The 57671-nt window shown below is 71.3% G+C and carries 50 protein-coding genes and 1 pseudogene (1 of these 51 only partly in view); 34 read left to right on the top strand and 17 right to left on the bottom strand.

From position 1 onward, the window contains the following. Positions 1-3: 3 nt before the first annotated feature. Genes Ade02nite_RS42570 through dhaK form a run of 4 tightly spaced genes read left to right on the top strand, consistent with a single transcriptional unit; the run spans position 4 to position 3240 of the window. Positions 4-864, top strand: a complete 861-nt coding sequence (locus Ade02nite_RS42570; RefSeq protein ID WP_203776496.1) for a class II fructose-bisphosphate aldolase — start codon at positions 4-6, stop codon at positions 862-864. Continuing rightward, positions 861-1628: an HAD-IA family hydrolase gene (locus tag Ade02nite_RS42565; RefSeq protein WP_203776494.1), complete on the top strand. Its 768-nt coding sequence runs from the start codon at positions 861-863 to the stop codon at positions 1626-1628. The genes Ade02nite_RS42570 and Ade02nite_RS42565 overlap by 4 nt, the downstream gene beginning before the upstream one ends. Next, entirely contained in the window at positions 1625-2248 is a 624-nt protein-coding gene (gene dhaL / locus Ade02nite_RS42560; RefSeq protein ID WP_203776492.1) for a dihydroxyacetone kinase subunit DhaL, read from the top strand. The genes Ade02nite_RS42565 and dhaL overlap by 4 nt, the downstream gene beginning before the upstream one ends. Further along, the gene (dhaK, locus tag Ade02nite_RS42555; RefSeq protein ID WP_203776490.1) at positions 2245-3240 is read left to right on the top strand and encodes a dihydroxyacetone kinase subunit DhaK; all 996 of its coding nucleotides are present in this window, start codon (positions 2245-2247) and stop codon (positions 3238-3240) included. The genes dhaL and dhaK overlap by 4 nt, the downstream gene beginning before the upstream one ends. Positions 3241-3317: 77 nt before the next feature. Here dhaK and Ade02nite_RS42550 read toward each other — a convergent pair whose 3' ends face one another. Continuing rightward, positions 3318-4244, bottom strand: a complete 927-nt coding sequence (locus Ade02nite_RS42550) for a quinone oxidoreductase family protein (protein ID WP_203776488.1) — start codon at positions 4242-4244, stop codon at positions 3318-3320. An 84-nt stretch (positions 4245-4328) separates the two neighbouring features. On the opposite strand from Ade02nite_RS42550, the gene Ade02nite_RS42545 reads away from it, so the two are divergent. The 3 genes and pseudogenes from Ade02nite_RS42545 to Ade02nite_RS42535 form a co-directional block, all read left to right on the top strand. Further along, positions 4329-4709, top strand: a complete 381-nt coding sequence (locus Ade02nite_RS42545) for a MarR family winged helix-turn-helix transcriptional regulator (protein WP_203776486.1) — start codon at positions 4329-4331, stop codon at positions 4707-4709. A gap of 15 nt (positions 4710-4724) precedes the next feature. Beyond that, positions 4725-6137 carry an argininosuccinate synthase gene (argG, locus tag Ade02nite_RS42540; protein WP_203776484.1) on the top strand — a complete coding sequence of 471 codons (1413 nt, stop codon included), beginning with the start codon at positions 4725-4727 and terminating at the stop codon, positions 6135-6137. Positions 6138-6227: 90 nt separating this feature from the next. Continuing rightward, positions 6228-6493, top strand: a pseudogene (locus Ade02nite_RS42535) (IS5/IS1182 family transposase); the annotation flags it as partial. Positions 6494-6557: 64 nt separating this feature from the next. Here the strand turns inward: Ade02nite_RS42535 and Ade02nite_RS49960 are convergent. From Ade02nite_RS49960 to Ade02nite_RS50510, 3 genes are all read right to left on the bottom strand, one after another. Next, entirely contained in the window at positions 6558-7136 is a 579-nt protein-coding gene (locus Ade02nite_RS49960; protein ID WP_239169450.1) for an Atu4866 domain-containing protein, read from the bottom strand. Between the two features lie 62 nt (positions 7137-7198). Beyond that, a complete protein-coding gene (locus tag Ade02nite_RS42525; protein WP_239169449.1) occupies positions 7199-8050 on the bottom strand; it encodes a helix-turn-helix domain-containing protein in 852 nt (283 codons plus the stop codon). Positions 8051-8138: 88 nt separating this feature from the next. After that, positions 8139-9128 carry a carbohydrate binding domain-containing protein gene (locus tag Ade02nite_RS50510; RefSeq protein ID WP_203776482.1) on the bottom strand — a complete coding sequence of 330 codons (990 nt, stop codon included), beginning with the start codon at positions 9126-9128 and terminating at the stop codon, positions 8139-8141. 167 nt (positions 9129-9295) lie between these two features. Here Ade02nite_RS50510 and Ade02nite_RS42515 point away from each other — a divergent pair, with 167 nt between their 5' ends. Together Ade02nite_RS42515 and Ade02nite_RS42510 are read left to right on the top strand one after the other, a co-directional pair. After that, complete coding sequence (locus tag Ade02nite_RS42515) at positions 9296-18679, top strand: LamG-like jellyroll fold domain-containing protein (RefSeq protein ID WP_203776480.1); 9384 nt, start codon at positions 9296-9298, stop codon at positions 18677-18679. Then, positions 18680-19150 carry a hypothetical protein gene (locus tag Ade02nite_RS42510; RefSeq protein WP_203776478.1) on the top strand — a complete coding sequence of 157 codons (471 nt, stop codon included), beginning with the start codon at positions 18680-18682 and terminating at the stop codon, positions 19148-19150. Positions 19151-19167: 17 nt separating this feature from the next. Here the strand turns inward: Ade02nite_RS42510 and Ade02nite_RS42505 are convergent, their stop codons facing one another. Further along, on the bottom strand, positions 19168-20382 hold the full coding sequence (locus tag Ade02nite_RS42505) for a polysaccharide deacetylase family protein (RefSeq protein WP_203776476.1): 1215 nt from the start codon (positions 20380-20382) through the stop codon (positions 19168-19170). 119 nt (positions 20383-20501) lie between these two features. Here Ade02nite_RS42505 and Ade02nite_RS42500 point away from each other — a divergent pair, with 119 nt between their 5' ends. After that, on the top strand, positions 20502-21383 hold the full coding sequence (locus Ade02nite_RS42500) for a PhzF family phenazine biosynthesis protein (RefSeq protein WP_203776474.1): 882 nt from the start codon (positions 20502-20504) through the stop codon (positions 21381-21383). A gap of 105 nt (positions 21384-21488) precedes the next feature. Here the strand turns inward: Ade02nite_RS42500 and Ade02nite_RS42495 are convergent, their stop codons facing one another. The 5 genes from Ade02nite_RS42495 to galE form a co-directional block, all read right to left on the bottom strand. Continuing rightward, the gene (locus Ade02nite_RS42495) at positions 21489-21953 is read right to left on the bottom strand and encodes an anthrone oxygenase family protein (protein ID WP_203776472.1); all 465 of its coding nucleotides are present in this window, start codon (positions 21951-21953) and stop codon (positions 21489-21491) included. Between the two features lie 145 nt (positions 21954-22098). Then, positions 22099-22848, bottom strand: coding sequence for a polysaccharide deacetylase family protein (locus Ade02nite_RS42490; RefSeq protein WP_203776470.1), 750 nt, complete (start codon positions 22846-22848; stop codon positions 22099-22101). Continuing rightward, positions 22845-23807 (bottom strand): glycosyltransferase family 2 protein, encoded by a 963-nt coding sequence (locus tag Ade02nite_RS42485; RefSeq protein ID WP_203776468.1) that lies wholly within the window; start codon positions 23805-23807, stop codon positions 22845-22847. The genes Ade02nite_RS42490 and Ade02nite_RS42485 overlap by 4 nt, the downstream gene beginning before the upstream one ends. Positions 23808-23812: 5 nt before the next feature. Next, on the bottom strand, positions 23813-24580 hold the full coding sequence (locus tag Ade02nite_RS42480) for a glycosyltransferase family 2 protein (protein WP_239169448.1): 768 nt from the start codon (positions 24578-24580) through the stop codon (positions 23813-23815). 49 nt (positions 24581-24629) lie between these two features. Continuing rightward, entirely contained in the window at positions 24630-25787 is a 1158-nt protein-coding gene (galE, locus tag Ade02nite_RS42475) for a UDP-glucose 4-epimerase GalE (RefSeq protein ID WP_239169447.1), read from the bottom strand. A 222-nt stretch (positions 25788-26009) separates the two neighbouring features. Here galE and Ade02nite_RS42470 point away from each other — a divergent pair, with 222 nt between their 5' ends. From Ade02nite_RS42470 to Ade02nite_RS42435, 8 genes are read left to right on the top strand one after another with little or no spacing between them, the layout of a single operon-like run. Then, positions 26010-27242 carry a glycosyltransferase family 2 protein gene (locus Ade02nite_RS42470; RefSeq protein ID WP_203776458.1) on the top strand — a complete coding sequence of 411 codons (1233 nt, stop codon included), beginning with the start codon at positions 26010-26012 and terminating at the stop codon, positions 27240-27242. Continuing rightward, a complete protein-coding gene (locus Ade02nite_RS42465) occupies positions 27239-28540 on the top strand; it encodes a polysaccharide biosynthesis protein (RefSeq protein ID WP_203776456.1) in 1302 nt (433 codons plus the stop codon). The genes Ade02nite_RS42470 and Ade02nite_RS42465 overlap by 4 nt, the downstream gene beginning before the upstream one ends. Continuing rightward, positions 28537-28896, top strand: a complete 360-nt coding sequence (locus Ade02nite_RS42460) for a hypothetical protein (RefSeq protein ID WP_203776455.1) — start codon at positions 28537-28539, stop codon at positions 28894-28896. The genes Ade02nite_RS42465 and Ade02nite_RS42460 overlap by 4 nt, the downstream gene beginning before the upstream one ends. Then, positions 28884-30098 carry a glycosyltransferase family 2 protein gene (locus Ade02nite_RS42455; RefSeq protein ID WP_203776453.1) on the top strand — a complete coding sequence of 405 codons (1215 nt, stop codon included), beginning with the start codon at positions 28884-28886 and terminating at the stop codon, positions 30096-30098. Before Ade02nite_RS42460 ends, Ade02nite_RS42455 begins: the two co-directional genes overlap by 13 nt. Then, complete coding sequence (locus Ade02nite_RS42450) at positions 30095-31954, top strand: hypothetical protein (RefSeq protein ID WP_203776451.1); 1860 nt, start codon at positions 30095-30097, stop codon at positions 31952-31954. The genes Ade02nite_RS42455 and Ade02nite_RS42450 overlap by 4 nt, the downstream gene beginning before the upstream one ends. Next, positions 31936-33105, top strand: a complete 1170-nt coding sequence (locus tag Ade02nite_RS42445) for a glycosyltransferase family 4 protein (protein ID WP_203776449.1) — start codon at positions 31936-31938, stop codon at positions 33103-33105. The genes Ade02nite_RS42450 and Ade02nite_RS42445 overlap by 19 nt, the downstream gene beginning before the upstream one ends. Beyond that, entirely contained in the window at positions 33102-34361 is a 1260-nt protein-coding gene (locus Ade02nite_RS42440; RefSeq protein ID WP_203776447.1) for a polysaccharide biosynthesis protein, read from the top strand. The genes Ade02nite_RS42445 and Ade02nite_RS42440 overlap by 4 nt, the downstream gene beginning before the upstream one ends. Next, positions 34358-35632 carry a polysaccharide pyruvyl transferase family protein gene (locus Ade02nite_RS42435; RefSeq protein ID WP_203776445.1) on the top strand — a complete coding sequence of 425 codons (1275 nt, stop codon included), beginning with the start codon at positions 34358-34360 and terminating at the stop codon, positions 35630-35632. The genes Ade02nite_RS42440 and Ade02nite_RS42435 overlap by 4 nt, the downstream gene beginning before the upstream one ends. On the opposite strand, the gene Ade02nite_RS42430 is transcribed toward Ade02nite_RS42435, so the two are convergent. Beyond that, positions 35612-36907: a glycoside hydrolase family 16 protein gene (locus Ade02nite_RS42430; RefSeq protein WP_203776443.1), complete on the bottom strand. Its 1296-nt coding sequence runs from the start codon at positions 36905-36907 to the stop codon at positions 35612-35614. The genes Ade02nite_RS42435 and Ade02nite_RS42430 overlap by 21 nt on opposite strands. Positions 36908-36910: 3 nt before the next feature. Next, entirely contained in the window at positions 36911-37609 is a 699-nt protein-coding gene (locus tag Ade02nite_RS42425; RefSeq protein ID WP_203776440.1) for a class I SAM-dependent methyltransferase, read from the bottom strand. A 247-nt stretch (positions 37610-37856) separates the two neighbouring features. Between Ade02nite_RS42425 and Ade02nite_RS42420 the strand changes: the two genes are divergently transcribed. The 5 genes from Ade02nite_RS42420 to Ade02nite_RS42400 are packed head-to-tail and all read left to right on the top strand — an operon-like array spanning position 37857 to position 43646. Continuing rightward, positions 37857-39536 carry an ABC transporter substrate-binding protein gene (locus Ade02nite_RS42420; protein WP_379037516.1) on the top strand — a complete coding sequence of 560 codons (1680 nt, stop codon included), beginning with the start codon at positions 37857-37859 and terminating at the stop codon, positions 39534-39536. A gap of 56 nt (positions 39537-39592) precedes the next feature. Continuing rightward, a complete protein-coding gene (locus Ade02nite_RS42415) occupies positions 39593-40600 on the top strand; it encodes an ABC transporter permease (protein WP_203776438.1) in 1008 nt (335 codons plus the stop codon). Beyond that, complete coding sequence (locus Ade02nite_RS42410) at positions 40597-41556, top strand: ABC transporter permease (RefSeq protein WP_203776436.1); 960 nt, start codon at positions 40597-40599, stop codon at positions 41554-41556. The genes Ade02nite_RS42415 and Ade02nite_RS42410 overlap by 4 nt, the downstream gene beginning before the upstream one ends. A 6-nt stretch (positions 41557-41562) precedes the next feature. Then, a complete protein-coding gene (locus Ade02nite_RS42405; protein WP_203776434.1) occupies positions 41563-42543 on the top strand; it encodes an ABC transporter ATP-binding protein in 981 nt (326 codons plus the stop codon). Continuing rightward, the gene (locus Ade02nite_RS42400; RefSeq protein ID WP_203776432.1) at positions 42540-43646 is read left to right on the top strand and encodes an ABC transporter ATP-binding protein; all 1107 of its coding nucleotides are present in this window, start codon (positions 42540-42542) and stop codon (positions 43644-43646) included. The genes Ade02nite_RS42405 and Ade02nite_RS42400 overlap by 4 nt, the downstream gene beginning before the upstream one ends. Here Ade02nite_RS42400 and Ade02nite_RS42395 read toward each other — a convergent pair whose 3' ends face one another. The 3 genes from Ade02nite_RS42395 to Ade02nite_RS42385 form a co-directional block, all read right to left on the bottom strand. Next, positions 43647-44015, bottom strand: a complete 369-nt coding sequence (locus tag Ade02nite_RS42395; protein WP_203776431.1) for a tachylectin-related carbohydrate-binding protein — start codon at positions 44013-44015, stop codon at positions 43647-43649. Between the two features lie 526 nt (positions 44016-44541). Continuing rightward, a complete protein-coding gene (locus tag Ade02nite_RS42390) occupies positions 44542-45456 on the bottom strand; it encodes a helix-turn-helix domain-containing protein (RefSeq protein ID WP_203776428.1) in 915 nt (304 codons plus the stop codon). A gap of 957 nt (positions 45457-46413) precedes the next feature. Next, complete coding sequence (locus Ade02nite_RS42385; protein ID WP_203776426.1) at positions 46414-46641, bottom strand: hypothetical protein; 228 nt, start codon at positions 46639-46641, stop codon at positions 46414-46416. Between the two features lie 225 nt (positions 46642-46866). On the opposite strand from Ade02nite_RS42385, the gene Ade02nite_RS42380 reads away from it, so the two are divergent. From Ade02nite_RS42380 to Ade02nite_RS42330, 11 genes are all read left to right on the top strand, one after another. Then, positions 46867-47721 (top strand): helix-turn-helix domain-containing protein, encoded by an 855-nt coding sequence (locus Ade02nite_RS42380; protein WP_203776424.1) that lies wholly within the window; start codon positions 46867-46869, stop codon positions 47719-47721. A gap of 3 nt (positions 47722-47724) precedes the next feature. Then, positions 47725-47940, top strand: a complete 216-nt coding sequence (locus Ade02nite_RS42375) for a DUF397 domain-containing protein (protein ID WP_203776422.1) — start codon at positions 47725-47727, stop codon at positions 47938-47940. A gap of 619 nt (positions 47941-48559) precedes the next feature. Continuing rightward, positions 48560-49399: a MerR family transcriptional regulator gene (locus Ade02nite_RS42370; RefSeq protein WP_203776420.1), complete on the top strand. Its 840-nt coding sequence runs from the start codon at positions 48560-48562 to the stop codon at positions 49397-49399. Continuing rightward, positions 49396-49746, top strand: a complete 351-nt coding sequence (locus tag Ade02nite_RS42365; protein WP_203776418.1) for a nuclear transport factor 2 family protein — start codon at positions 49396-49398, stop codon at positions 49744-49746. Before Ade02nite_RS42370 ends, Ade02nite_RS42365 begins: the two co-directional genes overlap by 4 nt. A 57-nt stretch (positions 49747-49803) precedes the next feature. Further along, a complete protein-coding gene (locus tag Ade02nite_RS42360; RefSeq protein ID WP_203776416.1) occupies positions 49804-50244 on the top strand; it encodes an SMI1/KNR4 family protein in 441 nt (146 codons plus the stop codon). A 63-nt stretch (positions 50245-50307) separates the two neighbouring features. Further along, entirely contained in the window at positions 50308-51540 is a 1233-nt protein-coding gene (locus tag Ade02nite_RS42355; RefSeq protein WP_203776414.1) for a glycoside hydrolase family 16 protein, read from the top strand. 172 nt (positions 51541-51712) lie between these two features. Then, positions 51713-52939 (top strand): pectate lyase, encoded by a 1227-nt coding sequence (locus Ade02nite_RS42350; RefSeq protein WP_203776411.1) that lies wholly within the window; start codon positions 51713-51715, stop codon positions 52937-52939. A 71-nt stretch (positions 52940-53010) separates the two neighbouring features. Next, positions 53011-53898: a TolB family protein gene (locus Ade02nite_RS42345; protein WP_203776409.1), complete on the top strand. Its 888-nt coding sequence runs from the start codon at positions 53011-53013 to the stop codon at positions 53896-53898. Between the two features lie 31 nt (positions 53899-53929). Continuing rightward, positions 53930-54577 carry a helix-turn-helix transcriptional regulator gene (locus Ade02nite_RS42340; protein WP_203776407.1) on the top strand — a complete coding sequence of 216 codons (648 nt, stop codon included), beginning with the start codon at positions 53930-53932 and terminating at the stop codon, positions 54575-54577. Between the two features lie 41 nt (positions 54578-54618). Beyond that, positions 54619-55137 carry a DUF3291 domain-containing protein gene (locus Ade02nite_RS42335; protein ID WP_203776405.1) on the top strand — a complete coding sequence of 173 codons (519 nt, stop codon included), beginning with the start codon at positions 54619-54621 and terminating at the stop codon, positions 55135-55137. Between the two features lie 373 nt (positions 55138-55510). Beyond that, positions 55511-55732, top strand: coding sequence for a hypothetical protein (locus Ade02nite_RS42330; RefSeq protein WP_239169446.1), 222 nt, complete (start codon positions 55511-55513; stop codon positions 55730-55732). Positions 55733-55760: 28 nt separating this feature from the next. On the opposite strand, the gene Ade02nite_RS42325 is transcribed toward Ade02nite_RS42330, so the two are convergent. Beyond that, entirely contained in the window at positions 55761-56570 is an 810-nt protein-coding gene (locus tag Ade02nite_RS42325) for an SAM-dependent methyltransferase (protein WP_203776403.1), read from the bottom strand. An 82-nt stretch (positions 56571-56652) separates the two neighbouring features. Then, on the bottom strand, positions 56653-57671 hold the 3' portion of the coding sequence (locus Ade02nite_RS42320; protein WP_203776401.1) for an ROK family transcriptional regulator. It continues 160 nt past the right edge of the window; 1019 of the gene's 1179 nt are visible here — the last part of the coding sequence; the start codon falls outside the window, past its right edge; its stop codon occupies positions 56653-56655.

Here is a 57671-nt window from a genome sequence, read left to right as displayed (position 1 = left end):
CGCATGCCCGTCGTGCCGATGAAGGACATCCTGGACCGTGCTCTCGCCGACCGGTACGGTGTCGGCGCCTTCAACATCGTCAACGATCTGAGCATCGAGGCCGTGCTCGCGGCGGCGGTCGAGGAGCGCGCGCCGGTCATCCTGCAAACCTCGGTCAAGACCGTCAAGATGTACGGCCGCAGGCAGCTCTTCGAGATCTTCCAGGCGCTCGTGCGCGACGTCGACGTGCCGGTGACCCTGCATCTCGACCACTGCCCGGACCGTACGGTGATCTCCGACTGCCTGGCCGGCGGCTGGAACTCGGTGCTGTTCGACGCGCACGAGCTGGACGTCGCCGAGAACCTGCGGCAGACGACCGAGGTGGTGGCGCAGGCGCGGCGCACGGGCGCGCACGTCGAGGGCGAGATCGAGGGCATCCAGGGCGTCGAGGACGACGTCGGGTCGGACGAGGCGTCGCGCATCCAGTCGCTCGAGGTGGCCGTCGACTTCATCAAGCACACCGGCGTGGACTGCTTCGCCCCGGCCATCGGCAACGCGCACGGGCAGTACCGGCAGGCGCCCACCCTGGACGCGCAGCGGGTCAGTGACCTGGTGGCGGCGACCGGCGTGCCGATGGCGCTGCACGGCGGCACCGGGCTCTCCGACGAGCAGTTCACCGATCTCATCGCGCGCGGCTGCGCCAAGGTCAACATCTCGACGGCGCTCAAGGAGAGCTATCTCCGGTCGTCCCTCGCGCACTTGAAGGAGGCGGAGGAGCGCGGCAAGTGGGATCCGCCGGCGCTCTTCCGGCAGCAGCGGGCCGCGGTCGTGGCGATGGCCCGCGCGCACATCCGGCTCTTCGGCGGCGCGGGGCGTGCCTGGTGACCGCCCTGATCTTCGACTGCGACGGTGTGCTGGCCGACACCGAGCGCTACGGGCACCTGCCCGCCTTCAACGCGACCTTCGAGCGGTTCGGCCTTCCCGCGCACTGGAGCGAACAGGAGTACGGCGAGAAGCTGCGGATCGGCGGAGGCAAGGAGCGGATGGCGAGCCTGTTCGACGATCCCGCGTTCGCGGCGGCCGTGGGCGCTGCCGACCGTACCGAAAGCCTCCTGACGTGGCACAAGGCCAAGACGGCGGCGTTCAAGCGGCTGGTCGCCGAGGGCCGCGTCCCGCCGCGGCCCGGCGTCGCCCGGATCATCCGGGCGGCGCTCGCCGAGGGATGGACGGTCGCTGTCGCGTCGACCTCGGCCGAGGAGTCGGTGCGCGCGGTGCTGGAGAACGCGATCGGCGCGCTCATCGCCCAGGTGCCGGTCTTCGCCGGTGACGTGGTGCCGGCCAAGAAGCCGGACCCGGCCATCTACGAGCTGACCGTCGAGCGGCTGGGCCTCGACAAGAAGCAGACGCTCGTCGTGGAGGACTCGCGCAACGGGCTGCTGGCCGCGACCGGCGCCGGCCTGCGCTGCCTGGTGACGGTCAACGGCTACACCCGCGGCGAGGACTTCACCGAGGCCGCCCTCGTGGTCTCGGAGCTGGGCGACCCGGGCCGGCCGCCGATCGAGGTCCTCGCCGCCCGCGGCCCGGCCCGGCCCGGCGACCTGGTCACCCTCGACGACCTGCGCGCCTGCCTGTCCGGAGGGGACGAATGAGCATCGACGACACCGAGCGCGTGGTCCGGACGATCGCCGAGACCGCGATCGAGAACGAGAAGTACTTCGGCGACCTCGACTCGGTGGTGGGCGACGGCGACTTCGGCTATTCGCTGGCGCGCGGCTTCGAGAAGCTGCTGCAGGGCTGGGACGACCTCGACCGGTCCTCGCCGGGCGCCTTCCTCAAACGTACGGGGATGGTGATCGCCTCCCGGATCGGCGGCACCTCGGGGCCGCTCTGGGGCACCGCCTTCCTGCGGGCCGGCGCCGCCGCGGCGAACGGCGCGGACGTCGTCGCGATGCTGCGCGCGGCCACCGAGGGGATCAAGGCGCGGGGCCAGTCCGACGTCGGCGACAAGACGCTGCTGGACGCGCTGGTGCCGCTGACCGACGCCCTCTCCTCCGCGCTGGCGGCGGGGAAGAGCCCGGACGAGGCGATCCGGGCGGCGGCGAGCGCCGCCCGGGAGGCGGCCGAGGCCACCATCGGCATGGTCGCCAAGCGCGGGCGCGCTGCGTACACCGGCGAGCGCAGCAGGGGCTCGGTCGACGCCGGCGCCATGGCGGTGGCGGTCATCGCCGAACGGATCAGCGAGACCTGGAAGCAAGGAGCGGCGTCGTGAAGAAGTTCGTCAATGATCCGAAGAGCTACGTCCCCGAGATGCTCGAGGGCGTCGCGCTGGCCAACCCGGACACCCTGAAGTACGTCCCCGCGTACAACCTGATCATGCGGGCCGACGCGCCCCGCGAGGACAAGGTGTCCCTCGTGCAGGGCTCCGGCTCGGGGCACGAGCCGGCGCACGTCATGGCGGTGGGCAAGGGCATGCTCGACGCGGCCTGCCCCGGCGACGTCTTCGCGGCCCCGCCGATGGACTACGTCTACGAGACCGCGAAGCTGCTCGCCTCCCCCCAAGGTGTGCTGCTGCTGGTGAACAACTACACCGGCGACCGGATGGCCTTCGACATGGGCAAGGAGATGGCCGAGGCCGACGGTGTCCGCTGCGAGATCCTCACGATCAACGACGACGTCGCCGTGCAGGACTCCCTCTACACCGTCGGCCGCCGCGGCGTGGCCGGCAACTTCTTCGTCATCAAGGCCGTCGGCGCCGCCGCCGAGCAGGGCTCTTCCCTCGAGGAGCTGCTCCGCATCGGCAACAAGGTCAACGACGTCGCCCGGACGATCGGCGTGGCCCTGACCGCCTGCACCCCGCCGGCCAAGGGCTCGCCGCTGTTCGACCTCGGCGCCGACGAGATCGAGTTCGGCGTCGGCATCCACGGCGAGCCGGGCCGCGAGCGCCGCAAGCTCGCCGCGGCCGACCAGATCGTCGACGACATGCTCGACGCCGTGGTGCCGGACCTGCCCTACGAGGCCGGCGACCGGGTCGCCCTCATGATCAACGGCCTGGGCGGTACGCCGATCAGCGAGCTCTACATCGCCTACCGCCGGGCACACCAGCGCCTGTCCGAGCGCGGCATCACGGTGGCCCGCAACTACGTGGGCGAATACTGCACGTCGCTCGACATGGCCGGCGCCTCGCTGACCCTCGTCCGCCTCGACGACGAGATCGAGAGCCTGCTCGCCGCGCCGGCCGAGGCCGCGGTCCGCATCTTCTGACCCTCCACGGCACGCGTTCTCCACCTTCTCTACGGCACGCCTTCTCTACGGCACGCCTTCTCTACGGCACGCCTTCTCTACGGCACCAGGACGATCCGCTCGTCGGTGTCCGCGGTCCACGCCCGCGCGACCTCGGCGAGCGGCACGGCCCGGGCCCGTACGTCGATCGCGCCCTCGGCCACCGCCGCCGCGAGCCCCGGCAGCTCCTCGATGATGTCGCGGGCGGGGACGGAGCCGATGCCGCTGCCGACGATCTGGAGCCGGGACGAGCGCAGCGCGACCGACGGGATCGGCGCCGTCGCGCCGGCCATCGACCCGATCTGGATCCAGGTCAGCGGCGCGGACCGGTCGGCGCGCGCGGTGAGCATCGGGATCATGGCGTCGGCGGCGGGCGCGCCCCACACGAAGTCGAGGACGACGTCGACGTCCGCGGCCCGGTCGATCCGGTCGAACGTGCAGGTCTCGTCCGCGCCCAGGGCCGGCAGCGCGGCCAGGCGCTTCGCGTCCCGCCCGGCGGCGATCACGTGCGCGGCGCCGAACAGCTTCGCGATCTGCACCGCCATGCGCCCGGCGTTGCCGGTGGCGCCGATGACCAGCACGCGCTGCCCCGGGGTGAAGGCGACGCGGCGGCGCAGCGCGATCCACGAGGACATGCCCGGGTTCATCGCGGCGGCGATCCGCACGGGATCGACGCCGTCCGGCAGCACGACGCTGCGGCGCACGTCGATGACGGTGCGGTCGGCGAACGTCCCGAGCTTCGTGTCGTCGAGCGCCGCGTAGCGCAGCCGGCCGGCCGGGTCGCGCACGACGGCGTCGGCGCCGGGCACCAACGGCAGCGCTCCGGTGCTGCTGTAGTGCGCGCCGGTGGCCTTGGCCCGGGTCAGGTGGTGCAGGGCGGCCGCGAGCACCTCCACGACCATCTCGCCGTCGTTCGCCGCGACGGGCTCGGCGTGGGTGCGGTAGGCGGGCGGGGCGCCGATCTCGGACAGGACGGCAGCGTGCATGACAACCTCCGGAAGAGATAGTTCGTATTACCAACTAACTCCAGGATGGTTGGTAACACAAACAATGTCAACTAGTCTCGGGCCATGAGCTCCGACGACTTCATGGACGCCCTCGTGCAGGCCACCTTCCACGTGACGGGCGTGCTGACCCGCATCGGCGCGGAGAACGACCTGTCGCTCACCCAGCTCCGGGTCTTCGGCATCCTGCGCGACCGGCGCCCCCGGGTGACCGAGCTCGCCGCCTACCTGGGCCTGGACAAGTCGACGATGTCGGGCCTGATCGACCGCGCCGAGCGCCGAGGGCTCCTGGCGCGCGACAAGAACCCGCACGACCGCCGAGCCGTCGACGTGTTTCTCACGCCGGCCGGGCACGAGCTCACCGAGCGGCTGTACGCGCAGGTCCGGGAGGCCTTGACGCCCGACCTGGATCGACTGCGGGCCTCTTTGCATGAAAATACGCCGTAGTGCATAATCCTTGTCGTGACTAAGGTTCTGTCCTCCCTCCCGGTCGGCGAACGCGTCGGCATCGCCTTCTCCGGTGGCCTCGACACGTCGGTCGCGGTCGCCTGGATGCGTGAGAAGGGCGCCGTCCCGTGCGCCTACACCGCCGAGATCGGGCAGTACGACGAGCCCGACGTGACCTCCGTGCCGGACCGCGCGATCGCCTACGGCGCCGAGCTGGCCCGGCTCGTCGACTGCCGGTCCGCCCTCGTCGAGGAGGGGCTCGCCGCCCTGGCCTGCGGCGCGTTCCACATCCGCTCCGGCGGCCGCACCTACTTCAACACCACGCCGCTGGGCCGCGCCGTCACCGGCACGCTGCTCGTGCGGGCCATGCTCGAGGACCAGGTGCAGATCTGGGGCGACGGCTCGACGTTCAAGGGCAACGACATCGAGCGCTTCTACCGCTACGGCCTGCTCGCCAACCCGTCGCTGCGCATCTACAAGCCGTGGCTCGACAAGACCTTCGTCGCCGAGCTGGGCGGCCGCACCGAGATGAGCGAGTGGCTGCTCGCCCACGACCTGCCCTACCGCGACCCTGTCGAAAAGGCCTACTCGACCGACGCCAACATCTGGGGCGCCACCCACGAGGCCAAGTCGCTCGAGCACCTCAACGCCGGCATCGAGATCGTCGACCCGATCATGGGCGTCCGGTTCTGGGACCCCGAGGTGGCGATCGCGACCGAGGACGTGACCGTCGGCTTCGTCGAGGGCCGTCCCGTGACGATCAACGGCAAGGAGTTCGGCTCGGCGGTCGACCTGGTCCTCGAGGCCAACGCGATCGGCGGCCGGCACGGCCTCGGCATGTCCGACCAGATCGAAAATCGGATCATCGAGGCCAAGAGCCGCGGCATCTACGAGGCGCCCGGCATGGCGTTGCTGCACATCGCCTACGAGCGGCTGGTCAACGCCATCCACAACGAGGACACGGTGGCCAGCTACCACACCGAGGGCCGCAAGCTGGGCCGGCTGATGTATGAGGGCCGCTGGCTCGACCCGCAGGCGCTCATGCTGCGCGAGTCCCTCCAGCGCTGGGTCGGCAACGCGATCACCGGCGAGGTCACCCTGCGCCTGCGCCGCGGCGACGACTACTCGGTCATCGACACCACCGGCCCGGCGTTCAGCTACCACCCCGACAAGCTGTCGATGGAGCGCACCGAGACGCCCGCGTTCGCCCCCGCCGACCGCATCGGCCAGCTGACGATGCGCAACCTCGACATCGCCGACTCCCGCGCCAAGCTGGAGCAGTACGCCCGCCTCGGCATGGTCGGCAGCCCCCAGGGCCTGGTCGGCGCCCTCCCCGCCGGCGGCGCCGAAGAGATCGCCTCCCGCGGCGCCGTCCCCGCCGACGGCGACCTGCTCGACCAGGCCGCCATGGAGTCCGGCACCGACTGATCCACCAGGTCACCGGCGCCCCGCCCAAGCCGGGCGGGGCGTCGCCTCAGAACTCCTGACTCAATCGGGCGCATCGGCATGACTTGATCTCTGTTTGTCCTGTTCACCGGCATCCGCTGGGAATGGCTACCCAACGAGCTCGGCTTCGGCTGCGGCATGACCTGCTGGCGCCGGCCGCGTGATGGGAACAACGCCGGTGTCTGGCAACGCCTGCACGAGCTCCTGCTGGCCGAGCTGCGGGCGGCCGGCAAACTCGACCTGTCCCGGGCGGCTGTGGACTCGAGCCATGTGCGGGCGCTCACGGGCGGCCCAAAACCGGCCGGAGTCCAGTAGACCGCGGCCGGCCGGGCTCCAAATTCTGCTCGAACTCGGCTGCGTGCTGATCTGCCGGCGCCGCCCACACCAAAGAGCTAGGAGTTCTTAGCGCCGGCGCATGACGAACTCGGCGTGGTGGAGCTCGTCGCCGATGAAGTCGCCGAAGGCGTAGAACCCGGTGTCGTCGAGGTAGTCGATCCGGTCCCCGTCGACCCAGTACCGCCCGGTGTACGCGTGCCGGCGCCCGCCACGCGTCTCGTCGTACCGTCCGTGCGGCAGCAGCTCCTGATGCAGCCAGTCCGCACGGTCCACCCAGACCCCGGTCCGCGCGCCACCGGCGTCCGCGGGCCGCTCGACGGGCTCCCCGTCCCGCACGACGATCCGCCCGCCGCTCACCAGCGCCCGCACGTCATCCCGGCCGACGATGACCCGCCACCACGGCGTCCCGAGCCGCGGCATGACACGCTGCGGCACCACGAGCAGATCCGCCGGCCTCCCGGCCGCCACGGCACCGACCACATGGCCCCGCCCGTCGGGCGCCGGCACGACGGCGACCATCCCGAGCCCCCGGCCGTCGACAACCTCACCGCCCACGCCGGCCCGGCCGACCCTGCCGTCGGCCACCGCAACGTCGGTGACCACGGTGCCGGACCCCTCGTACACCTGAATGTCCTTGAAAAGCATGCTCTCCCCTGCAGACGACGACCCCGCGGACGAACATCCGAACGCGGAGATCGCCAACACCATCACGGCAGCGAGTCGATCGAGTCGCACCACCCCATGGTCGCCGCCTCGCCGGCCGGTTGCCTGGGTGCGTCACTCCCAGGACTGATCGCCTCCGACCGCCTGAAGGCCGGGGTCGTCCGCAGCCGCTCGAACGCCGCCGCGGTGGGCGTTGCCGGTGCGGCCTGGTAGACCACGAGCTGCTGGTGCGGGTTGCCGTTGACCGTGAAGGCCGCGTACTCGATGTGCAGGTCGCCCACGTCGGGGTGCCGCACGTGCTTGACGTCCAGCGACTTGCCCTTGACCTCGTGCAGCCGCCACAGGCGGGCGAAGTCGTCGCTCGCCGACGACAGCTCACCGACGACCACGGCGATCCGCGCCGAGCCGGGATCGAAGCCGTAGGCGGCACGTATCTCGGCGACACAGCTGCGCGCTGCCCGGTCCCAGTCACGATAGAAGCCGCGGCCCGCGAGGTCGGCGAACACCATCCGGGCCAGGTTGTCGAACCGGGCGAAGCCGCTGTGCAACGCCACGGCGAGGGAGTTGGCCGCCAGGACGTCGAGGGCGGGCCCGACGATGAAAGCCGGCGTGCTCGCCCACCCGTCCATCAGCCGGAGCAACTGGGCGCTGACCGTCTCGTCGCGAGGGTGCCCGGGGCGCTGCGTGTCGTCGAGGCACAACCGGTGCAGGTGGCCGGTGGCTTCGGCGTCCAGGCGCAGCGCCAGCGCCACCGCGGCGACGACCTGCGGCGAGGGGTGCGTCTCACGGCCCTGCTCGAGGCGTACGTAATAGTCGGCGCTGACCCCGGCGAGCAGCGCGACCTCTTCGCGGCGCAGGCCCGGCACCCGGCGGCGGCCGTACTCCGGCAAGCCCACGTCCTGGGGTTTGAGGGCCTCGCGCCGGGCTCGCAGAAGTCACCGAGCGGCGTCGCATGGCTCATGACCGAAGGCTAACCCGCGCGGGTCAGGCGGGCAGCGCGACCAGGGACGCGTCCCGGATGCGCAGGTGGAAGTCCTCGGTGCGGCCGCCGACCTGGAAGGTCAGCTCCGAGTGGGCGCTGGTGCGGGCGGCGGCGAACTTGTAGAGGTGCACGCAGGCGTCCCGGCTGACGGACAGCTCGCGGTCGTACGACGGGTGGTAGGCCGGCGGCCGGCTGTCCTGCACGCGCACCCGGATGGTGGTGTCGCGGTCGGCGGTGGCGGTGAAGGCCAGGGCGTATGTGCGGCCCTCCACCAGCGTGACGTCGCCCTTGACGATGATGACGTCGCCGGGGCGTGAGGTGCCCGCGGTGACGTCCGCCTCGAACTGCCGGCCGTCGGTGGTCAGCGTGGCGGTGCCGGACTCGTTCACCCACCAGGAGCCGGCCTTCTCCCCCTCGGGCGGCAGCCGGAGCACGTCCTCACCCGCCGGCAGCGCCGCTCCCACGGGCAGGCAGACGTCGGGCGCCTCGGTGGTGGGCCGTTCGATCGCCGCGTCGGCCGTCGGCAGCTGGCGGCCCGTCCATCCCAGGGTGCCCACGATGCCGGCGCCGAGGCCCGCGGCGAAGACGACCGCCATCAGCGGCAGCAGGGCCCGGGGACGGCGCGGCGACGGCCGGTCCGCCGGCGCGGTGTCCGCCGGCTCCTCCAGCGGGGTCGCCAGCGACCGCCACAGGTCGCGCCACCGGGCCACCTCGGCGGCGATCTCGGGCTCGCCGACGCCGCTCGCGCTCAGGCACGCCGCCACGTACGACTCGACGAACTCGAGCCGGGGCAGGCGGGGCAGCCGCTTGCCGGACAGCACCTCGGAGGTGGTGCTCGGCGGCAGCGGGTCCATCCGGCCCTCGCCGGGCGCGTCGGTGCTGCGCCTCTGGGCGATCCGGGAGAGCTGCCGGAACGACGGATCGCCGGCCTGCGCACGGAGGCGGCGCAGCTCGGCGACGAAGTCTTCCGCGGTGCTCGGCTGTCGGACCACGACATGCACCTTAATCGATCTACGCCACCCCGGTGGACCCGTCCGGAGCGTTCGGGCCTGTTCCGGACAGTGCGGACCGGCTCGGCCGGTAGCCGGACGGTCACCGCCGCTGCTCCACTGTGCACGGTCCGCAGAGTGCGGCGCATGACCGATGGGGACGGAGTGCCATGGCCGCCGGACGACGAATCCTGAGCTTGCTCGCGTCGGTGTCGCTCACCGTCAGCGGGGCCGTGCCGCTGCAACTGGCCGGGGAGCTGGAACGCGGGCCGTCCCTGTTCGCGATGCTGGCGTCGCTCGGCGAGCATCTGCGGGCCCCCGATCCGGCGCCGGACAGGTCCCGGCAAGGGCTGCCGCAGCAGCGCGACGGCGGGCCGTTGCGCGCCGCACCGGCGCCGGCGAGCGCGACGACGGCAGACGGTGGCGCGGGGCGGGCTCCCGGCAAGGGCATCGGGGCGCTGCCGCCGGACGTGCCCGAGAAGCGCACGGTCAAGAAATCGACCTCGCCGCGGGCCGTCGGTGCGGCCGACTTCGCCGCCAACGTCGCGCCGCAGATCGACGCGCAATATCCGGCGAGCGGCGCGCCGGTGCCGACGCTGACGCCGGAGTTGCTGGCCGCCGCGAGCGACCCGGACGGCGGGCCCTCCGCCATCCGCTACTCGTTCACCGTCTACGACGCCGCCGGCGCGGTCGTCGCCCAGTCCGGCGCCGTCGCCGCGCGCGGCTGGACCGTGCCGGCTGGGGTGCTGCGCTGGGGCAAGACCTACGCCTGGACGGTCAGCGCGAGCGACGGCTCGGCCACCAGCACCTCGCAGCAGCTGCACGGCCTGCAACCGCGCTTCCCGCAGCCGCTGGTCACCACCGGGCTGTCGCAGAACGGCGGGCGCGGCTTCGACCCGAAGACCCGCAACTACACCACCACCGTCACCGACCTCACCGTGCCGACGGTCGGTCCCTCGCTGGCGCTGGAGCGTTTCTACAACACTCTGGACGTACGCCGGGACACCGCTTTCGGCGCCGGATGGTCGAGCATCCTGGACGCCAAGGCCACCGAGGTGCGCGACCGCGCGGGTGCCCTCCAGGGCGTCGTGGTGACCTACCCGAACGGGCAGGAGGTGGGCTTCGGCCGCAACCCGGACGGCGCGTACGTCCCGCCGACCGGCCGGTTCGCCACGTTCACCGCGGTCAGCGGCGGCTACCGGCTGGTCGACAAGGACGGCACCGCGTACACGTTCACCCTGTCGGCCGGCTCCGGGCAGTACCGGGTCACCGCCATCACCGACGTGCAGAACCGGGCCCTGACCTTCCAGTACGCCGGCGGCCGCGCCGAGTCGGTGACGGCGGCGTCCGGTCGCCGCCTGTGGATCGACTGGGCGCAGACCGGCTCCGGCCGCTGGCACGTGCTCTACGTCAGCACCGAGCGGCTCGACCCGGACGACCCGGAGAGCAGCTTCACGCACACCTACCACTACGGCCCGGACGACGAGCTGAGCCAGGTCTGCCCGCCCGACAACGACAACAAGTGCACCGTCTATCAGCACACGTCCGCCTCGCAGCACCCGTCGATCGTGGCGAACGCGGGCCCGTCGTCGTACTGGCGGATGACCGAGGCGTCCGGCGGCACGGCGGTCAGCGCGGTCCACGCGAACCAGGGTGTCGACAACGCCGGGTACACCGACGTCACCCTCGGCCAGCCGGGCCCGCTGGTGGGCGCCACGGCCACCTCGGCCGGCTTCAACGGCACCTCGTCGCGGGTGGAGCTGCCCGCCAAGCTCGACGCCGCCACCGGCGTGCAGTCGGTGGCCCTGTGGTTCCGGGCGAACCCCGGCGACGGCGGGGTCCTGTTCGGCTACTCCGCCGACCCGATCACCAAGGCCACCACCAGCAGCCACTACACGCCCGCCCTCTACATCGGCGGCAGCGGACGGCTGCACGGCGGCTTCTGGACCGGCACCACCACCACGATCGCCACCACCGGCGCGGTCAACGACGGCACATGGCACCACGTGGCGCTGGTCGCCGGCGGCGGCAAGCAGTGGCTCTACCTCGACGGCGCCGAGGTGGGCACCAAGACCGCGGCGGTGAGCATCGCCGGGCTGACCGGCAGCAGCCGGCGCTACCTCGGCGCCGGCTTCACCGGCGGCGGCTGGCCGGACCAGCCCTCGGCGACGGCCGCGCCGAGCTTCTTCAAGGGCTGGCTCGCCGAGGCCGCCCGGTTCGACCGGCCGCTGACCGCCGAAGAGATCGCCACCATGCATCGCGCGGGCACCACCGACTCGCACCCGGTGATCGCCACCCTGCGCCCGTCCGGCAACGCCACCACCCGCATCGGTTACGACCGGGTGGACGGCACGGTGGAGACGGTCACCGACACCAACGGCGGCGTGTGGCGGCTGGGCAAGCCCAGCGTCTCCGGCTCCAGCAAGATGTACCAGGCGAGCGTGCTCAACGCCCGGCCCACCGACTACTGGCGCTTCGCCGACTCGGGCACCTGGCAGCCGGTCAACCAGGTGATCGGCAACCCGTCCTGGTACAGCTACGTCGGTCTGGGCACGACCGGCGGGCCGTTCGACGACCCGGTCGCCCACTTCGACGGCGAGGCGTCGCACGTCGGCCTCACCGGCGAGAACGTCCCCGCCGGCGGCCCGGTCTCGGTGAGTCTGTGGTTCAAGATGGACGCGGGCGCGAGCACCGGCGGGGTGCTCTACTCGTTCCAGTCGCACGAGATCTGGAACGACCCGGACGAGGAGACCGACAACTGGGTGCCGGCGCTCTACGTCGGCGCCGACGGCAAGCTGCGCGGCCAGTTCTGCTACTGCGACGGCGCCGCCCCGATCACCACCGGCGGCACGGTCAACGACGGCCAGTGGCACCACGTGGCGCTGGCGGCGGGCTCCGGGAGCCAGACGCTCTACCTCGACGGCGCGAAGGTCGGCACCGCCGGCCGGGCGGTGGAGCAGACCACCGCCGTGCACGCGTACATCGGCGCCGGCACCACCCTCGGCTGGCCGTCCGCGACCGCCGACACCACCAACGGCTTCTTCCCCGGATCGCTCGCCGAGTTCGCCTACTACCGCTCGGAGCTGTCCGCCGGGCAGGCCGCCGACCAGTTCGCGGCCCGCGCCAAGTCGGCCGGGCAGCCGGTCAAGACGGTGATCACCACCGACCCGAACGGCAAGTGGCTCACCGACGTCTACGAGCTGCCCGAGGACCGCAAGGTCTCCTCCACCGACGCGCTCGGCAAGACCACCCGCTTCGGGTACGACACCGGCGGCTTCCTGCGCACCGTCACCGATCCCAACGGCCACGTCACCACCGAGGAGCACGACGTCCGGGGCAACGTCGTCTCCACCACCACCTGCCAGGACCGGTCCGCCGGACGGTGCTCCACCGTCTACTACACCTATTACCCGGACGCCACGTCGACGGTGCTCACCCCCGACCCCCGCAACGACGTCCTGCTGACCGTGCGCGACGGGCGGTCCTCGTCGGCCTCCGACAACCGCTATCTGACCACGATGACGTACGACGCGAAGGGCAACCGGACGGCGGTCACCGACCCGCTCGGCCGGGTCACCCGGACCGCGTACTCCGACGGCACCGGCGCGGCGGTCGGCGGCGGCCTCGTGCCGGCCGGCCTGCCCACCTCGGTCACCACGCCGGGCGGCGCCCGCCGCAGCGTGGCCTACTACAGCAACGGCGACGTCGCGTCCGTCACCGAGCCCACCGGCAAGGTGACGTCGTACGTCTACGACCTCGCCGGGCGGCTGACCGATCAGACCGAGACGACGTCGAGCTTCCCGGGCGGGCTCACCACCTATTACGGCTACGACGCGCTGAGCCGCATGGTCTGGATGGTCGAGCCGCCGGTCACCAACAAGGTCACCGGTGTGGTGCACACCGCGTCCACCTCGATGGCGTACGACCCGGACGGCTTCCTGGTCGAGCAGACCGCCATCGACAAGACCGGCGGCGACGCGCCCCGCACGGTCCGCTACGCCCACAACGAGCACGGCCAGGTGTCGACCGTGACCGACACCTCCGGCAACGAGACCCGCTACACGTACGACGTGCTCGGCAACATCGTCACCGAGGCCGAGCCGGACGGCGGGGTGGTCCGCAACGGCTACGACGTCAACGGTCAGCTGACCAGCACCACCAAGCTCGGCTGGACCGGCGACCCGAACAACCCGTCACCGCCGCGCGACCTCGTGCTCGAGACCAAGACGTACGACCCGGCGGGGCGCCTGGCCTCCGACATCGACGCGATGAACTGGTTGACGTCGTACACGTACACCGACAACGGCCTGACCGCCACGATCACCCGCCGCGACCCGGCCACCGGCGCGTCGTTCGTCGAGGAGGAGAACGCGTACGACGGCGCCGGCAACCTGGTCTCGCAGAAGACCAACAACGGCGTCACGCTCACCACGCACACCGTCGACGCCGCCGGGCGCACCACCTCGTCGGCCCTGGACCCGTCCGGCGTCAACCGGGTCACCCAGTACGAGTACAGCGACGACGACGCGCTGCTCGCCACCAACCGGCGGGCCGGCACCGGCGCGGTCGAGGAGCGGCTGAGCTACGCGTACGACGCCGCCGGCAACCAGATCTCCGAGGCGCTGTGGCTGGCCGGGGCGGACCGCGCCGCGCGCTGGCGGCTCGACGGGCTCGCCGACGGCCGCGCCGCCGACGACGTGGGCAACGGCGCGCTGAGCCCGGCTCCCGGCGTCACCTTCTCGGCCGAGCGCGGCGGCGCCGCCGTGCTCAACGGCACCGACGGGCGGCTGACCAGCGCGGCCAGCCCGGTCGACAGCAGCCGCAGCTTCACCGTCGCGGCCTGGGTGAAGCTCGCCGCCACCGGCCGGACCGGCCAGGCGGTCAGCGCCGACGGCACCAAGCAGAGCCCGTTCCAGCTGCGCTACGACGCCACCGCGAACCGCTGGCAGTTCATCACCAGCCAGTTCGACACTGCCGCGCCCGGCGCGGTCGCCTCCACCTCGACGTCGGTGCCGGCCACCGGCACCTGGACGCACCTGGCCGGCGTCTACGACGCGAGCGCGCAGACGATGCGGCTCTACGTCAACGGCTCGCTCCAGGACACCGACGGCGGCGCCCGCCCGTTCGCCTCCTCCGGCGGCACGACCGTCGGTGCCGGCCGGTGGAACGGCACCGTCACCGACTTCTGGCAGGGCCAGGTCGACGACGTCCAGCTCTACCAGAAGGCGCTGACCGGCTCCGAGGTCACCGCGGTGCGCGACGGCAGCGGTCCCGGCGGCGACGCCCGGGTGGTGCGCACCTCGTACCGGGTCGACGAGGGCGGTCTCGTCCGCGCCGCCACCGGGCCCAACGGCGACACCACCGACTACACGTACGACGAGGGGGATCGCCTCGCCGTGGTGACCCGGCCGGCCACCGCGAACGAGACGGCCGGCGGCACCCCGGTCCGCGGCCGGGCCACCAGCACCACCGGCTACAACACGTTCGGCAACGCCGTCGACGAGCGCGACGCGGCCGGCCACCGCACGGCGCACGTCTACGACACCGCCGGCCGGCTCACCGAGTCCCGCCTCGACAGCTACCAGCCGCCGGGCGCCAGCACGGCGGTCGTCCCCCGGATGACGCGCTCCTACGACGAGATGGGCCGGCTGCGCACCGTCACCGACCCCCTCCAGCGCACCACCGGCTACGCCTACGACCAGCTCGGCCGGATGGTCACCCTGACCGAGCCGGGCGGCGCGGTCACCAAGCACACCTACGACCTGGTCGGCGACCGGCTCTCCACCACCGCGCCGAGCGGCTCGGTCAGCACCGCCACCTACGACTACCTGGGCCGGACGCTCACCAGCACCGACGTGGTCCGGCAGGACAACACCCACTACACGACCCACTACGGGTACGCGCCCGGCGGCTGGGCGGCCTCGAAGCGCTCCCCCGCCGGGGTGACCGCCTCGCGCACCTTCAACGCGGTCGGCCAGGTGGTCACCAGCACCGACGGCGCGAACGCCGTGACCAAGCTCTACTACGACGGTCTGGGCCGGCAGGACGTCACGATCCTGCCGAACGGCACCGAGCTGGGCGTCGCCTTCGACAAGGCGAGCCGGCCGGTCGAGACGTGGGAGCTCGCGCCCGGCGGGGACTATCTGGCCGGCACGTTCGCCGAGTACGACCTCGCCGGTCACACCACGGCGACGGTCGACGAGCGGGGCACCCGCACCACGTACGCCTATGACGCGGCCGGGCAGCTCACCTCGCTGCGGCAGCCGGTGTCGGCGGCCCAGGCGATCCAGACGAGCTTCGGCTACGACGTGCTCGGCAACCGCACCCGCTACACCAACGGGCGCGGCCACTCGTTCGTCACCACGTACAACAGCCTGAACCTGCCCGAATCGCTGATCGAGCCGGCGACGACCAGGTACCCCGCGGCCATCGACCGCACCTTCACCCGCGTGTACGACGCGGCGGGCCGGCCGGTCGCCGACCGCTCGCCGGGCAACGTCAGCACCGCGTTCGAGTACGACGCCGCCGGCAACCTGATCAAGCGCAGCGGCACCGGCGCGGAGGCCGCCACCACCGACCGGGTCTTCGGCTACGACGCCGACGGCCGGATCACCTCGGCCTCCGCCCCCGGCGGCACCAACTCCTTCACGTACGACGACCGCAACCTGCTGCGCACCACCACCGGCCCGTCCGGCGCCGCCACCTTCGCCTACAGCCCCGACGGCAAGCCGGCGTCCCGCGCCGACGCGGCGGGCACCACCTCGTACACCTACGACTCCGCCGGCCGCCTCGGCACGGTGGCGAACGCCGCGGCGGGCCTGTCCGCGTCGTTCGGCTACAACTCGCTGTCGCAGCCCACCACCATCCGCTACGCCGGCGGCAACACGCGCACCTTCGAGTACGACGACTTCCGCCGCCTCTCCCGCGACCAGATGCACACCCCTGGCGGGGCCGAGGTCGCCGCGATCGACTACCTGTACGACGTCGCGGGCAACCTGACCGACAAGACCACCACCGGCTTCGGCGGCACGACCGAGAACAGCTACACCTACGACCTGGCCGGCCAGCTCACCTCCTGGGACAACGGCGTCACCAAGGTCGCCTACGAGTACGACGCCGCCGGCAACCGCACGAAGATCGGCAACCGCACCCTGGCGTACGACGAGCGCGACCAGCTCACGTCGTCCAGCGACGGCACCCAGTTCACCTACACCGCACGCGGCACCCTGGCCGGCACCGTCAAGGCCGGCGTCACCACGCAGACCCGGGCCGACGCCTTCGGCCAGATCATCAACCAGCAGGGCCAGACGTACGGCTACGACGCCTTCGGCCGGGTGCTGCGCGCCGGCTTCAGCTACTCCGGCCTCGGCAACACGCTGGCCTCCGACGGCGTCTCCACCTATGTCCGCGACCCGTCCGACGACCTGTTCGGCACCGTGAGCGGCGGCGCGGCCCGCTACTCGTGGACCGACCAGCACACCGACCAGGTCGGCCAGTTCACCGGCACCGGCGCCACGCTGACCGGCTCCACCACGTACGACCCGCTCGGCAAGGTCCTGAACACCAGCGGCATGGGCGGCTCGCTCGGCTACCAGCAGGAGTGGACGGACAGCAACACGGGCCGCGTCAACATGCTGTCCCGCTGGTACAACCCGGACACCGGCCAGTTCGACACCCGCGACTCGGTCGCGGTCAGCCCGGTGCCCAACCCGGTCTCGGCAAACAGGTTCGCCTACGGCGACAACTCGCCGCTGCTCGCGACCGACCCCACCGGCCACCTGCCGATCGATGCCCCCGGCCGGATAGCCCGGGCCTGGAAGGAGTCGATCAAGCGCTGGTTCCTTCCCCCGCCGCAGCCGGTCGAGCCTCCCCTCGTCAAGAAGATCAAGGCCTTCACCGGCAAGGTCCTGGCCGCCGGCGTGGCCGTCGGCAAGTTCGTCGCGAAGACGGCCGCCAAAGCCGAGGAATACACCAAGAAGGTCATCGACAAGGGCAAGCAGACCGGCAAGGCGGTCGTCACCACGACGACCAGGGTGGTGACCGACCCGGTCGGGGCGGCCCGTGACGGCTACGAATGGGCCAAGGAGAACACCGACACCATCATCGAGGTGGCCGCCTTCGTCACGGCCATCGCCGCCGGCTCGGCCTGCACCCTGCTGTCCGGAGGAACAGCCATCGCCCTGTGCGTGGTAGGCACCGCCGCGATCATCAACCTCGCCAAGGACGCCGCCCAGGGCGACGTCAAGAACTACGGTGACGCCTTCCAATCGCTGGGCACGGGCGCTATCACCGGCCTGACGGACCGTTTCGGCGGCAAAATCATCGCCCGCTTCGGCGGCTCGCTGATAACCAAGGCCTCCTCCACGATGTTCCGCCGCGCGGCCACGAACCGCGGCAGCGAGGCGATCTCGTCGAGCGTCGGCGACGCGGCCTCCCAGCTCATCTCCACCGGCACGATCAACCCCAAGGACGCGCTGCTCGCCGGCTTCAGCGACGCCGTCATGCCCGGCCTGCCGGGCAAGCGCGGCAACCCGGGCAAGGGCGGCCCCACCCCGGCGAACACCACGGGCGGCCCCGGCGGCGACCTGCCCCGAGGCCAGGACCTGTCCCGGCCGACGCCCGCCCCGGCGAAACCCGCCGGCCTCAGCTCCGCACCCCAGGGCACCCTGACCGCGCCGAGCCCCGGCCGTTCCTGCAAGGGCAACAGCTTCGCCCCCACCACCCGGGTCCTGATGGCCGACGGCTCCACCAAGCCCATCAAGGACATCAAGGTGGGCGACCAGGTCCGCACCACCGACCCGGCAAGCGGCCTGACCGGCGCCCGCAAGGTCACCGCGGTGCACGTCAACCACGACCGCGCCCTGACCGACCTGACCGTGCGCACGAAGGACGGCAAGCAGGCCGTCGTCCACACCACCCAGCACCACGAGATCTGGAACTCCACCACCGCAACCTGGGAGGACGCCGGCACCCTGCGGCCCGCCACCGAACTGCACGCCCCCAACGGCCGCACAACGGTGCTGGACAAGCGCAACTTCACCGGCGCCCGCGCCATGCACGACCTCACGGTCGACCAGATCCACACGTACTACGTCCTCGCCGGCAACGAACCCGTTCTCGTCCACAACTGTGGCGCACCGGTAGAAAACGACGCAAAGCTGGCGCGCGATCGAGCGGAAAGCCTGCAAAGCCTGCGTGACGACTATCCGAACGCCGCGAACCACGGGACAACTTCCGTGATCGGCGTTTACAACAAGACTACGGGACAATGGACCCACCACATCGCCATCAATGGCGATGGCGATATGCCGAACGGCTGGACACTCGACGCGAATGAGAAGTTCATCCGAGGTAGGGGTCACGCCGAGCAGACCATCCTCAACAATCTTGGAGATGACGAAATTGTAGGTTTCGGCGGTACCTCACGAAATATCTGTCGCGATACCTGCTACCCGCTGCTCAACAGCAACGGCATGAGGTTCGGCGGCGCTGGGTACTTTGGTGGACGGGCGGACAAGACACCGTTCTCGTACTTCTGGCAGGAAGGCTGGTAGTTGGAAAGCGTCAAGCTGACCGAAGCACTCGGTTACACAGTGGGCGACCGGCTGATGATCTCGGCGGAAGCGTTCGACACCCGGGTCGCGCGCACAACCACCCTGCGGGTGCTCGTCGCATGGCCGTGGCGGGAGGTCGATGAGGAATCGGCGAATTCGTGGGATGGCACCATGGGTTTCTCACGCGACCCCGATGCCTACGATTGGGGCAACACGCCGTGGCGGCTGGAGCCTGATCCCTCGACACTGCGAGCCGGCGATCCGTGCTTCGTGGGGATCCCGCCGACAGAAGTGAAGATAACGGGCATCGAGAAGTACGAGCCGCCGGCCGACTTCGGATTTCTACCGCGGCCGGACCATGTTCTCGAGGTGGTGCCGGTGGACCTGCTGTCCGATGACGATGCGGGTTACGTGCTCTACCTCAACGGACACGAGCCGATCGACATCCACGTGCTGGACAGCCGGCGGTAACGGGAGCGGCCGCCGTGTCAGGCCGGGACCAGATACTCGGCCCAGCCGCCCCGAGGTGCGCGGCCTACCGGCAGAGCGCGCAGCCTTTCGAGGACAGCGTCGTTCTGGGCCTCCAACCAGGCCACCAACTGCCGGAAGGACACGAACCTCACGTTCGGATGCTGGGCCATGGCGCGGGCCGCCTCGCTCACCGCGTCCATGTAGATGCCCCGGTTCCAGTTCTCGAAGTGGTTGCCGATGATCAGGGGCGCCCGGTTGCCGTGGTAAGCGCGCCGGAAACCCGCCAGGTAAGCGTCCCTGGCCTGAGCCTTCCACTTCGGGTGCATCGCCGGGTCGCCGTGCGGGGTCTTCGACTGGTTGAACATGATGTTGTAGTCCATCGAGATGACCTCGAAGCTGTGCCCCGGGAACGGGATGCTCTGCATCGGCACCTGCCAGAGGCCGTTCTTCCACTGCCGTGGCCAGACCTGGGTGCCGGTTCCGGAGCTGTCGTACTTCCACTTCCGCACCCGGGAAGCCTTGAGCAGGTTCTTCTGCCCCTCCAGGCAGGGGGTCCGGCCGCCGATCAGTTCCTTGGCGTAGTCGAACGGCAGCGGCGGCAGGTCGGTGAAACCGGTGTTGGTGCGCCAGTTCCGGACGAACGACAAGGCCTGGTCGATCTCGCTGTCCCAGTCGGCCGGTGACCATCTCTCGACGCCGCCGGGGCCGCAGAAGTGGCCGTTGAAGTGGGTGCCGATCTCGTTGCCGGCGAGCCAGGCGGGGCCGAGCTGGCCGATGGTGCCGTGCACCGAACGGTCGGAGAACCAGCCGATGGCGGAGGCGCCGACCGGGTGGCGCGGCGGCTTGTAGAGCATGCGCTTGGACTTCGGCAGGGTGTAGAGGCCGGTCAGGAAGAACGTCATGGTGCCGTGCAGCTCGGCCGCGAGCTCGCGGAAGCGGGTGAACAGGTCGGCCCGGCCGGAGCCGTCCCAGGAGAACACGACGAACTGCGGGGGTTCCTCGCCGGGTGCCAAGGCGCGGGCGACGGGCTGGTGCGGCTGCGGTCCGGTGTCGCTGGTGCTGCCGTCACCGATCAGCCGGGGCTGGGCCGGCGACGCGGCCGGCCGTGCGGACGGCGCCGGCGGCGCTGAGGATGCCGGAGCGACGACCGTCCGCCGGGCCGGACCGCAGCCGGCGAGCGTCCCGGCGCCGGCCGCGGCCGCCGCCAGCAGGATTCCTCTTCTACTGATCATCTGTGGTTCCCCGTGGACGAGCGCGTGGATCTTGGTACGCACTCACGCTAGGGAGATCGCGCCGGCTTTGAATCCCTGGAACGTGCCACGCCGGTCCGATCTGGACCAGGATGGGGGCCATGACGCGCTTCTTCTTCGTCGATGTCTTCGCCGACCGCCCGCTGACCGGCAACCCGCTGGCGCTCGTGCCCGGCGCCGACGAGATCACCGTGCCGCAGATGCGGGCCATCGCCCGCGAGTTCAACCAGTCGGAGACGACGTTCCTGATGCGAGACCCGGACGAGGGCGTCGACTGGCGCCTGCGCTCGTTCACCCCGGCCGGGGTGGAGGTCGACGGGGCCGGGCACAACGCGCTCGGCGCCTGGCTGTGGCTGGCCGAGCAGGGGCTCACCGGTGACCAGCCGGCCGTGACGATGCGCCAGCGGATCGGCGCCGAGGTTCTGCCCGTCGAGATCCTGCGGGTGCCGGGTGAGCCGGTCCGCATCGTCATGGACCAGGCCGCCCCCGAGTTCGGCAAGCAGGTCACCGACGGCGAGCGGCTGGCCGGCACGCTCGGGCTCGCACCCGGGCACCTCGCCGCCGACGCCACCGCCCAGGTCGTGTCCACCGGCGTGGGCCACCTGCTCGTGCCGCTCGCCACCCGCGAGGCGGTCGACGCGGCCGTCGCGCAGAGCCGCGAGCTCGCCGCGCTGCTGGCCGAGGCGGGCGGCGAGGGCTGCTACCTCTACACCACGGCGGGCGACGACGGCGCCGCCGCGTACACCCGCTTCTTCAACCCGACCGTGGGCATCGCCGAGGACCCCGCCACGGGTACGGCCGCAGGTCCGCTCGCCGCCGCCCTCACACGCTCGGGACGCGTGCCCGCCGGCTCCCCGGTGTTCATCGAGCAGGGCCATCACCTCGGCCGCCCGAGCCGCCTCCGCGTGGACGTGGAGGGCGACCGGGTGCGGCTGTCGGGCTCGGGCCTGATCGTCGCCGAGGGAGAGATCCGGATCGCATGAGAGAGCGCCAAGGGAGAGATCCGGATCAGGTGAGGGAGCACCGAGGGCGAGATCCGGATCAGGTGAGGGAGCACCGAGGGAGAGGTCCGGATCGGGTCAGGCGGCTCAGTACCGGCGCAGCACGCCGACCAGCAGCACGGCGCAGCCGGCCAGGCAGAGGACGGTCCGGACGTGATTCGCCGGGTTCCAGTCCGCCAGGTACCGCGACCAGGTGATCGCGCCCGCGTCGAGGCGATTGTTCAGCGGTACGTTGACCGCCGCCGTGACGCCGACCGCCCCGATGAGGGTCAGCAGCGCGCCGGCCAGCAGCCAGGCGGCACCGGGGCGCGACCAGGTCGCCACGGCCCGGACGATGACCGCGACGGACAGCGCGGACACGCCGAAGAGGGCGATCATGAGCGGCGGGCGCTGCGCGGTCACGTTGAGCGAGCGCATGGCGGCGGCGCCCTCCGATTCCGGCAGCCGCCGCAGACCGCTCATGACGAACGCCGAGAAGGCGAAGAACACGCCGGCGAGCAGCCCGCTCCCGACGACGGCGGCCGAGGCGAGAACATCCCATGAGCGATTCATGAGTCCATGTCACCCGAGCGCACCGAGATGATCCATACCGCAACGGCTCGCTTCCATAAGCGAACGTCCAGACGCGAACGGGAGCGGCGAGCGAGGAGGGCGGCGGCGCACGAGGGGCAGCGGCGCACAGGGCTGCGGCGCAACGTCAGCCGAGTCGTTCGGTGGCGCGGCGGACCAGCCGGTAACCGCGAGTCCGCCACCGTTCCCGGCGCCACGCGATCGGCGCGCCCGAGCCGTCGATGACCCGCCGGACCTGGTCGCGGCCGGTGCGGCGGTGCACCGTGAAGCGGGCCACCGCCAGGTCGTCGTCGCGGGAGTGCGACAGGGCGTTCTTCACGGCGTGGCCGTCGACCACTCCCGCCGACGCGAGCAGGGCTCTCGTGCGGCCGCTGTGGCTTCCGTGCGGGTAGGCGAACGACGTCACCGGCCGGCCGATCTCGTCCTCGAGGTCCTGCCGCGACTCGACGACCTCGCGCCGCGCCGGCTCGGGCGACAGCACGTCGAGGTGCGGATGGGTGACCGAATGCGCGCCGATCTCCACCGACGGCACCTCGGCGACGTCGCGCAGGGCCCGGCGCGACAGCATGCCGGGCCGGCCCAGGTAGCCGGTCGTGACGAAGATCGTGGCAGCCAGGCCGGCCCGGTCGAGCACGGGCAGCGCGACATCGGCGAAGTCGGCGAACCCGTCGTCGAAGGTCAGGGCGATCGGGCGTTCCGGCAGGGGTTCCTCGCCGCGCAGGCCGGCGCCGAGCCGGCCGGCGGTCAGCGGCACGCGGCCGCTCTCGGCCACCGCCCGCATGTCCGCGCGGAACTGGTCCTCGGTCACCGCCCACCGGTCGGCGTCCGCCGCGCCGCGCGGGGTGATCGAGTGGTAGAGCAGGACGGGAACGATCATGCCGGTGCTCGGCGCGTGCGCGAGCCGGCCACGTACCCGGCGACCGTTGCCGCGAGACCGGCGACGACCGCGGCTCCCCGCAGCGCGGCCACCGGCTCCCGGCGCAGCAGGACCGGGTTCAGCGCGCGCAGCACCGCGCGGGGCAACACCGAGCGCACGTAGTGCCGCTCGGCCGACAGGGCCGACCGGCTGCCGCCGAGCCGCGCGACCGCCGCCTTGGAACGGCCCTCGTGATAGCACCGGGACAGGAAGTACTTCACCGTCTGCCGCTGCCGGGGCACGAAGTGGTCCACCGCCGCGCCGGGCTCGAACACGATCCGTGCGACGGGCGACGCCTTCGCCAGCCGGATGCAGAACTCCGTCTCCTCGCAGCCGACCGGCAGCGTGCCGACCCGGCCCACCAGGCGGGAGAAGCCGCCCACGGTCTCGAAGGAGGAACGGCGGATGGCCATCGAGGCGCCGATCGGGTTGCGCACGGCCCGGCGCTGGGTCGGCAGGCCCCGGTAGCTGCAGCCCACGACCCAGCCGAACTCCTCGGGGAACCAGCGGGGAGCGGCGTCGCCCTGCCAGCGCGGCTCGACCCGCGTGCCGGTGACGGCGACGTCGCCGTGCGCGAAGGCCGCCCGGATGCTCTCCAGCCAGCCCGGCCTCGCGGTGGCGTCGTCGTCGAGGAAGGCGACCACGTCGCCCCGGCTCGCGGCGACCCCGGTGTTGCGGGCGTCGGACAGGCCCGGCCGGCCGTCGTTGGCGATCACCCGGCAGCCACGGAGCTCGTCGAGGGCCAGCCGCAGCAGCGGCGGGCAGTGATCGATGACGATGACGAGCTCGTCATCGTCGCTGAGCTGCCGCGCCACCGAGGCGGCGGCGGCGCGGAGGTCGCTCCAGCGCCCCATCGTGTAGGCGCAGATGACCACCGTGATCGGGTACGGCGTGCGCTGTGCCGGCGGACGGTAGGTCACCTCGGTCACGACCCGGCGGCGCGCGGCGCGCTCACCGCGTACGGCGAAGGGGTGGACCGGCCGGAGCGGCGATATTCCCGGGCGATCGTGCGCAGCACGCGCATGCCGTCCTTGACAGCGCTGAGATTGCTCGAGCCGTGCAGCCGGAGGTGCTCGAAGCTGGGCACCTCGGCGACCCGCAGGTTGGCTCGCGCCGCCCGCAGGTTGAGGATGGTCTCGATCTCGAAGCCGTCACCCCAGAGACGCCCGTCGCCGGGCGGCCGGGGTGTGGTCACGTCGAGGTCGAAGACGGGCAGGCAGCGCGTCCAGAAGGCGTTGTAGCCATAGCACAGGTCGGTGTAGCGGGTGCCGAACAGCGTGTTGACGAGCAGGTTGAAGCCCTTGTTGCCCAGGTTGCGCGAGGGGGTGATGTCGGCGCTGCCCGCGCTGGCCATGAAGCGGGAGCCCTTGGCGAAGTCGGCGCCGTTGACCAGCGCCGCGACGAACCGCGGGATCTCGGCCGGATCGGTCGAACCGTCGGCATCGATCATGACGATGATATCGGACGTCGCGACGGCGAACCCGCACGCGAGTGCGTTTCCCTTTCCTTTGCGGTTCTGCCGCACGACTTTGATGTCGGGGCGAAGGCGTCTCGCGACCGCGACGGTGTCGTCGACCGAACCGCCGTCCACCAGGACGACCTCGTCCACTTGAGGCATCCGGGCGAAGACGTGCGGCAGATTGAGCGCCTCGTTGAGCGCCGGGACAATAACCGTGACACTGGGGCTGGGCACAGGATTTCTCCAAGCTCTTGACCGGGGGAAGGGGGGAACGAGAAAGACGCTAAATCAATTCCGGCGCCCGGCACAGGGGCCGTTGGTCGCCGCTCTTCACCGCGATCGGTTTAATTCTTTCGGGTAGGCGCCGTGCCGGCCGCCGGCTCCACCGGATGGCGGACCTGATTCCGTCGGTGAGCGTCATCGACGGACGCCAATTCAAAAAATGACCGGCTTTCGCAATGGAGGCGTACGCGCCCGCGACGTCACCGGGCCGCCGCGGCGCCTCGACGACCGGCACGCGCCGGCCCACCTCGGCCTCGTACGCGGTGATGATCTCGCGAACGGTCACGCCGGCGCCGGTGCCCAGGTTGATCGCCTCGAAGCCCCGGGGCAGCACCCGGTCGAAACGCCGCAGGGCGGCGACGTGGCCCCGGGCGAGGTCCCACACGTGCACGTAGTCGCGCAGCCCGGTGCCGTCGCGGGTCGGGTAGTCGACGCCGGTGATGACGAACGGCTCCCCCGACGTGTCCGACCTGATGAGGCGCCCCAGCGCGTGCGACGGCCGGGTCGCGCACGGCCCGCTGCGCAGGCGCGGGTCGGCGCCGATGGGATTGAAATAGCGCAGCGACATCGCCCGCATGCCGGTGACCGCGCACATGTCCCGCAGGACGTCCTCCACCATCGCCTTGGTGCGGGCGTACGGGCTGCACGGCGCGATCGGGCCGGCCTCGTCGATCTCGCCGCGGGTGGCGCCGCCGTAGATCGCGGCGGACGAGCTGAAGATCAGCCGCCGGCAGCCGTTGCGCAGCACGCCCTCGACCAGCGCGGCGCTCTTCAGCACGTTCTCCCGGTAGTAGGCGAGCGGATCGGCATACGATTCCGCGACCACCACCAGAGCCGCGCAATGCACGACGGCGAAGATGTCGGGATGGTCGCGGAAAATCTTGTCCAGCAGTGCCCGGTCCGCGATGTCACCGCGATAGAAACGGCGATGACGTACGAATTGCAGGTCGCCCGAAGCGAGATTGTCCAATACGACCGGAGCAATGCCCGCATCGGCACAAGCGGAGGCGACCGTGCTGCCGATGTATCCGGCACCGCCGGTTATCAGAACTTTCACGGTGGTCCTCGATCCTGAGGAAGAAATGCACGGTGAACCTACAACCACACCGCGCTTGGCGTCATCACACGTGCGAGCGCGCTGTATACGAGCCGCCCTCACCTCCTTTCGGCACGGGCCTTCGCAACGCCCACGAACGTGGGCGTTGCGACCCTTTCGGGTTAAGCGGATCGGCGTTCAAACATGCCCTTGGCCGCATTCCGTGCGCCCGTCCGTCGCCGGGATCGGCCGTTCCAGCCGCTGCTTTCCGGACCCGGCGTGCGTGACAGTGGGAAGACGCCGCAATCCGGCGAAAACCCCCTGGTCCGACGGAGGAGCCCCGCCATGCCGAATCCCGGCGCGCTCGCCTTCACCCCGGTGCGCATGGTCGATGTCGAGCTCACCGAGCCGCTTCGCCCGCCGCCCGGTGACGGCCCGTTCCACCTGCTGCTTCGCCGCGACGGCGTGCCGTGCGCGACCGTGCGGGCCGGCGCGGCGGGACGGCCGATGGCCGCCCGGGAGTTCCGCGAGGCCCTGACCCGGGCCACCACGGGGCTGCTCCCGGCCGGGCTCCTCGGCGCGGACGGGCTGCTGCCGGCCGGCGGCATAGTCGCCGCGCCGCCGGCCGATCCCGGGAGCCGCCCGTCCATCAGCGTCGTCGTGACCACCTGCGAACCCTCACCCGGCCTGATCCGCACGCTCGCCGGCCTGCGCGAGCAGACCTCTCCCCCGCTCGAGGTCATCGTCGTGGACAACCGCCCGGCGACGTCGGGTGTGGCGGCCTTCCTGCGGCGGAACGCGGTCGACGGCGTACGCCTGGTCGAGGAGCCGGCGGCCGGCCTGTCCCGGGCCCGCAACCGGGGGCTGGCGATCGCGCGGGGCGAGCTGGTCGCCTTCACCGACGACGACGTCGACGTCGACCGCCGCTGGGTCGAGGCGATCACCGGGCCGTTCCGCGACGACTCGGTCGCCTGCGTCACCGGCCTCGTGCTGCCGCTGGAGCTGCAGACTCAGGCCCAGTTGTGGTTCGAGCAGTTCGGCGGCTTCGCCAAGGGCTTCCAGCGGCGGCGCTTCGACCTCGTCGAGCATCGCGGCCCGGGCCGGCTCTACCCCTACGCGGCGGGGGTCTTCGGCACGGGCGCGAACGCGGCCTTCCGCACCGCCACGCTGCGCTCCGTCGGCGGCTTCGACGAGCGGCTGGGCGCCGGTACGCCGGCCCGCGGCGGCGAGGACCTGGACATCTACCTGACCGTCGTACGGTCGGGCTGGGCACTCGTCTACGAGCCGGCCGCGCTGATCCGGCACCGGCACCACCGCGAGCTCGGCGAGCTGCGCGCGCAGATCACCGACTACGGCGTCGGCCTCGCCGCGATGGTCACCAAGCGCTGCGTGGTCAGCCGCGAGGAGCGCTGGGACATCGCGCGACGGCTCGGCGCGGGCGCGCTGCACCTGCTGCACCCGCGCAGCGCGAAGAACCGCGCCAAGGGCCCCGGCTATCCCCGCGACCTCACCCGCGCGGAGCTGCGGGGCATCCTGGCCGGGCCGTTCGCCTATTGGAAGAGCCGCCGGGCCGCATGAGCACAGCGGTTCTCCCCACCGGCGCCGGCCTGGCCAACGTGCGCCGCAGCGCGCTCGCCGCGGGCGTCACGTCCGGCGCGAACGCCGTGCTCGGGGTCGCCTTCTGGGCGGTCGCCTCGCGTGGCTACGACCCGGCCGAGGTCGGCACGGGCGCGCTGCTGATTCTCGTGGTGCAGACCATCGCGGCGGCCACCGACCTCAACCTCAACATCGGCCTGCCCCGGCTGCTGCCGCAGCTGGGTGCGCGCCGCGGCCGGGTGGTCGCGCTGTCCTACCTGGCGATCACCACCCTCGGCGCGGCCGGCGGTGTCGTCGCCGTCCTCGTGCTGCCGGCGTTCTCGGCCGACCTGCGCGCCGTGCTCGCCGACTGGCGGCTCGCCGCCTCCATGATCACCGCCGTCGCGCTGTGGGGCGTCTTCGCCCTCCAGGACAACGTGCTCATCGCCGTGCGCCGGTCGAGCTGGGCGCCGGTCAGCAACATCGCCTTCGGCGCCGCGAAGGTCGCCGCCGTGGCCGCCCTGGCCGCCGCGGACGTTCCCGGCGGTGTCCTGCTCGCCTGGGTGCTGCCGCTGCCGCTGGTGGTGCTGCTGGTCAGCCTCGGCCCGATCCGCTCGGGACTGCGGCACTATCTCGGCGGCGCGGAGCTGCGGCTGGGCGGCGTGGCGCCGACCCGGGCGGCGCTCACCTCGTTCCTGGCCTTCGACTACGCCGCGCTGCTGCTCCAGCAAGCCGCCGCCGTGCTCATGCCGATCGTCGTCCTCACCCGGCTCGGCGCCGAGCCGAACGCCTGGTTCACCATCGCCTTCACCGCGGCCGTCGCCGCCGAGTCGGTGCTCGTCGCCACGGCCGGCGCGCTGACCAGCGAGGCGGCGGCGGCCCCGCACCGGGCCCGCGAGCTCGCCGCGCCGACCATCAGGCGGGTCGCCGTGCTGCTCGGCGCCGGCGTCCCGGCCGGTTGGCTGGCCGCCCCGCCGCTGCTGGCCGTCTTCGGCGCCGGCTACGCCGCCCATGCGACGACGGCGCTGCGGGCGATGGCCGTCGCCGCGGTGCCGATGGCGATCCTCGTGCTGCGCACCGGACTGTGGCGGATCGAGGGCCGGTCCCGGCCGATCCTCCTCACCCACGCCGCCGTCCTGGCACTGCTGGGCGCGCTGGTCGTGCCGGCGGCCGACCGGTGGTCGGTCGGCGGCGTGGCGTGGGCGTGGTGCGCCGCGATGGCGATCCCCGCGGTTCTTCTCCTCCCGGCCCTGGTGCGGGCCGGGTTCCACCCCTCGAACGACGAAGGACGGTCCCGATGAGCTCGCGTGTCCGGCTGCGACTGCACGTCGCGCTGCTCGCCCTGCTGGCCGGCACCACCGTGCTGGTCGCCGCGGACATAGCCGCCCCGGCGCGGACCGCGGCAGCCCTGCTCACCCTGCTGGTGGTGCCCGGCGGCGCCGTCCTCGCCCGGGTCCGGGTGAGCGGCTGGCCCGAATGGCTGGGGCTGGCCGTCGCGGTCAGCCTCGCCGGCCAGACCGCGGCGGCGCTGGCCATGGTGTGGACGCGCTGGTGGCATCCGCCGGTGCTCGCCACGGCCGTCGCCGTCCTCTCGGCCGCACTGCTCACGATCGACGTTCTCGACAAGCGCAAGGAGGCCCGCACTTGCCGCGCCTGATCCTGGAAACCGACGGCCCGGTCTGGTGCGGGCGGCTCGACCGGTCGGCCCCGGCGCCGATGCGTGCCGGCGCCTCCCCGGACGGCCGCCCCTACCGCAGGGCCAAACTGCTGGTGCTGGACGGCCGTCAGCCGGTGTGCTTCGTCGATGTCCCCGTGTCCGGCGGTGTGGTCGACGTCGATCTCGCCCTGGCCCGCGCGGCCGGCGCCCAGGCCGCCGACACCGTGCCGGCGCGCGAGGACGCCGCCGAGGTCAGTGTCGTCGTCTGCACCCGCGACCGCCCGGAGGAGCTGCGCACCTGCCTCGACGGACTGTCGCGGTTGCGGCCGGCGCCGCTGGAGATCGTGGTGGTCGACAACGCGCCGGCCGACGACCGTACGAGGCAGGTCGTCGAGTCCTTCGCCGCCCTGTTGCCCCACGTCCGGTACGTCCGCGAACCACGATCGGGGTTGTCGGCAGCCCGCAACGCCGGCCTGGCGGCGGCGGTGGGCGGCATCGTCGCGTTCACCGACGACGACGTCCGCGTCGATCCGTTCTGGGTCGACGGGCTGCTGCGCGGCTTCGCCCGCCGCCCCGACGTGGTCTGCGTGACCGGGCTCGTCGCCACCGACCGCCTCGACCACGCCGCCGAGCAGTACTTCGACTCCCGCGTCTCCTGGTCCAGCAGCTGCACGCCCCGGCTGTTCGACCTCGACAGCGCGGCGTCGCCGCTGTTCCCGTACGCGGCCGGGACGTTCGGCACCGGCGCCAACGTCGCCTTCCGCGCGGCGTTCCTGCACCGGATCGGCGGTTTCGACGAGTCGCTGGGCGCGGGCAGCCTGACCCGCGGTGGCGAGGACCTCGACGCGTTCGTCAAGGTCCTGCACACCCGGGGTGCGCTGGCCTACGAGCCGGCGGCGCTGGTCTGGCATCGGCACCGCGACGACCTCGGCGCGCTGCGGAAGCAGATGTTCGGCTACGGCACCGGGCTGACCGGCTTCCTGACCAAATACCTGCTGCAGCCCTCCACCACCGTCGACCTGCTGCGCCGCGTCCCCGGCGGGCTGCTCCACATGCGCCGGCAGCTTCGCCGGCCCGCCGCGGCGAGCCACCGGCCACCACCGTGGGAGCTGCGGGTCGCGGAGCTCGCCGGCCTGGTCTACGGCCCGGTCGCCTACCTGCGCTCCCGGCGCGCCGTGCGCCGCCGGCGGTGGGCCGTATGACCGCGTTCGCTCTCGCGTCGCCGCGCCGGGGCGCCGAGGAGCCGGCCGGCGCCGCACCGGTCCGGCCGCTCGGGCTCGCCCTGCGCTGGCTGCCGCTGGCCGGTGCGCCGGTCGCCCTGCTCGCGGTCCGTGGCCTCGACGTCGACGACCTCGGCGACTACGGCCTGCCGCCGGAGCTCCCGCTCGCCTGGTACGTGGCGCTCGCCGTGCTGACCGCCGGGGCCGGCGTCACCCTGGCCGGCCGCGAGTTCGACCGGCGCCGCTCGGCCGCCTACCTCACCGGGCTGGTCGCCGTGCTCTACGGCACGGTCCTCGTCGCCGCCGACGTGCCGCGCTATCCCTGGGTGTACAAGCACATCGGGGTGACGCGCTACATCGACCTGCACGGCTCGGTCGACTGGTCGATCGACATCTACCACCGGTGGCCGGGCTTCTTCAGCCTCGGCGCCTACGCGTCGTGGCTGGGCGGCACGCCCGACCCGACCGCCTGGGTGGGCTGGGCCGAGCCCGTCCTCTGTCTCCTGAACGCCCTCCTCGTGGTGTCGACGGTCGGGGCCATCACCGGACGGGCCCGCGCGGGCTGGGGCGCGGCGACCATCTTCGTGGCCGCGAACTGGGTGGGACAGACCTACTACGCGCCCCAGGCGTTCGGCTTCCTGCTGACCCTGGCCGTGTACGCCGTGCTGCTGCGCCATCTGCGAAGGCCCTCGCTGAGCCGGCCCGGGGGTGTCGCCGAGAGCCTGGCCATCCGCGCCGTCGGCGGCTCGGTCGAGGAGACCCAGCTCATGCCGCGGCCCCAGCCGGTGTGGCGGCCCGCCTACGCGATCACGCTGGTGCTGTTCCTGTTCGCTGTCATCGTCGCCAGCCACCAGTTGACCCCCTACATGACCGTCTTCGGCGTCGGCGCGCTCGTCGTGCTCGGCGGCGTGCGGGTGTGGTGGCTGCCGATCGCGATGCTCGCCATCGCCCTCGGCTATCTCGGGATCCACCTCGACTACATCAACGACAACTTCGGCGTCTTCTCGAGCATCGACCCGTTCTCGAACATGCAGCATTCGACGCTGTACGACTTCGCGCCGGTCGCGGGAAAGGTGTTCAACGACTACGCCGGCTACGCGCTGACCGGTCTGCTGGCCGTGCTCAGCGTCCTGGGCGCGGTCACCATGTTGCGCCGGCGGCTCGCCCGGCAGGCCATGTTGCTGCTCTTCCTGGCGGCCGCACCCTGCGTGCTGATCTTCGGGCAGAACTACGGCGGCGAGGCCACGCTGCGGGTGCTGCTCTTCTCGATCCCGTGGGCCGGCGGTCTCGCGTTCGCCGCGCTCGACCCCTGGCTCGCCGGCGGCACCCGGCGGCGGCTGCGCCTGGTCCTGCGTCAGCCGGTCGTCCTCCTGCTTCTCGTCGCCCTGTTCGTGCCCTCCTTCTACGGCAAGGACGAGCTCAACATCGTCGGCACCGACGAGGTCGACGCGGCGAACTGGTTCTATGCGACGACCCCGCCCGGCAGCGTGCTGATGATGTGCGGGCCGGGCTTCCCGGTGCGTGTCGGGGCCACCTACAACCAGTACCGCGGGCCCAAGACGGACGACGATCCGAACCTGTTGCGCACGGACGTGCTGCGCGATCGCCCGCTCGGCTCCCGGCAGGACGTCGACATCGTGGTCAGCCTCATCCGTCAGTACTCGCGGAGCGGCTACCTGGTCTTCGCGCGGTCGTCGATCCGCTACGCCCACGTCTATCAGCTCGTGCCCGACGGCGAGCTGCGCAACCTCGAACGGGCGGTGGCCCGGTCGGGCCGGTTCACGCTGGCCTACCGCAACGACAGCGTCCGGATCTATCGATGGGAAGCGTCATCATGAGCGTCTGCCGGGTTCTCGTCGTCGAGTACGGTGCCGGCCTGTGGGGAGCACAGCGCTACCTCCTCCGCCTGCGCCCGCTCCTCCGCCGGCACGGCGTCGAGCTGATCCTCGCCGCCTCCCGCACCAGCGCGATCGCCGAGGCGTGGCGGGCGGACGGCGGCCGCTGGCTGCCGCTGCCGGACCCGGGCGAGCGGGGCGTCCGCGGCCCGGACGGCCGCCTGTCGGCCCGGCACGTGCTGGCCGAGGCGGGGCGGACGTGGCGGTCGGCCGTCACGCTGGCCCGGGCCGCCCGGGCCTGCGATGCCGACGTCATCCACGGCAACAGCCATTGGACACACCTGGAGGTCGCCCTGGCCGGCCTGCTGGGCCGGCGCCGCACCGCCTTGCACCTGCACGAGGAGAACGAGCCGGACCTCCTCGGGCGGGTGCGCGGCGTCGCCGTGCTGCTCGCCGGGCAGACGGTCGCGGTGAGCGAGGCCGTCGCCCGGTCGTTGCCCCGCTGGGCGCGCCGCCGGGTGACCGTGGTCCGCAACGGCGTCGACACCCGGGCGATCCGGCCGGCCGAGACGCCGGCGGCGGCCCGGGCCCAGCTGACCGGCGACCCGTCGGCTCCGCTCGTGCTCACCATGAGCCGCCTCGATCCCCGCAAGGGCGTCGACCGGGTCATCCGGGCGGTGGCGACGCTGCCGGACGTGCGGCTCGCCATCGCCGGCGCCCCCGCGCTCGACCCGGCCAACGGCGACCGCCTCCGCAAGCTCGGCGACGAGCTGCTGGGCGACCGGGTGCGATTCCTCGGCGAGCGGCAGGACGTCGCCGAGCTGCTGCACGCGGCCGACGTCCTGGTCCTGGCCAGCCGGCAGGAGGGGCTTCCGCTGAGCATCCTGGAGGCACAGGCGGCGGGCACTCCGGTGGTGGCCTGTCCGACGGCCGGCATCCCCGAGGTCATCACCCACGAGATGACCGGCCTGCTGGCCGACGCCGACGACCTGGACGATCTCGCCGGCTCCATCGACCGGATGGCCCGCGACGCCGAGCTGCGCCGCAGGATCAGCGCCCGGGCTCGCGCGCGGGTGGAGCGCGACGGCGACATCCGGGGTCAGGCACGCCGGATCGCCGAGCTCACCCTGCGCCTGGCCGGAAGGCCCGCGTGAGCGCCCTCGCCGCCGAGGCGCCGGCCGCGGCGGACCAGCGCCGCCATCTCTACCGCAACGGCGTCGCCCTGTCCGCGAACGCGCTGCTGTCGGCCGCCCTCGGCTGGGGGTTCTGGGTGCTGCTGGCCCGGCGTTCCGACCCCGCCACGGTCGGGGCGGCAAGCGCGACGGTGGCCGCGCTGACCGGGTTGTCGGCGGTGGCGCAGCTCGGTCTCGGTGGTCTGCTCGTGGTCTTCCTGCCGCGCAGCGGGCCGTCCGCGGCGCGGCTGGTGCGCGCGGCCTTCGCCGTCGGCGTGCTCACCAGCCTCGCTCTCGGCGTCGCGTACACCCTGGTCGCCGGGGTGATCGCGCCGGAGCTCGGGTTCCGCACCGTCGCCGGGGCCGCCGCCTTCGCGGCCGGTGTCGCGGTCTGGTCGCTGTTCGCGTTGCAGGACAACGCGTACACCGGGCTGCGGGAGGCCGTCTGGGTCCCGCTGGAGAACACGGTCTACGGCGCGGCGAAACTGGCCGCGGTCGCCTTCGCCGGCACGCTGTCGGTCGGCGCGGTCGTGGCCGCCTGGACGCTTCCCGCGGCGCTCCTCGTCCTGCCGATGTCGGGTGTGCTGTTCGCCCGCCTGCTGCCGCGGCACATGCGGCGCCATCGCCGCGCCGCCGACTTCACGGGATGGCGCGGCTATCTCGCCCGCGACTCGGTCAGCCTGCTGCTCGGGCAGCTCGCCACCGCGACCATGCCGGTGCTGGCCGTGGCACAGCTCGGCGCCGGGCCCGCCGCCGTCTTCGGCGTCACCTGGATGCTCGCCCAGGCACTCGACCTGCTGACCGTGAACATGGGCATGTCGCTCATCGTGGAGGGCGCGCACGCCCGGGGCCGGCTGCGGCACCTGCATGTGAGCCTGCGCCGGCGGGTCCTTCCCGCGGTCGCCGGCGCCGCCCTGCTCCTCGCCCTGGCCTCGCCGTTCGTCCTCGGCATCTTCGGCGCCGACTACGCGCGCGAGGGCCCCCTGGTGCTCGGCCTGCTGCTGGCCGGGGTCGTGGTCCGGGCCTACACCGTGCTCGAGATCAGCGCCGCACGCGGCCGCCGCGACGCCGGCACGGTGCTCGTCCTGCAGTGCGTGGCGGCGGCCGTCGTGCCGGCGCTCGCCTGGCTCCTCGCCGGGACGGCCGGCGTCGCCGGCGCCGGCGCCGCCTATCTGATCGGCCAGGTCGCGGTGGCGGCCTGCGCCTTACTCCTATCGATGAGAAGGCCGACAGCATGACAATCGTCTGCGCCAACCACTGGCACGACGACAACAAGGGCGACAGCGCCATCTCCGCCGGCATCCTCCGGCTCGTCCGGCGGCACCGGCCCGCCGCCCCGGTGCGGATGGTGAGCATGCACGAGGCACACCAGACCCGGTTCGCCGGCTCCGGCCGGCACCTGGCGGCGTCGGCCTCCGGCGAGGGCCCCGTGCCGCTGGAGGGCGCGTGGTGCCCCACCGAGCTCGGGTCGGCGAGGAGCGGCCCGGCCGCCCTGCGGGCGGCACGGTGGCTGATCCGGCTGATCCCCAGCGTGGCCGAGGTGCTCACCGGCAGGATGCGGGCCCGCACGAGGCGGCGTCTGGAGGGCGCCGGTGCCCTCGTCCTCGTCGGCGGCAGCAACATCTACGACAACCCCGACGTCCTCCCCGTGCTCAGCTACGCCCGGCTCTTCACCGTGCTCTATCCGGCCTGGGCGGCGGGACGGCTGGGCATCCCCGTGATCCTGGCGGGGCACACGCTCGGGCCGTTCCCCCGCCGCCTCGGCCTGCGCATCGCCGCGACGATGCTCCGTGGCGTCCGGCATTGCGCCCTGCGGGAGAGCACCTCGATCCCGGAGGCCCGGCGTCTCGGCCTCCGCGACGTCGTCGTGGCGCCGGACATGGCGTTCGCGACACCGGCCGACCGGTCGGCCCGCGTCCGGTCGGCCCTGGGCGACGCGGGCGAGCGCACGATGGCCATCGTTCCCCGCCGGCACCCGCACGCCGGGCCCGCCGCCGACGAGGCGATCCTGGACGAGTTCGCCCGGCTGGCGCGCGACGCCGTGCGCCGGGGTCTCGTCGATCGGGTGCTGGTGGTCGCCCAGTGTCACGGCCCGACCCCGATCGAGGACGACCGCGCGATCGCGCACCGGCTGGCTGCGCGCATCGGCGGCGACGCGGTGACGGTCGTGGACGATGACCTGACGCCGGGCGAGCTCACCGCCCTCTACGGCGGGTGCGCCCTGGTGGTGGCGGTGCGGTTGCACGCCGCCATCCTCGCGCTCAGCCAGGGCACGCCGGCGTTCGCGATCGCCTACATGACACGCAAGACGGAAGGCGTCATGGCTCAGGCCGGCCTGCCCGGCGCGTGGTCGGGATACGCGGAGTTCCGCGCCGAGAAGGTCCTCGATCAGGCGGCCACGCTGATGGCGCCGGAGACGAGGGCCGCGCTCGGCACGCGCGGAGCCGAGTGGCAGGCGGCGCTCGACCGGGTCGCCGACGCCTGGGAGTCACCCCAGCCAGCGCACTGAGCCGACCTCCATGGCCTGCGGAAACACCGTCGCGGCCGGGGGACGGCCCGGCCACCGGCCGCCGACGGCCAGGCTCAGCAGCAGGAAGGCCGGCTTCTCGAACACCCAGCGGCCGGCCGGCATGTCGGCACTCTCCATCACCCCGTGGACGACGCCGTCGACCGACCACTGGAGCACGCCCGGCCACCAGTCCAGCGTGTAGGTGTGGAACCCACCGGCCGGCCCGCCCGGCGGCCAGGCGGTCCAGCCGTGAGCCCAGCCCTGGCGCGTTCCGTCCGGGCCGTGGACGGTGCCGTGCACCCGATCCGGTTCGGCCGCGCCGAGCGACTCGACCAGATCCACCTCGCCGCACTGTGGCCAGCCCACCCGTTCGATGTCCGCGCCGAGCGTCCAGAACGCCGGGAGCAGCCCGGCGCCGGCGGGCATCCGGATGAGACCCTCGATCCGGCCGTACGTCCCCTCGTACGTGCTGCGCAGGCGCGCCGACGTGAAGCGGCCGCCGTGCTCGCGGCGTGCGGTCAGCGCGAGCCGGCCGGTGCCGGTCAGCGCGGCGTTGGCCGTGCCGGCCGTGTAGTCCTGCAACTCGTCGTTGCCCCACCCGGTGGCGCCGGTCTGCGCCCGCCATCGGCCGCCGGGCGGCGTCCCGGCCGCGCCGTCGAACTCGTCGGCCCACTTCACCGCGAGCGGGCGCTCGTCCCGCAGCGCCGATGTCGCGGTCACCGCCACGACGTCGGCACCGGCGACCCGGAACCGCAGAGCGAGCGCCGGCGTGCGGGCCAGGAACATCGCGCGCCGCGGGGAGCCGCCCTGGTCGACGAAGCGCAGCGTGCGCACCGGATCCGCGCCGGCCTCGACGCGCAGGGTCCGCGTCCTGGTGGAGCCGGGTGCCGGTGCCGTCGCGACGGTGATCGCGTAGGTGCCGGGCCGGGGCACCGCGAGGGTGTAGTGCGGCGTACCGGTCCGCGCGTATCGATATTGGGCGGCCGCGCCGGCGTCGGCGAGGCGAGTGCTGCCACCGCTCGCGATCTCGGTGTCGGGCCTCCACACGGCACCCCAGCGACCGGTGACCTCCGCCGGGGCTGCCGACCATCGCCGGGTCCAGGCCGCGGCGGGTGCGCCGCCCGGCGAGCCGAACGCCGGCGACGGCGACGTCCGCGCGCCGCCCTGCGCTCCCATGAGGCCGCCGACGAGGGGAATCGCCAGGGCGACGGCCATCGCCGACCCGGCCAGGGCCAGGCGCCACCGGCACCGGCCGGGGCTGTTCGGAGCACGCATGCCTCAGGTGGCCGCCACGACCGCGCACGCGACGATCGGGAAGGCGTCGTCCTGCCGGTCGAGCCATGGAGGCGGGACCTCCTCGGTCGCCACCCCGAGCATGTACGCGGCGGCGAGGAACGCATTGCCGAAACCCTCGACCGTCCCGCCGAGCCCCGCCTCGCCCAGCACCTGCCGCAGGCCCGCCGGGGTCCACCGGAGCCGGTCGGCGTCCGGCGCCTCCGGATCGATCCGGCCCAGGCACGGCACCGTGACGATCGCGTGGCCGCCCGGGCGCAGGCTCCGCGCCACGTTGCGCAGGGCGTCGGCCGGGCGCGTGTACTGCAGGACCTGGGTGAGGATCACACAGTCGTACGCGGCCTCGGGAAGCGATCCGGCGACGTTCAGGTCCGCCGTCAGGTCGGCCTCGGTGTTGTCCGGGTCGACGTCCAGCACGGTCACGCCGCTGGGCTGCCCGAACCGCCCCGCGTACAGCGCCGACCGCACCTCGAGCACGGCGCCGGTGATCCGGTCGGCGTGCGCGGCGACGAACCGCTCGATGAAGTGCCGGTCGATCGGCAGCCCGCGATCCCAGCCGTACATCGTGCTGAAGGGCGCGAGGTCGGCGATGTTGCCCCATTGGACGCGCCGCCCGGGCAGGGTCCGGTTCAGCTGTCGCACGGCCTGCCGGGCGGCCGAGCGAACCGGGGACGGAATGTGCACATGACGAGTGTCGTGGGTGACGCGGCACCGGCGAATCCCCCGCCGGCGATTTCACGCTCCAGCGGTCGGCCGATCCGGCGACCGCATCCGAGTCGGCCGCCGCATCGGCGCTCGCCTGCTCCGCGCCGGCGAAGGACACGATCCGATTACCAATTAACAAATCGATCATCGTCAGTGGTTAGGGTCTCGCCAACGGTGACCAGCCCGTCACCGCGTTTGCCCGTACCCACAGGACGAGGTGAATACGATGCGTGCATCGGGGATGCAGGCACAGAGGCGCCGGACGGCCATCGCCGCCGGTGTCGTTGCGGCGCTGGCGATCGGTGTGGCCGGCTGCGCGGAGAGCGACCGGGACAGCGGCGGCGACGAGGACAAGGCCGCCGCCGGTGGCACCTTCATCTTCGCGGGCGCCGGTGATCCGAAGAACTTCGACCCGATCTTCAACGACGACGGTGAGTCGTTCCGGCCGATCCGGCAGATGTACGACACCCTCGTCACCCACATGCCCGGCACCGCCGAGCTGACAGGTGGCCTGGCGGAGAGCTGGTCCAACGACCCGACCGGCAAGGTGTGGACGTTCAAGCTGCGCCAGGGCGTCAAGTTCCACGACGGCTCGGCGCTGGACGCCGCGGCGGTCTGCGCGAACTTCGACCGCTGGTACACCATGAAGGGCGAGGCCGCCCAGTCCCAGATGATCTACTACGCCGACGTGTTCGGCGGGTTCGCGGGCAGCCCGGACGCCGTCTACGACAACTGCAAGGCGCAGGACGCCACCACGGCCGTCGTGACGATGAAGAAGTACAAGGGTGCCTTCCCGGGCGCGTTCGCGCTGACCGCGTTCTCGATCGCCAGCCCGACCGCGATCAAGCAGTACGACGGCAACAAGGTGACCCAGAACGGCGACTCGTTCGCGTACAGCGCGTTCGCCACCGAGCACCCGACCGGCACCGGCGCGTTCACGTACGGCGGCTGGAACAAGGCGACCGGCGAGATCACGCTGAACAGGAACCCCGACTACTGGGGCGAGAAGGCCAAGGTCGACAAGATGATCATCAAGATCATCAAGGACGAGAACACCCGCAAGCAGGAGCTGCGCGCCGGCGCGGTGCACGCGATCGACTTCCCGGCCCCGGCCGACCGCAAGGCGCTGGCCGCCGAGGGCTACAAGGTGCTCGACCGGCCCGCCTTCAACATCCTCTACCTGGGCATCAACCAGAAGAACCCGAAGCTGCGCGACCTGCGGGTGCGCCAGGCGATCGCGTACGCGCTCAACCGTGCCCAGCTGGTGCAGACCAAGGGCCCGGGCGGCTCGACGGTGGCCGACCAGTTCATGCCGAACACGGTGCTCGGCTACGCCCCGGACGTGCAGAAATACGAGTACAACGTGGACAAGGCCAAGCAGCTGCTCGCCGACGCGGGCGCGACCGGCCTGACGCTCAACTTCTACTACCCGACCGAGGTGTCCCGGCCGTACATGCCGAACCCGCAGGAGATCTTCACCGTTCTCGCGAACGACCTCCAGGCGGCCGGCATCAAGATCAACGGGGTGCCGCGGCCGTGGAACGGCGGCTTCAAGGACGACGTGCAGCAGTTCGGCAAGCAGGACCTGCACATCCTCGGCTGGACCGGCGACTACAACGACCCGGGCAACTTCGCCGGCACGTTCTTCGGCCGCGAGAAGGAGGAGTTCGGCGACGGGGCGATGACCGACATGTTCACCGCGATCGGCAAGGCCGACGCGACCGTCGACCAGGCCGCCAAGAAGGCCGCGTGGGAGCAGGTCAACCGCGACCTGGCCGCCAAGTGGCTGCCGGCCGTCCCGATCTGGCACGGCCCGCCCGCGCTGGCCACCGCCAAGAACGTCGAGGGCCTGGTGCCGAGCCCGCTCACCGCGGAGGAGTTCAACACCGTCTCGATCACCAAGTAGGCCGTGCGGCCCGGACCGGCGACGGTCCGGGCCGTCCGACCCGAAATCGGAGAACGATGCTGAGAGTCGTCTCGCGCCGCCTGGTCCAGCTGGCCATCACCCTGTTCGCCCTGATGACCTTGGTCTTCTTCTGGCTGCGCAGCCTCCCCGGCGGGCCCGTCGACGCGCTGCTGGGCGAGCGCGCGACCCCGCAGACCCGTGAGCTTCTGACCAAGGCCCTCGGCTACGACCAGCCGATCTGGGTCCAGTACGGCCGCTTCCTCAAGAACGTGCTGACCGGCAACTTCGGGAACTCCATCCGCACCGGCGAGCCGGTGATCGACGTGATCAGCCGGTCCTTCCCGGCGACCGCCGAGCTGGCCATCGCCGCGATCATCCTCGCGGTCGGCCTGGGCGTCCCGCTGGGATACGTCGCGGCCCGCCACCGCGGCCGGGTGCTCGACAACGCCACCATCATCGTCACGCTGATCGGCATCTCCGTCCCGATCTTCTTCCTCGGCTACCTGCTCAAGGGCTGGCTGACCCAGGGGGTCCATCTCTTCCCGCCGTCCGGCCGGATCACCACCGGCCTGGACAACACCGAGGTGACCGGCTTCTTCGTCCTGGACGGGCTGCTGACCCGGGAGTTCGACGCCTCCGCCGACGCGCTCTGGCATCTGGTGCTGCCCGCCGTCACCCTGGCGACGATCCCGCTGGCGATCATCATCCGGATCACCCGGGCCAGCGTGCTCGACGTCCTGGACGAGGACTACATCCGTACGGCGGACGCCAAGGGCCTGCGCAACCCGACCGTCCGCCGGCGGCACGTGCTGCGCAACGCGCTGCTGCCGGTGGTCACCATCATCGGCCTCCAGACCGGCGCGCTGCTGGCCGGCGCGGTGCTGACCGAGAAGGTCTACAACTGGGGCGGGCTGGGCACGCTCATCACCGACTCGATCAGCGGCAGCCGCGACTACCCCGTGCTCCAGGCGCTGATCCTGCTCGCCGCGGTCGTATTCATCCTGGTCAACCTGGTGGTCGACCTCTCGTACGCGGTCATCGACCCGAGGGTGCGTGTGCGATGACCCGGCCCGGAGGACTCTCGACGCTCGCCGAGCACAAGCGCCGCCGCATCGACGAGCTCACCGCGCGCACGGCACAGGCCGGCGGGGTCAGCCTGATCCGCGACGCCGGCCGCCGCCTGCTGCGCAACCCCACCGCCATCGTCGGCGCCACGATCATCCTGCTGTTCCTGGTCATCGCGATCTTCGCGCCGCTGGTCGCGCCGCACGACCCGGTGCAGCGGTTCCCGGAGCTCACCCAGGACCTGACCGTCGACCACATCCCGGGGCCCACCGCCGGGCATCCGCTGGGCAGCGACCCGCTCGGCCGCGACTTCGCCTCCCGGATGGTCTACGGCGCCCGGCAGACGCTCTTCGTCGGCGTCCTGGCCACGATGATCGGCCTGCTGATCGGCGTGCTGCTCGGCGCGATCGCCGGCGCGGTCGGCGGCTGGGTGGACGTCCTGATCATGCGGTTCACCGACGTCATGCTGGCCCTGCCGAGCCTGCTGCTGGCGATCACGCTGGTCGCCCTGGCCCGCGAGTCCACCCAGTGGACGGTCATCATGGCGGTGGCGATCGTGAACGTGCCGATCTTCGCCCGGCTGCTGCGAGGGTCGATGCTGGCCCAGCGGGAGAGCGATCACGTGCTCGCCGCCCGCGCGCTGGGCGTGAAGCGGCGCGACGTCGTGACCCGGCACATGCTGCCGAACTCGCTGACCGCGGTCATCGTGCAGGCCACCCTGACCTTCGCGGTGGCGATCCTGGACGCCGCCGCGCTGTCGTTCCTCGGGCTCGGCGACCCGGACATCAACCGGGCCGAGTGGGGCCTGATGCTCGGCGTGGACGGCGTGCGCTATTTCGAGGTCCGCCCGGAGCTGGCCTACTTCCCGGCCCTGGCGATCATCCTGGTCGCCCTCGGCTTCACGCTGCTGGGCGAGAGCATGCGCGAGGCGCTCGACCCGAAGAACAGGCGGTGACCCGGCATGCCCCTGCTCGACGTACGTGATCTCTCGGTGGTGTTTCAGCAGGGCGGCAAGCCCTTCACCGCCGTGGACGGCGTCAGTTTCACCGTCGAGCCCGGCCAGGCGGTCGGGCTGGTCGGCGAGTCCGGCTGCGGCAAGTCCGTGACCAGCCTGGCGATCATGGGACTGCTCCCCCGGCGCGGCAACAAGGTCACCGGCGAGGTCCTCTTCGACGACACCGACCTGCTGCGGCTGCGCCCCCAGGACCTGCGGGACCGGCGCGGCCGGGACATCGGCATGATCTTCCAGGACCCGCTGTCGTCGCTGAACCCGGTGATCCCGCTCGGCCTGCAGGTGGCCGAGGTGCTCGAACGCCACCAGGGCAAGAAGCGGCAGGAGGCGCTGCGCGAGGCGCGCAAGCTGCTCGACGCGGTCGGCATCCCCGACCCGACGCGGCGGCTCAAGGAGTTCCCGCATCAGCTCTCCGGCGGCATGCGGCAGCGGGCGCTGATCGCCATCGCCCTGGCCTGCAAGCCGCGCCTGCTCATCGCCGACGAGCCGACGACCGCCCTGGACGTGACCATCCAGGCGCAGATCCTCACGCTGCTCAAGGAGCTGGTCGACGAGTCGGGCACCGCGCTCATCATGATCACTCATGACCTCGGGGTGGTGGCCGGGCTCTGCGACACGGTCAACGTGCTGTACGCCGGCAAGGTGGTCGAGCGGGCCGCACGCCACGAGCTGTTCGCGGCCGCGCGGCATCCGTACACCCATGGGCTTTTGCAGTCAGTGCCCCGGCTGGACGCCGGCCGCGGCGGGCGCCTGCACCAGATCCGCGGCTCGGTCAACGACAACATCCCGTGGCCGGACGGCTGCGCCTTCGCCCCGCGCTGCGACCGCGTGATCGACGCCTGCATCGGCGAGACCGTGCCCCTCGAGCCCACCTTCCGCGGCGGCGCGCTGCGGTGCACCAACCCCGTACCCCAGGAGGTGCCGGCGTGAACGACACCCTGGTCGAGCTCGACGACCTCAAGGTCCACTTCCCGATCAAAAGCGGACTGCTCTTCGACCGTACGATCGGCTGGGTCTACGCCGTCGACGGCGTGTCGCTCACGATCAGACGCGGCGAGACGTACGGCCTCGTCGGCGAGTCCGGCTGCGGCAAGTCGACGCTGGGCCGCGGCCTGCTGCGGCTGGTCGAGCCGACCAGCGGCCGGATCACCTTCGACGGCACGGACGTGCGCGCGCTCGAAGGCGAGCAGATGCGCCGGTTCCGGCGGCGCATGCAGATGGTGTTCCAGGACCCGATGTCGAGCCTGGACCCGCGCCAGTCGGTCGAGTCGCTGCTCGTCGAGGGCCTCAAGGCGCACGGCCTGCACAAGGACAAGGCCGCGATGCGGACGAGGCTGCGCTCCACCCTCGACGCGGTCGGCCTGCCGGCGTCGGCGCTCAACCGCTACCCGCACGAGTTCTCCGGCGGCCAGCGGCAGCGGATCGGCATCGCCCGGGCCCTGGTGCTCGGCCCCGAGCTGATCGTGGCCGACGAGCCGGTCTCCGCGCTGGACGTGTCGATCCAGGCCCAGGTGGTCAACCTGCTCGGCGACCTCCAGGACTCGCTCGGGCTGACCTACCTGGTCATCGCGCACGACCTCGCGGTGGTCCGGCACATCTCCGACACCATCGGCGTGATGTACCTGGGCGCGCTGGTCGAGGAGGCTCAGGCCGATCAGCTGTACGAGCGCCCGCTGCACCCGTACACCCGGGCCCTGCTCTCGGCCGTGCCCATCCCCGACCCGTACGTGGAGGACCAGCGCGAGCGGATCCTGCTCGCCGGCGACCTGCCGTCCCCCGCCAACCCGCCGACCGGCTGCCGGTTCCGCACGCGCTGCCCGTGGTCGCAGGAGCGCTGCGCCGAGCAACGCCCGGAGCTGCGCGTCTTCGACGACTCGGGCCAGCGCGTCGCCTGCCACTTCGCCGAGGAGATCCTCCGCGGCGAGCTGCGCCCGCACGAGGTCCGCGCCGAGATCGTCCGCCCGGGCTCGGAGGCAGCCCCCGGCGTGGGCGCCGAGCTGATCCAGACCCGAACGGACGTGCCGGCGCCGTAGTCACGTCACCTCCACCCGCTCCCGATGATCTCGCCGCCGCCGGCGGGATCCCGCCGACCGAGAATCCATGTGCCGGTTCCGGCGCAGGTAGCCGTTCTTGTCGACCATGTACATGCGGCCCTCACCGGCGCTGAGCACGGGCTGGTACCCGTACGTCCCGCCGTTCCACCCGGAACCGACGATCGTGCCCGAGTTCGAGTCCCAGTCGGCCGACGAGCCCTTGTGCCCGGCCTGATACCGGTACCACCGCAGGGCGCCGCCCGCCTCGGCCGCCCACAGCACACCGTCGAACGCGGTCACGTACACGAAGTCCTGCCACCCCACGCCGATCATCAGGCCCCGCCGGCCGCGGCCGCGAGCAGCTCCCATCTCGTGTGTGTGTGTGTCGACATATGCTCACATCCCCGTGTTCGCACAGTTACAACATGTGCCGGACACGGTAACGCCGCCGCGGGCGTCCACAGCCTTGCTGTCAGCCGCCGGCCACGGACCTTGCAGGTGGTCGCCGTGCCGGAAACCGGTGATCGTCCGGTCGTGGCCGATGCCGGTGCTCAGGTCTTGTCGGCGGTCAGACCCCCGTGGGCGACCCGCCGACACTCTCCTCGCCGTGCCCGGTTCAGCAGTCTCCGCAGTCGAACTCGCCGGAGCGAATGCCGTCGATCAAGGCCTTCAGGCATCGACTCCGAAGTCAAGGGTGCCTCGGCCGGAGGCTTTGGAGTCGCGCACGTACACCCGATCGGAGGTGTTCGCGACGACGGCAGCGCATCTCGAATCTCGTCGAACATCTTCACTCCATCCGGTCAGGCCATGCCGGCGGGGTGCCACGATCAGCTCAGGCGACCTTTCGCCGAGGCGCTCGGCGTTGACATCTGCCCAGACTGCGGGCATTAGCAGGTCAGGCAGGGATGCCGAACCCGCCTTCGCGATATGTCCTCAGCACCGCATTGATCGCGTCAGCCGCTTTGTCAACCGGGGTTGCTTTGGTTTCCATGTCCTGGAAATACCGCAGGTACGGCTCGGTTCGTTCCGCATTCTCATAATAAAGGAGGCTTACTTCGGGATTTTCCAGGTAAAGCAGATTATCGTCCGAAGGCTCGTCGAACTCCAGCACCACGAACGGCCCACCCATTGCCCGGTAGGCGCCTGCTCTGAAGGGCATGAATTGCACCTTCACGTTGGGGTGCTTGATCACGTCGAGCATATCCTCCAGTTGGCGAATCATCACAGAAGAATGCAGGGTCCCGTGTCCCGACTCCGCGCCGATCCATCGCCAGAGCGCGGCTTCATCGATGATGAAGAAGGCCTCGGGGCCATCCGTTTGAAGGATCTGGTCCCGGCGAGCCAGCCGAGCGAAGACTCGCTGTTCGATGATCTGCCGTGAGACGTATTCCTCAGCGTATGCGGTAAGGATGGCGCGAGCGTAATCCTCCGTCTGCAGCGGGCCGGGGATGAGCTTCGGCTCGAATTGACGGATGATCCGCGCCGCTTCCTCGTTCTCGATGAACTCGGCGAACTCTTTCGACAAGGCCGGCCCGTAGGTGGCGGCGAGCGTGCTGGTCCGGCTGATGCGGGCCAGTTCGGCCAGCTGTGCCAGCTCCGTCTCGTCGGTCACGCCGTAATGGGCGAGCAGCGCCTTCAGATCTGTGGTTGAGATGCCGACCCGGCCGCCTTCGATCCGCATCAGTTTTGCCGTCGACCAGTCGAGGGCGTCCGCGACGTCGCGCTGAGTCTCCTGCGTCGCGGACCGCAGGGTGCGCAACTTGGAACGGATACGCCGGCGGCTGACTGCGGCGTTCCGCCTGCGTGCCATAATTAATCTCCTTCACGCCACCCTCCGTCATTGACCTCGGGCGCAAGCAAAAGACCACACCGCTTCTGGGTTATGTGAGCCGAGGATTGACCAGACCAGTTCTCCTATCCTACGGACCAAATCCATGTTTATGGCAAGCGCCGCCGATCCGAGTGACGAGGCCGCGCCACTTTGCTACTCCGTCCTAGGGTAAGCTGCTGCCGGCTTTTCTGATGTTCCGCCTCTAGCCACCGTCCGAGCGTGCGCAGGTTCTCAAGCTGACACCCAAGATCCAGCTCGTGTTTTCTCGCGTGTGATGACCGCAGACGCGGTCGCCCTGAAGGCCGTCATGGTCAGATAGGTGGAGTTTGATCAGCGTGTCCAGGCGAAGATCAGATCTGTCGCCCCATGAGATCAAGTCGGCGACGGCCTACCTGATTGAGCGGGCATTGCCGCTCTTTACCGATGTGACCGAGATGTGCCTTACGCCAGACCCACCCTGAATTAAGATTCTTGTAAAAATCAGCTCAGAATGCATGCCGGAATGAGGAAGCTCGTCGCGGCGAGCCGGAGACAATCTTGGTGACCTGCTAGCGCTGGATGTATCACTGAGCTAAGGGCTGGCAACAGTGGGCAGAGGATCGTCGTCAACCACACGGCTGAAGAAGATCGACGGCCAGGGACAACGATGGCCGTCAGGCGCATCGACGCGAGAAGGCTGCCGGAACCAGCCGGTCGGCAGTCAAGCCCCGGCGCAGAACACCTCCGATCTGCGAGCCAACGCACCCGCATCTACGCGTTCTCTCCTGGGGCGGAAACATGCTCGGGTCAGTCATGCCGCCAACCTCACCAACTCGACCAACCAGAAGAGACTGCGCCCTGTCCGACCGCGCGCGTCCTCGCGGTTTCGCGGTAAAGCGGTAGCGGCACGCCGCTCACGGGCAGGGCCTCGCTGTGGCGGCTTGAATGCCGCGCGTCTCAACGGTGGGAAAGAATCGCGATGACCACAGCTGCGATAGCGGTGATGATCGGCGCCAGGCCGCCCAGGTAAGCGATGATGACCGCGTGGCGGCCCAAGCCGCCTTCCTTGTCGCGCTTGCTCAGAGCGCCGTCACCGTCAGCGCAATGCAGGCCGCCGGCTCCCTCGTCCTCGGCTCCAAGCCTGCGCTCGTCGGTTCCCGGCGACTTCGGTGTTGCGGCGTCCATGGCTCCCCAACCCTCCGATGCGACGTTGACCGCGCTCGTCGGCTACGAGACGCGGTACCTCTGCGTAGCTGGGCAACTGCTTCGCGTTACATCCAGTCTGAGTGTCAAGGGATGCCCTGGCAATTGACAGGCTCCGGAATGACACGCCCGCTTTTTACACCATCTGGGTTGCCGATTCGGGTCTTGACGCGACTACAGTGAGGTCCGGACGCGGCGGAGGTGATCATGTCCGGGCAGCGAAGCCCTGTGCTCATGCGTCAACAACTCGGAGTCCTCTTACGCGAGTACCGCGAGGGCACTGGACGCACCGCGGCCGATGTTGCCAGACAGCTAGAAGTCAACGCGTCCGTGATCACACGGCTTGAGAGAGGGCAGCGCCGTCCTGGCATCCTCTATGTTCGCGCTCTCTGCGACCTGTACGGACTTGACAAGGCCGACGCGGACCGTTTGCTGAGCCTGGCCCGAGCGGGCCACGAGAGTGGCTGGTGGGAACGTCTGGATCTGCGAGCCCAGGCCGCCGAATTCATCGGCTTCGAGGCGGGCGCCTCCGCTATCGACGCCTACGAGCTCGGTTATATTCCCGGCTTGCTCCAGACAACCGAATACGCCAGGTCGGCCCTCAATTCGCGGCGGCCTCGGTACTCGGATTCGGAGCTGTCTAGGCTTGTTCAAGCGCGCATGACTCGACAGCAGATCATCGCCGGGCCCGATCCGGTCAAGTACCACGCTCTTGTTGACGAGGGCGTGCTACACAGAAATGCGGCCACGCCGTCGGTCATGCGCAGCCAATTGGAATTTCTTGTTGAGGTTTCGTCGATGCCGAACGTGACCTTACAGGTTCTACCCTTCTCTGCGGGAACGAGTTTGGGCGCGGTGGGGGCCTTCACTGTGCTCTCGTTCTCTGCCGGGCCGGTAGAGGACGTGGCTCACGTCGAAACGCCTTTAGGTTCGATCTGGCATAGAGATGAAGGCGCGGCTCGCTGCAAGGCAATTTTCCGGGAACTTGCCCAAATCGCGGCAAGCGAAACCGAATCGTTGCATATTATTGGTGAAGTAATCGACACTCGATGGAAAGCGTGAGTCATGGCTCTTGAGGATGTTGAACGACAGGCGCTCAACTGGAGGACGGCGAAGAAGAGCGGCGGTGACAACTGCATCGAGGTGGCACATTGGGGAGACATGGTTGCTTTCCGGCATTCACGTCGCCCCGATGGAGAGGTCATCATCTACACCAAGGAAGAGTTCGACGCCTTCCTCGACGGCGCAAAAAAGGGCGAATTCGACGACTTTCTGCAATAAGATCTGCGAACCTCGTAAGCACCAGTGAATCGGCATAGCCTATGCGTGACTGATTGCAGGCTTCGCGCGATACCGAGCAAAGCGGGAATCAGGATCAACGGGCGGCTTGTCTAACCGGTCAAGCCGCCCGGCACCCTGGCCGGTCCAAACAGGCGCTGTCTCGTCGCGCCCGCCCGTCCCTCATGGATAGCTGGCAGCTGGTCATGTGACGGATCGTCACGTCACGTTCGTCACGTTGCACAAGGGCAGGCCACGGTATGTCCGGACGGCCGTGTCCCATCTGGATTCATCGGCCTAATGCGGCCCGTGTCTCCGGAACAGCGTGGCTGCCCGTCAGGCTGGCAGACCGCCGCTGCTACATGGCGCATGTTCGTTTTGCAGCTGGCCGCCCGCGAGCGAAGTTGCAGACGTCGTTGAAGCCCGCCGGCATCTCAGAACACGTTGGCACCAGCAGGCGACGGGTGACAACCGGACGGACATCGTCAACGCTGCGCTCCTGGTCTACGCGGCGACACAGGAGGCCGTGACTAAGGGCGGCCGCAGTGTCAGTCTCCGCTCGCGTCGTGGCGAGAGGCATCGCGCCGTCGTCGCCTGATCGGCTCGGGTGGACACTGTGACGATGCGCAAAGGGCTCACCATCGGCGAGTTCGCCACCGTGACGCATCTGAGTGTGCGGACGCTTCGGCGGTATCACGAGGCCGGGCTGCTGGTGCCGGCGACGGTCGACCCGTTCACGAACTATCGCTACTACCTGCCCGACCAGATCGCGACGGCTCAGGTCATCCATCGGCTGCGGGAGCTCGATGTGCCGCTGGCCGAGGTGGAGGCGATCCTCGCGGCCGACGATCCGGGGCGGCGTGCCGAGCTCGTCTCGGGGCATCTGCGGCGGCTCGAGGCCGAGCTCGAGCGGACCCGGGCGGCGGTCGTGTCGTTGCGCCGGCTGCTGCGGCCCGGCGATGCGGCGTTCGAGGTCGAGTTGCGCTCCGTTCCCGCCCGGCGGGTGGCGGCGATCAGCGCGAACGTGCGGCTCGGGGACTCGCTCGCCTGGTTCGGCGCGGCCATGGACGAGTTGGACGCGGCCTTCCCGGCCGCGGAGCGCACCGGGCCGCCCGGCGGGCGGTATGCCAACGAGCTGTTCACCGAGGGCGCCGGCGTCATGACCGTCTTCCGGCCGGTGCGCCGTCCGCGGGGCGGCGGGCGGATCGAGGTTGTCGACCTGGCGGCGGCCGACCTGGCGGTGACCGTGCACGCGGGGCCGCACGACGACATCGACGTGACCTACGGCCGCCTCGGTGACTGGGTCGTCTCGCACGCGCTGGGTGTGGACGGGCCTGTCCACGAGACCTACCTGGCGGGTCCGCGCGACACCGGCGACGCCGGCCGGTGGCGCACCGAGATCGGCTGGCCGGTCTTCCGTCTTGACCCTCTCCCCGGGGGAGACCCGACCGTGGTGGCATGACCAGCACAGCCGTTACCTGGGAAGAGCTGCCGGCCGTGATCACGGCGTACCTTCCCGCGCACCAAGCCCGTGACACCGGCACCGCCGCCGGCTTCTTCGCCCCGGATGCCGCCGTGACCGACGAGGGCCGCACCTACCGGGGCCGGGACGAGATCCGGAAGTGGCTGACCGACGCGGCGGCCGAATACACGTACACCACGACGTTCGTGAGCGCGTCCCGGACCGGTGCAGCGGATTTCGACGTCGTGCAGCACCTGGAGGGCGACTTTCCGGGCGGGTCGGCCGACCTGCATTTCCGGTTCACCCTGGACGGTACCGCGATCGCCCGGCTCGTCATCGAACCGTGACTTTGCGTCCCGGTCCGGTTACCGGAAGCCGGATCTTCGGGTGGCATCATTCCGGGGATGGTCCTCGTTGACTGGCGCGATCTGGTGCGCGCGACCGACGGTTATCTGGCTCAGCCCGGCGTGCCCGCCGAAAGGCTGGCCGCGTGCGAGAGTCTCACCCTCGATCTGCGACGGTTGTATCTCGTCAGCGACGGCGTCGTCGAGCGGGACGGCCAGCGGTTCTTCCTGTGGCCGCTGGCCGATCTGATGCGCCGCAACGAGCTTGAGTGGCGCGACGCCTTTCCGGCCCGGCGCGAGCTCGTCGCGATCGGGGACGACGGCACGGGCGCCCGCATCTGTGTGCCCCGCGACGGCAACCCCGGCGTCTTCCTCTGGGATCCGGTGAGCGCGGCGCCGCACTGGCTGGCGAACGACCTGGGCGACTTCTGGGTCGGGTGGACGCAGCGCAAGCTGACAACAATCGTGCCCGTAAGTTCCGGAACCGCGCCGTCCGCTTGACTGCCCCGGGGGCAATTTTTAAGACTGTTACACATTAATCCCCTCTCCCCCGAGGTATCCCCTATGCGCAAGTCACGGTTCTTCATCGCGGCGGCCGCCATGGTCGTCGCCCTGAGCGGCGGCCTGGCCGTCGGCTCCAGGAGCGACACGGCCGAGGCGGCCGTGGTCTGGAACGAGGACTTCAACGGCCCGGCCGGCTCCGGCGTCGACACGTCGAAGTGGAACTTCGACGTCGGCGGCAGCGGCTGGGGCAACCAGGAGCTCCAGTACTACACCAGCGGCACGAGCAACGTCGCCATGGACGGCCAGGGCCACCTGGTCATCACGGCCCGCAAGGGCAGCGGCGGCAACAGCTGCTGGAACGGCACCTGCCAGTTCACCTCCGGCCGCATCCAGACGGCCGGCAAGTTCACCCAGCAGTACGGGCACATCGAGGCCCGCATCCAGGTCCCCAACGGCTCCGGCCTCTGGCCCGCCTTCTGGATGCTCGGCGGCGGCAACTGGCCCACCGACGGCGAGATCGACATCATGGAGATCGTCGGCCGGGACCCCAACCGGCTGTTCGGCACGCTGCACGGCCCCGGCTACTCCGGCGGCAACTCGTTCGGCGGCACCCTGGTCGCCGGCTCGCCGTGGTACCAGGCATTCCACACCTTCGCCGTGGACTGGTCGCCCAACCTGATCCGGTGGACCGTCGACGGCCAGGAGTACTTCCGGGCCACGCCCGACTCGCTGCGCGCCGCCAAGGGCAACGTGAGCTGGGTGTTCGAGCACCCGTTCTTCATCATCCTCAACCTCGCGGTCGGCGGTAACTTCGGCCAGGGCAACCCCTCGACGCTGCCGAACGAGAGCCGGATGCTGATCGACTACGTGCACGTCAGCACCTCGGACACCACCCCGCCGCCGAGCGGTGGCGGCAACGCGCTCAAGTCCAGCCTGAACGGCCGCTGCATCGACATCCCCGCGGCCAACCCGGTGGACGGTGCACGTCTGCAGATGTACGACTGCAACGGCAGCGCGGCGCAGCAGTGGGCGGCGAACGGCGACGGCACGCTGCGCGCGATGGGCAAGTGCATGGACCCGGCCGGCGGGGCGCTCACCAACGGCACGCCGATCCAGCTGGTCACCTGCAACGGCAACCCGGTGCAGCGATTCACCCTGTCGGCCGCGGGCGACCTGGTGAACATCTCGGCGAACAAGTGCGTCGACATCAAGGACCGCAACACCGCCAACGGCGCCCAGCTCCAGCTGTGGGACTGCTCCGGCCAGTCCAACCAGAAGTGGACCCGCGCCTGACCCTCCGCACGAACGCGAAACGCCGGCAGCCTTGGGGCTGCCGGCGTTTTCACTGCAAATCCTGCAACTTCTTGCCTCGACATCGACGTATATCTATCGTCCCGAGGTAAGCGCTTTCCTATCGTGGGAGGTGGCGCGACGACGCACTGTCGACTAGGGAAGTGAGACACGGATGAAACGATCAGTCGCGCTCCGGTGGACGGCCGTGGGCGCCACCGGCATCACGGCCGCAGCGGTCATGCTCACGCTGGCGGCGTCCCCGGCCGCGGCCGCCGACAACCTGAGCATCGGTGCCGGCGCGGACGGCTCCAGCAAGGCCGACGGCACCAGCTACGGCAACGTCAAGGACGGCAACACCGGCACCTACTGGTCGCCGACCGGCTCGACCGGCTACGTCTCGGTCAAGTGGGGCAGCGCCACGACGGTGTCCTCGGTCGTCATCAGGCAGGCCTCCGGCGGCGGCTCGATCAACGCCTGGCGCCTGCTCAACGCCGACAACGGCGCCGTCCTGACCAGCGGCAGCGGCAGCCCGAGCACCGTCTCGTTCTCCTCGACGTCGCTGAAGAAGATCACTCTCGACATCACCAGCGCGTCCGCCGCACCGCGCATCGCCGAGTTCGAGACGTACGGCAGCGGCGGCGGCACCACCCCGCCGACCACGCCGCCCACCACGCCGCCCACCACGCCGCCCACCAGTCCGCCGCCGACCTCGAATCCCGGCACGCCGACCGGCTCCTGGCCGTCCTCGACCGGCTCGGTCAGCATCTCCGGCACGGTCACCGTCTCCGGCACCTTCGACGGCGGCATGAGGACGTACTGCTGCATCGGTGACGGCTCGCAGAGCGAGTCCCAGGACCCGATGTTCAAGATCGCGAACGGCGGCACCCTGCAGAACGTCATCATCGGCTCCCCCGCCGGCGACGGCGTGCACTGCGAGGGCACCTGCACCATCCGCAACGTGTGGTGGAACGACATCGGCGAGGACGCCGCCACCTTCAAGGGGACCGGCGGCGGCACCAGCTACGTCATCGGCGGCGGCGCGCGCTCCGGCAGCGACAAGACGTTCCAGCACAACGGCAACGGCACCGTCAACATCTCCGGCTTCTACCTGAGCGGTTCCGGCAAGCTCTATCGCGCCTGCGGCAACTGCTCCAGCTCGTACCAGCGGCACGTCCGCATCGACAACGTGCTGCTGAACGACATCGACATGGTCGCCGGCATCAACAGCAACTGGGGCGACACCGCCACCATCACCCGCGTGACCCTGCGCAACAGCTCCAGCGCCACGGTGTGCGGCAAGTACCAGGGCGTCGCCAAGGGCAGCGAGCCCAAATACCTCGGCGAGGGCTGGAACGACGCCAACTGCAAGGTCAACCGCAGCGACATCACGTACGGGTAGAAGGACTCTGTCCGCAATGGACCGGGCTGCATAGGGTGAGCGCACGTTCTCCTGGCAAAGGGGTGATCATCGTGCGTGCGGTTCCCGGAATCCTTGCCCTGTCCCTGGCATTTGTCCTGGTCCAAGCCGGTCCCGCCGATGCCACGCCGGCGGGACCGGGCGGGCGCATCCTCGTGCTCGACGACAGCGCCGGCGGCCACGGCGTCGTCAGCGTCCGTGCGCGGGGCGGCGACGTGCGAAGCCTGGGCCTTCACCTGCCGGCCTACGCCTATCCTGACTATTCGCCCGACGGGCGGCGGGTCACCTACGCCGACTCGTGGAGCGTCTACACCGTCAAGGCCGACGGCACCGACCGGCAGTGGGTCCTCGACGGCCCATACGTGCCCGCCCACCCCCGGTGGTCACCCGACGGCACAGAGGTCGGCTTCGAGGCGGTCGACATCTGGGCCGGCGCGGTCGCCGCGCCCGCCGGGCGGCAGGTCTACACGGTGACGGGGAGGGGATCGCTCACGTTCGACTGGTCGCCCGACGGGCGGCAGATCGCGGTCGTGCAGGTGTGGGAGGTCGGCGACCCGTGGGACCCGATCAACGCGCGAGACATCTGGATCGCCCGGTCCGACGGCTCGATGATCGCCCGGCGGCTGACGGACCGCGCGGAGACCTGGGACCCGTACCGGATCGCCTGGAGCCCGAACGGGCGCACCCTGGCCGTGGAAGCGCTCGGCGACCTGTGGTCGATCGACGTGCGCACCGGCGCGATGACCAACCTGACGGCGACCGCCGACGTCATCGAGTCGAGCCCGATCTGGTCGCCGGACGGCCGCCTGCTCGCCTTCGGCCGCCAGGCGGCGGGCGCCACCACGCCGCAGGTCTGGTTGCGCCCGGCGCAGTCGCGCGGCGACACCGGACGGGGCGTGGGGATCACCGGCATACCGACCAGCTGGCACCGGGGGTTCTAGCGACAAAGGCCGTTGGCAATACGCTGGTGGGGTGACGACTCCGGAAGACCTGCGTGACCTCGACGCCGTGGCCAGTCTCGCCGATCCGGTGCGGCGGCGGGCGTACGAGGTGGTCGCCGCCGGCGCCGGCCCGGTGGGACGGGACGAGGTGGCCCAGGCGCTCGGGGCGGGCCGCACGCTCGCCGCGTTCCACCTGGACAAGCTCGTGGCGGCGGGGCTGCTCGAGGTGTCGTACGCCCGGCGGTCGGGGCGGTCCGGGCCCGGCGCCGGGCGTCCCACCAAGCTCTATCAGGTCGCCGCGGCGGAGCACGCTGTCAGTGTGCCGCCGCGGGCCTATCGCGCCGCCGCCGAGCTGCTCGCGGAGGCGCTGGAGCAGGCCGGGGCCGAGCAGACGCTGTACGAGGTCGCCCGGCGGCACGGCTCCGGCGGGCCCGCGTGCTCGGACATCACCGAGATGCTGACCGCGCAGGGCTACGCGCCGGAGCCCGACGGCGCGGAGCGGATCGTGCTGCGCAACTGCCCGTTCCACCGGCTGGCCGAGCAGTTCCCGCCGCTGATCTGCGGCATGAACCTTGCGGTGATCGACGGCCTGCTGACCGGTTCCGGCCTGGACGGCGAGTGGACGGCCCGGATGGACGCCGCGCCCGGCCGGTGCTGCGTCACGCTCTCTAAAAAGTAATTGCGTTGACTTTAGAGGCCGGAGCTGGTGGGCTGGGCACCATGGACGCCTTCCACCTGGCTCAGATCAACACCGCCCGGCTCCGCGCCCCGCTCACCGACCCGTCGATGGCCGACTTCGTCGAGGGCCTCACCCGCATGAACGAGCTCGCCGACCGCTCACCCGGCTTCGTCTGGCGCCTCGAGGGCGACAACGGCGACGGTACGATCGCCCGCCCGGCCGACCCGCTGCGCATCTACACACTCTCGGTCTGGGAGACCCCGGAACACCTTCGGGCGTACGCCTACCAGTCCGAACACCTCGACTACCTGCGCCGCCGCCGCGAGTGGTTCCACCCCAACGGCAGCGAGGCCGCCCTGGTGCTGTGGTGGGTCCCGGCCGGCACGACGCCCACCCTGCGCCAGGGCATCTCCCGCCTCGACCGGCTCCGGGCCGGCGGCCCCACCCCGGAGGGGTTCACCTTCCGCCAGATGTTCCCCGCTCCCGCGGTTCGCCGAGCGCCCAGCCCTGAACGGCTCGCCCGCGAGGAGGGCACGGCGCCCGAGCCCAGCCCGCTCTGAACCGCCCACCGAAACCGGCACCGAACCACTCGCGCCGAGAAGACGCCGCGCCGAAACCGGCACCCGAATCACCCACGCCGAACACAGTCCACGCCGGAAACGGCACCCAACCCACCCACGCCGAACACACGCCGCGCCCGAAACGGCACCCAAACCACCCACGCCGCGCCGGAAACGGCACCCAAACCACCCACGCCGCGCCGGAAACGGCACCCAAACCAAACACGCCGAACACACGCCCGGCCGGAAACGGCACCGACTTACCCGCACCGAGAGGATGCCGCGCCGGCGCTGACACCCGCGTCCAGCCGCCTTCGAGAAGGCACGCCCCGGTCTCGCCGTTTGCCCGGCGATCAACCGGGTAGGTGGGCCTTTGATCATCTTGGCGAAGGAGGCCCCGGTGCAGCGCATCCCGTCCGACCCCGACAAGTACCCGCCCCTGGACCCCGGCGCGCCGATCCCCGACGACCCCGGCGAGCTGACCCCGGACAACCCGGACCCGCTGCCCCCGCCACCCGCCGAGCCGTCCCCCGCCCAGCCCGTGCCCGCCGAGCCCGAGCCGGCCACGCCCGGCGGCGTCCCCGAGCCCGCCTGACTCCCGTCGCCGCGCATAGCCCGGCCGCCTACGGCTTGCGGGCCACCGCGCCGTACACGGAGACCTGCTCGTCCGACGGGGACGGCTCCTCGGTGGGCTCGCCCAGCTCGGGCCGCCACTGCGAGACGATCTGCAGGCCCGGGTCGACCATCTCCAGGCCGGTGAAGAAGCGCGCGATCTCGGGCTTGGAGCGGACCCGCATGGTGACGCCCTGCCGGCGGTAGACCTCCGCCACCTGCGCCCACGCCTCCGGGCGGAAGTCGCCGGTCAGGTGCGACAGCGCCAGGTAGCTGCCCGGCGGGAGCGCCGCCAGGAGCCGTCGCACGATCTCGTCCGGGCCGTCGTCGTCGCCGATGAAGTGCAGGATCGCGATGAGCAGCAGGCCGACCGGGCGGCCGAGGTCGAGGGTGCCGCGCAGCGCCGCCGAGCCGAGGATCGAGTCGACGTCGCGCAGGTCGGCGTCGAGGTAGTCGGTGCGGCCGCGCGGGTCGCTGGTCAGCAGCGCACGGGCGTGTGCCAGCACGATCGGGTCGTTGTCCACGTAGACGATCCGCGACCGCGGCTCGATGCCCTGGGCGACGTGGTGCACGTTCGGGGCGCTCGGGATGCCCGTACCGATGTCGAGGAACTGGTCTATGCCCCGCTCGGCCAGGAACCGGACCGCCCGGCGCAGGAACAGCCTGTTCTGCCGGGGCGGGATCCGGCTGTCCGGGTTGGCCTCCAGGCCCCGGTGCGCTGCCTCCCGATCGGCCGCGAAGTTGTCCTTGCCGCCGAGCAGATAGTCGTAGACCCGCGCCGGATGCGGGCGGTCGGTGTGCAGCTCGTCGTGCTCGGCCATGTCGTGACATCCCCCCGCGACCTTCGAAAGCGGCCCCGATCATCGCAGGGTCGCCCGGCACGGGCAACGACGATCGCTGATGTCAGTGCCGCGGGGAGACGCTGTGGCCGGGGGCGATGGACGCCTGCACGACCAGGGCCGCGGCGCCGATGGCCGCCGCGTTGCGGGGCTGGGCGGACAGCTCGACCTGGACCTCGTGGCGGCCGCGGGCGTGCGCGGTGCGGGCCAGGTGAGCGCGCAGCCGGCGGGCGTAGATCGAGCCGGCCACGGCCACTCCCGGGCCGGTCAGGACGATGCGGCTCAGGTCGAGCAGGTTGACCATGGACGTCACGGCCACGCTGAGGTACGAGGCCGCCTCCTCGATCACCGCGAACGCGTCCTCGTCGCCGCTGACCGCCGCCCGGGCGATGGTGTCGTACGCGGCGGAGACGCTGCCGTCCAGGCGCAGGCGAGCCGCCAGGCCGGGGTGCGCGCGGGCCGCGTCGACGGCGGCGGTCATCGAGGCGTACCGCTCCACGCAGCCCTGGTTGCCGCACGGGCACGGCCGTCCGTCGTACTGGATCGACAGGTGTCCCAGCTCGCCCGCGTCGAAGCTCGCGCCGCGGAACAGCGCGCCACCGAAGACCATGCCGGCACCTATCCCGGTGGAGAGATAGACGCAGCCGAACGACTGGTCGCGCGAGACGCGGCGGCTCCAGAACTCGCCCAGGGCGGCGGCGGCCGCGTCGTTCTCGACCAGGACGGGGATACCGAGCCGGCCGCGGAGCTTGTCGCCGATCGCCTCCCCGTCGCCGAAGGCGCCCGGGCGGCCCGGGCGGGCGGTCGGCGCCACCACGGCGAGGCCCTCCACCCGGTGGCGCGGCAGGTCGAGGCCGGCGGTGAAGTCGTCGAAGCGGGCGGCGAGCTGGTCCGTCAGGCCGGTGGCGGCGAGCGGGACGACCTCGCGGCCGACCACCCCGCCGGTGAGGTCGATGGCCACGCAGGTCACCGCGTCGGGCCCGAGCTCGAAGCCGATGCCGAAGTGGTCGGCGGGGTTGATGGCGAGCAGCGTGCGCGGCTTGCCGCGGACCGAGCCGACCGAGCCGGTCTCGTGGATGATGC

Origin of the sequence: Paractinoplanes deccanensis (assembly GCF_016862115.1) — a bacterium.
Classification (GTDB): Bacteria; Actinomycetota; Actinomycetes; order Mycobacteriales; family Micromonosporaceae; genus Actinoplanes; species Actinoplanes deccanensis.
This window is presented reverse-complemented; position numbering and strand designations above follow the sequence as displayed.

Bases quoted from the DNA above. Each gene is read 5' to 3' on its own strand.
- Ade02nite_RS42470 (WP_203776458.1), top strand. From the start codon at position 26,010: ATGCCGAATCCCGGCGCGCTCGCCTTCACCCCGGTGCGCATGGTCGAT.
- Ade02nite_RS42430 (WP_203776443.1), bottom strand. From the start codon at position 36,907: ATGCGTGCTCCGAACAGCCCCGGCCGGTGCCGGTGGCGCCTGGCCCTG.
- Ade02nite_RS42350 (WP_203776411.1), top strand. From the start codon at position 51,713: ATGAAACGATCAGTCGCGCTCCGGTGGACGGCCGTGGGCGCCACCGGC.
- Ade02nite_RS42385 (WP_203776426.1), bottom strand. From the start codon at position 46,641: ATGGACGCCGCAACACCGAAGTCGCCGGGAACCGACGAGCGCAGGCTT.
- Ade02nite_RS42325 (WP_203776403.1), bottom strand. From the start codon at position 56,570: ATGGCCGAGCACGACGAGCTGCACACCGACCGCCCGCATCCGGCGCGG.
- Ade02nite_RS42335 (WP_203776405.1), top strand. From the start codon at position 54,619: ATGGACGCCTTCCACCTGGCTCAGATCAACACCGCCCGGCTCCGCGCC.
- Ade02nite_RS42415 (WP_203776438.1), top strand. From the start codon at position 39,593: ATGCTGAGAGTCGTCTCGCGCCGCCTGGTCCAGCTGGCCATCACCCTG.
- Ade02nite_RS42550 (WP_203776488.1), bottom strand. From the start codon at position 4,244: ATGCACGCTGCCGTCCTGTCCGAGATCGGCGCCCCGCCCGCCTACCGC.
- Ade02nite_RS42490 (WP_203776470.1), bottom strand. From the start codon at position 22,848: ATGATCGTTCCCGTCCTGCTCTACCACTCGATCACCCCGCGCGGCGCG.
- Ade02nite_RS42355 (WP_203776414.1), top strand. From the start codon at position 50,308: ATGCGCAAGTCACGGTTCTTCATCGCGGCGGCCGCCATGGTCGTCGCC.
- Ade02nite_RS42505 (WP_203776476.1), bottom strand. From the start codon at position 20,382: ATGATCAGTAGAAGAGGAATCCTGCTGGCGGCGGCCGCGGCCGGCGCC.
- Ade02nite_RS42495 (WP_203776472.1), bottom strand. From the start codon at position 21,953: ATGAATCGCTCATGGGATGTTCTCGCCTCGGCCGCCGTCGTCGGGAGC.
- Ade02nite_RS42405 (WP_203776434.1), top strand. From the start codon at position 41,563: ATGCCCCTGCTCGACGTACGTGATCTCTCGGTGGTGTTTCAGCAGGGC.
- Ade02nite_RS49960 (WP_239169450.1), bottom strand. From the start codon at position 7,136: ATGCTTTTCAAGGACATTCAGGTGTACGAGGGGTCCGGCACCGTGGTC.
- Ade02nite_RS42445 (WP_203776449.1), top strand. From the start codon at position 31,936: ATGGGAAGCGTCATCATGAGCGTCTGCCGGGTTCTCGTCGTCGAGTAC.
- Ade02nite_RS42380 (WP_203776424.1), top strand. From the start codon at position 46,867: ATGTCCGGGCAGCGAAGCCCTGTGCTCATGCGTCAACAACTCGGAGTC.
- Ade02nite_RS42410 (WP_203776436.1), top strand. From the start codon at position 40,597: ATGACCCGGCCCGGAGGACTCTCGACGCTCGCCGAGCACAAGCGCCGC.
- Ade02nite_RS42420 (WP_379037516.1), top strand. From the start codon at position 37,857: ATGCGTGCATCGGGGATGCAGGCACAGAGGCGCCGGACGGCCATCGCC.
- Ade02nite_RS42570 (WP_203776496.1), top strand. From the start codon at position 4: ATGCCCGTCGTGCCGATGAAGGACATCCTGGACCGTGCTCTCGCCGAC.
- Ade02nite_RS42515 (WP_203776480.1), top strand. From the start codon at position 9,296: ATGGCCGCCGGACGACGAATCCTGAGCTTGCTCGCGTCGGTGTCGCTC.
- Ade02nite_RS42375 (WP_203776422.1), top strand. From the start codon at position 47,725: ATGGCTCTTGAGGATGTTGAACGACAGGCGCTCAACTGGAGGACGGCG.
- Ade02nite_RS42435 (WP_203776445.1), top strand. From the start codon at position 34,358: ATGACAATCGTCTGCGCCAACCACTGGCACGACGACAACAAGGGCGAC.
- Ade02nite_RS42545 (WP_203776486.1), top strand. From the start codon at position 4,329: ATGAGCTCCGACGACTTCATGGACGCCCTCGTGCAGGCCACCTTCCAC.
- Ade02nite_RS42365 (WP_203776418.1), top strand. From the start codon at position 49,396: ATGACCAGCACAGCCGTTACCTGGGAAGAGCTGCCGGCCGTGATCACG.
- dhaL (WP_203776492.1), top strand. From the start codon at position 1,625: ATGAGCATCGACGACACCGAGCGCGTGGTCCGGACGATCGCCGAGACC.
- Ade02nite_RS42465 (WP_203776456.1), top strand. From the start codon at position 27,239: ATGAGCACAGCGGTTCTCCCCACCGGCGCCGGCCTGGCCAACGTGCGC.
- Ade02nite_RS42500 (WP_203776474.1), top strand. From the start codon at position 20,502: ATGACGCGCTTCTTCTTCGTCGATGTCTTCGCCGACCGCCCGCTGACC.
- Ade02nite_RS42390 (WP_203776428.1), bottom strand. From the start codon at position 45,456: ATGGCACGCAGGCGGAACGCCGCAGTCAGCCGCCGGCGTATCCGTTCC.
- Ade02nite_RS42395 (WP_203776431.1), bottom strand. From the start codon at position 44,015: ATGGGAGCTGCTCGCGGCCGCGGCCGGCGGGGCCTGATGATCGGCGTG.
- Ade02nite_RS42450 (WP_203776451.1), top strand. From the start codon at position 30,095: ATGACCGCGTTCGCTCTCGCGTCGCCGCGCCGGGGCGCCGAGGAGCCG.
- Ade02nite_RS42360 (WP_203776416.1), top strand. From the start codon at position 49,804: ATGGTCCTCGTTGACTGGCGCGATCTGGTGCGCGCGACCGACGGTTAT.
- Ade02nite_RS42370 (WP_203776420.1), top strand. From the start codon at position 48,560: ATGCGCAAAGGGCTCACCATCGGCGAGTTCGCCACCGTGACGCATCTG.
- Ade02nite_RS42460 (WP_203776455.1), top strand. From the start codon at position 28,537: ATGAGCTCGCGTGTCCGGCTGCGACTGCACGTCGCGCTGCTCGCCCTG.